Consider the following 57,671-nt stretch of genomic DNA (forward strand, 5'->3'; position numbering starts at 1 on the left):
CTGGCACGGCGACCTCGCCGAGGCGCTGGTACGGATCGGCGAACCGTTGGAGGCGCAGGACGTCATCGACGTCACGCGGGAGCGGGCCCTGCGGCTGGAACGCGAAAGCGTGCTGGCCGTCCTGGACCGCGCCGAGGCCCTCGTACGCGCCGCACGCGGCGAACAGGGCCCCGCCGAACGCCAGTTGACGTCCGCGCAGGACCGCCTCGGCAAGCTGGGCTACGGCCTGGAGGAAGCCCGCGCGGCATACGCCCTCGCGGGACTGCGCACCCTCCCCCAAGCTCTCGGCTTCGCTCGAGCAGGGGGGACCCCCATGCCCGGCCCCACCGCGTACGACGAGGCGGCCCGCCTCTTCCGTCGCTGCCGCGCCCTGCCCTGGCTCCGCCAGGTCGAGTCGGCGTCCACCGCCCACCCGACGTCACCTCCCCTCGCCTCCGCCGCCCTCGACACGCTCGCCGCGACCGAACGCCAGGTCGCCGCCCTCGTCATGGAGGGCGCCACCAACCGCGAGATCGCCGCGCGCCTGTTCATCAGCGTGAAGACGGTGGAGGCGACCCTCACGCGGGTGTACCGGAAGTTGGGGATCCGATCGCGGGTGGACATAGTGCGGCTGGCGGCGGAGCGCAGGACCGGCTGAGCCCGGCTCCGAAGCACCGGGAGCTGATTCCAGCACGTTGTGAGCGCCAGGACGGACGGGACCAACCGGACGCCACCGTACGCCAAACCTCGCCCCGCGCGGCCGAGGGTTTTCCCTCCCTCAACTCCCCTAGGGGGTTCCCTCATTGGGAGGAGTGACCCTCCGCTTCTAACGTGGCAGCAGTGCCGCTCGCTCGGGCACACGGCGCCCCACCACAGGCAACGTGCATTACCCCCCACACCCGCGCGTCCCCCCACCGGCCAATCCCCGAGGAGACCCATGTTCGGGCTCAACCGCGTCAAGAAAGCCGCCGCCGTCGGCATGGCCACCGCTGCCGCCGCCGCGACCGCGCTGCTCGGTGCCCCCTCCGCCGCAGCCGCGCCCCAGCCGATCGTCGGCGGCTCGACGACCACGACGACCGCGTACCCGTTCATGATGCAGATCACGGACGCGTCCGGGAACCAGTTCTGCGGCGGCACCCTGGTCGCGGCCAAGAAGGTCGTCACCGCCGCCCACTGCATGGTCGGCGCGACCACCAGCAGCGTCCGCGTGGTCGGCGGCAGAACGTACCTCAACGGCACGAACGGCACCGTCAGCAAGGTCAGCAAGATCTGGGTCAACCCCGACTACACGGACGCCACCAACGGCGACGACGTGGCCGTACTGACCCTGTCGACGGCGATGTCGTACACCCCGGTGTCGTACGTCTCCTCCTCGAACACCGGTGTGTACGCGGCCGGCACCACCGCCCGCATCCTCGGCTGGGGCACCACCTCGGAGACCGGCAGCTCCTCCAACCAGCTGCGCACCGCGACCGTCCCGATCGTGTCCAACTCCAGCTGCGCGAGCTCCTACGGCTCCAACTTCGTGGCGAGCGACATGGTCTGCGCCGGATACACCTCCGGCGGCGTCGACACCTGCCAGGGCGACAGCGGCGGCCCGCTGCTCATCGGCGGCGTCCTGGCAGGCATCACCTCCTGGGGCGTGGGCTGCGCGGAGGCCGGCTACCCGGGCATCTACACCCGCCTCACGACCTTCTCCAGCCTGGTGACCGCGCAGGTCAACTCGTAGTCACCGATGAACTCCTGAGCACCCCTCAGGTGAATGCCAGGGGGCGTTGCGGGCCTCCACGAGCGGCCCGCAACGCCCCCTATCCACTCCCCCACTCCCCCTACTTGTCGGCGGTCAGCTTCCCCGCGCTTCCCCAACTGTCCGCCGGCACCTCGTGGATCCACACCTGCACGCTCCCGGCCGGGATCTTGTACGCGTCGACGAAGGCGTCGGTGACGCTCGGCGGGCTTCGGCGTCAGCCTGTGCGGAGAGCGGGTGGACCCAGCCTCCGGGGGCGAGATGGCGGATGAGAACGGGCCAGGTCAGGTCATGACTCTTGCCGAGCCGGACGACGAGCCACAAGCAGAACACTGGGGGACGCTGGTTAGGAGGCGCGGCGGGCTAGTTGGCCGATGCCCTGCTTGTCAGGCCGACGTACTGGCAGAGCAGGCTCGGTCCGACAGTCCGTCGCGTCTCTGGAATTGACTTTGAAGGGATGTCTCGCGATGACGTAGGCCGCCGATGCCGCCCCGTTCGCGAGACCTTGTTACGTCGGCAGGCTCTCGGTTGGACCACGAACTTGGTGGTCGGACCGAGCCTGCCTGTGCGCCGGACCGACCGCCCGAAGCGGAAAGGGCATCAGTCCGGATGGACAGTGTCGGCTGGGGCGCAGTGGTGGTGGCCGCCATCGGCGGGGCCGCATGGATCCTGCGCACTCTCTTTGAAATGGTCCCTCCCCTCTGCCGTCTGCTGATTGACGCCATCAGGGCAATACGCGAGGTGCGGACAGAGCTGCGAGGCAGCGCCTCGACCGCGTCGAGGCAGGAGCCACCCGAGCAGTCCGGTATCACTCCTGGGCATAACGAGCCGCGGCCGTGAGTCCGTTGGACCTTCCCCTATATAGGCACCTGCACGGGCTCAGCACGGCCTGCGCGCATCGGCCATGCAGGGGCGGGCAGCCCCGCGAGCGGGTTCGACCGCTCCCAGGCCGGAGCAACGCGGATCACCGTCCGGGAAATATCGCAAGTTCAATCGCCTATGTGAGGTCCAAAAGACCGCCCCACGAACCCATAGGCATCATCGCGGACCTCGCTTACGGTCACCTGATGCAGTGGGCAACCATCATCGCGACCGCGCTCGGCGCCGTCGTCGGCGTCCTCAGCTCCGCAGCCTCTGACCGCCTCCACTGGCGCCGCGACGTTTCCGAGCGAGACCGCGAGAGTCTGCGCACCACCTACGCCGAGTTCCTCGACGCAGTCACCAAGGCCAGCAACGCAATCGGCCACGCAGCCCACAACCACAGAGAACCTCTCGACGTTCGTGCTAGCGCAGCCCGTAGCGCCCCCACGGACATCGGTTTCTGGCTGACGGCCGACTGCACGATGCGCAAGCGCTCTGCCGCCCGGTCGAAGTGCAGCTCCTCGGCGACGGTGACGAAATAGCTGAGCTGCCGCAATTCCATGGCCTGGACTGTAGAGCGCCGTGGGGACCTGCTGTTTCAATGGGCCGCTGTGGGAGGTGATGGACATGGTGTCCACCGACCGTTTCCTCGCCTTCGCGGCGATGTCCCTGCTCGTGATCGTGATCCCGGGCCCGAGCGTGCTGTTCGTCATCGGGCGGGCGCTCGCGCATGGCCGCCGCACCGCCGTGGCGACCGCGCTCGGCAATGTCGTCGGCTCATACCTGCTGGTCGTGGCGGTCGCCTTCGGGATCGGTTCACTGGTCGAGCGCTCGGTGACGGTCTACCTGGCGGTGAAGCTGGCCGGTGCGGCGTATCTCGTCTTCCTCGGTGTGCAGGCGTTCCGGCATCGCAAGGAGATGAAGGCCGCCTCGATCCGGGCGGATTCCGCGGCGCCGGCCCGCGGCGATCTCCGTACCGTGCTGGACGGCGCCCTCGTCGGCGTCACCAACCCCAAGGGCATCGTCTTCTTCGCCGCGGTGCTCCCCCAGTTCGTCGACCACTCCACCGGTCGACTCCCCCTCCAGATGCTCCTGTTGGGCCTGGTCCCGATCTCCATCGGCCTGGTCACGGACACCCTGTGGGGTCTGACCGCGTCCGCGGCCCGCGCCTGGTTCGCGCGCTCCGACCGGCGCCTGTCGCTGATCGGCGGCGCGGGCGGCTTCACGATGATCGGGCTGGGGCTGACGGTGGCGGTGACGGGGCGCGCCGACTGAGGTCTACCCGCCGATGGCTCCGAAGCGGATGTCGTACGACGACGAGCCCGCCATCACCGTGAGCATCCGCTCGGCCTCCTGAACCACCTCGTCCCGCTGGGCCTTGGTGAGCCTGCCGAAGGGCTCGATGGTGAGGATCTCGCCCTCCTGCCGCCATATGCCCGCGAGGAAACCGTCGACGAGCAGGGTGCAGTACGCCTGGTTGCCCTGCCAGGTGCGCCCCTTGAGGTCGGCCGGCACCACCCGGGAGCGGTCGGCGTGGGACAGCAGCAGGTTGTCGAACTCGGGCAGGAAGCGCGGCGCGGCCGGGGTGTCCGCGTCCGGGCGGGGCGCGTCGGGGAGGTCGAAGAGCTCGACACCGTTCTCGTCACGGAACGTCATCAGCTGGGGCCGGAGCCGCTCGAAGGCCTCGCGCAGCCGGGTCAGCCCCGCCCAGGTCTGCATGTCCTTGACAGAGGCGGGTCCGAAGGCGGCGAGATAGCGCAGGACGGTCGCGTCGGGCGCGGGCGCCGGCTCGGCGGGGCGGCCCAGCCATTGCTCGGCGGTGGTGAGCGCGACCTGGCCGCTGCGCCCCCACAGGCCGCGTGGGGTGACCTGGACGAGCGGCAGCCGGCAGCGGGCGGCGACCGAGAGCGCGAACGGGTCGGCGTCCGGCCACTCGGCGAGCAGTGCCTCGCGCAGCTGCTTCATGGTGCGCGGCTCGGCCTCCACCAGCTCACGGCTGATCGCGGCGAGCCGGTCCAGGTCGACGCCGGTCAGCCCGTTGCGGAAATTGCCCAGCTCCCGGTCGCGGGCGGCCTGCACGAGCGGGCGCAGGGTGAGAGCGTCGTCGGCGGTGTGCGTGTGGATGGTGGAGCGCATGGTGACGATGCGGACGACCTCCCGGTCGGCCATGAGCTGCGACAGCGCCGGAGGCGTGAAGGCGTCCAGGCGGGCGGCGAGGGCGTAGTACGGCGGCTTCACGTTCTGCGCCTGGAGGCCGAGGAGGTGCTCGACGGCGGCCTTCGCGGACAGCGGCGAGCGGCGCAGCAGGAGCTGGCGGTCGAGGGTCGCGCGGTTGAGGGCACGGGTGCCGAGTACGGGGCCGGCGGTCGTGGTCTTCGCGGTCGTCCCGGCAGTCGCGGGCGTCCTGGTCGTCTTCGTCATGCTCCGCACGCTAGCGCCGCTTGCGGACAGCTTCTGTCCGCAACTCTCACCGGATCCCGAGGCGGCTGGGCACGCTCAGGTCGTTTGCCCCGTATATCCTGCTCCGTGATCACACAGACGTACGTTCGACATGGGAGGCAGCCGCGATGTCCGAACGACGCGCCCGCTCAGCCTCGAAGAACACGGGGAACGCGAAGGACACGGGGAACGCGAAGGACACGGGGAACGCGAAGGACGCCAAGAAGTCCGTCTGGCGACGCGCCCTGAATCCTCCGGCCGCGCCGCCCGCGCAGCCCCCCTCGCCCCGCCCCGACGCACCGGCACCGGAATCCACCGACGTCGCCAGCGTCGTACAGGCGGCCCTGTACCGCGACGGGGTGCGGGTCTCGACCCCTTCCTCCCTCTCCGAGACCTTCCGTGAACTGCGCGAACAGCCGGCCGGTATGGCCTGGATCGGTCTGGCCCGTCCGACGGAGGCCGAGCTCCTTTCCCTGGCTGCCGAGTTCGACCTGCACCCGCTCGCCGTCGAGGACGCGATGGAGGCGCACCAGCGCCCGAAGCTGGAGCGCTACGGCGACACGCTCTTCGTCGTCCTGAGCGCCGCCCGCTATCTGGACGCGGCCGAGGAGGTCGACTTCGGTGAGCTGCACGTGTTCGTGGGGCCCGACTTCGTGATCACGGTCCGGCACGGCGCGGCACCGGACCTCTCGGCGGTGCGCCGTCGCATGGAGGACACCCCGGAACTGCTGAAGCTCGGCCCGGAGGCCGTTCTCTACGCGATCCTCGACTCCGTCGTCGACGGCTACGTCCCCGTCGTCTCCGGCGTCCAGAACGACATCGACGAGATCGAGACCGAGGTCTTCCGCGGCGACCCCAAGGTCTCCCGCCGCATCTACGAACTCTCCCGGGAGATGGTCGAGTTCCAGCGCGCCACCCGCCCCCTGGTCGGCATGCTGCACGGCCTGATGGCCGGTTTCGCCAAGTACCGCACCGACGAGGAACTCCAGCGTTACCTCCGCGACGTCGCCGACCACGTCACCCACACCAGCGAACGCGTCGACGGCTTCCGCCAGGCCCTCACCGACATCCTCACCGTCAACGCGACACTGGTGACCCAGCAGCAGAACGCCGAGATGCGCGCGTTGGCGGAGGCCGGCTTCGAACAGAACGAGGAGATCAAGAAGATTTCTTCTTGGGCGGCGATCCTGTTCGCTCCGACGTTGGTCGGGACGATCTATGGGATGAACTTCGATCGCATGCCGGAGTTGCACTGGGTGCTCGGATACCCCTTCGCCATCGTCCTGATGGCGGTCGTTTGCACCAGTTTGTACGTCATCTTCAAGCGGCGGGACTGGCTCTGAGTAATCGTCCCGTGAGGCGCTGCTGCGAGGGAGTGCAGCCCGGATCGCAGGCTCCGACGACGTGTTCGAGGACGCTGGGGAGAATCTGGGGAATGAGCCGCACTCCGATCCGGGCCGTCTCCTGCGATCGCGGGCGTTGACCTGCGGGAGCCTCGCCGCTGAGGCGCCCTCCGGGAGCGCCGGCCAGCACGGAGAGTTGCGGACTTCCGCAGTGGAACGCCGAAACGGGTGGCCACAGCAGGTCGCTGTGCCCACTGGAACTCGGCGCCGACCAAACCTGGTCCGCGACCGCCCACCTGCGCATGATCCTCACGTTCGGGATGAAGTTCGGCAGGAAACGGCATCACCTTCGCCCCCCTTGCCCGTGGGCTGGGGCGACGCGACCTTGTCCGGCGTGCGATACCGCGGCGCCACCCTGAACGCCGCCCTGCACGGCGCCGGCAACCAGGGAATGTGCCTGGGTTCCCCGCGGCCAACACCACCGACGGCACACCAGTTCCAGGTCTAGGTGTACTCGGCCAGCACGTTGGTGACACGCAGTCGTCGGTAGTTGATCAAGGAAGGACCTCTGGGCGTAGTGGAGATAGCCGTCTTCACACACCTCGGAGGTCCTGGTGGCCCACGCTAATGCCCGGCTGACCTTTCACGGCAGACGCCTGCTGGTGCGCCGTGTCGTCCTCGACGGGCGTCCGGTCGCTCACGTCGCGAAGGAACTCGGCGTCTCCCGCCAGTGCGCCCACCGCTGGGTGAACCGCTACCGCGCCGAGGGCTGGAGCGGGCTGCAGGACCGCAGCAGCAGCCCGCACCGCCGCCCTACCCGCACACCCGCGGCCGACGAGCGCCGCGTGCTCAAGGCCCGCCGGACTCTGCGACGCGGACCGGACGCCCTGGCCGAGCACACCGGCGTCCCCGCCCGGACCATCAGCCGCATCCTCAAGCGCCATCAGGTACCACCGCTCGCCGCCTGCGACCCGCTGACCGGCCAGGTCATCCGAGCCACCAGGGCCAGCAGCCAGCGCTACGAACACCCCCGGCCCGGCGACATGATCCATATCGACGTCAAGAAGCTCGGGAAGATCCCCGCCGGCGGCGGCCACCGCGCCCACGGCCGCGGCCAACGACCCGCATCCCTGCGGGGCCTGGGCTACGACTACGTCCACGCCGCCGTCGACGACCACTCCCGCCTCGCCTACGCCGAGATCCTCCCCGACGAGAAGGGCGCCACCTGCGCGGGTTTCCTCACCCGCGCGGCCGCGTTCTTCCACGCCCACGGCATCACCCACATCGAGCGGGTCATGACCGACAACGCCAAGAACTACCGGCTCTCGCACGACTTCCAGGCCGCCTGCCAAGCACTCGGCGCACGCCAGAAGTTCACCCGCCCGCACTGCCCGTGGACCAACGGAAAGGTCGAACGCTTCAACCGGACGCTGCAGACCGAATGGGCCTACCGGAAGGTTTTCACCAGCAACGCCCAACGCGCCCGAGCACTCGCGCCCTGGCTCGACTTCTACAACACTGGCCGCCGACACACCGCGCTCGGCGGCCAGCCACCGATCAACCGACTGTCACCAACGTCATGACCGAGTACATCTAGGACTGCAACAAGACCAACGCCCGAAAGCCAAAACGACTGGGTTCGCTGAGCAAACGCCTCGATTGGATGAGAACAGACACGAACTGATGACCTGCGATCGTGTAGGGCCTCAAGTTTCGTGTCGGAATCTCACGGCTGGTGCCGGATGGAAGTCGGATCCGACGTGGCGTTGAGACATGCAGGTCGCGCCTGTACCGCGTTCGCGTTGAAACGCCGACGTCTGGAAGGCCAAGCGGCCGCGCCGGGAACAGCCGGTCCGGCCGGCACGGTTGCAACGGTTGAGGGACCGGCGCCCCACGGGCGGGGAACACGAAGACCACAAGGTCATCCGCCCCGACAGGATCCGGTCCCCGGGATCGCGGTACGCCCGCCGCGCATTGGGACCAAGACGTATTTCTGCAGGAGGACTGTTTCATGACTGACCGGCCCTTGACGCTCATGGCAGTACACGCCCACCCCGACGACGAGGCCACCGGAACCGGAGGGGTCCTCGCGCGGTACGCGGCGGAAGGCATCCGCACGGTTCTCGTGACGTGTACCGACGGCGGTTGCGGTGACGGACCGGGGGGTGTCAAGCCGGGCGATCCCGGGCACGATCCGGCGGCGGTCGCCCTGATGCGCCGTCAGGAACTCGAGGCGAGCTGTGACGTCCTGAAGGTCAGCGATCTGGAGATGCTGGACTATGCCGACTCCGGGATGGTGGGCTGGCCGGGCAACGACGCCCCCGGATCCTTCTGGCAGACCCCCGTGCAGGAAGGCGCGGCCCGACTCGCGGAACTCATGCGGCACTACCGACCTGATGTGGTCGTCACCTACGACGAGAACGGCTTCTACGGCCACCCCGACCACATCCAGGCCCACCGCATCACGATGGCGGCGCTGGGGATGACCGCGCTGACACCGAAGGTGTACTGGACCACGATGCCCCGCTCGATGATGCAGCGGTTCGGCGAGATCATGCGCGAGTTTCATGAGGACATGCCGGAGCCGGATCCTGCCGAGGCCGCCGCGATGGCCGAGATCGGCCTCCCCGACGATGAGATCACCACCTGGGTGGACACCACCGCGTTCAGCGGTCAGAAGTTCGACGCGCTGGCCGCGCACGCCAGTCAGGGCGAGAACATCTTCTTCCTCAAGATGGGCAAGGAGAGGTTCGGCGAGTTGATGGGCATGGAGACCTTCGTACGTGTCCAGGACGCCACCGGCGCGGCCATACCCGAGAACGATCTCTTCGCCGGACTGCGCTGATCCGACCGACCGACCGGCCGGGAAGCGCATCGACGGCACGGCGCGATCGAGCGGGTCACACACCCGGAGGCTTGTCCACGCGAGTTCCGCTCCGGCAGCCAGCGAGCAGGCCCCCGCCGGCGGCGTCGACGCGTGCCCGCACTGACGCCCCGACACCGCGCTCGTCCCCGAACCACCTGGCAACCGCACAGGTAGGAGACCTGCGAGCTGCTGACTCGGAAGGTGCGCGACAGCCCAGGTCACAAGCCCGGCGGTCTGCTCCGATCAAGACAGACCGCCGAGGAAGCGACACGAAGCTGAGGCTCCGATGTCCGACACGCCGTGAGGCAACGGAAGAAGCAGCAGGTCACGAGGGCGGTCTCCGACAGCAACCGCGAGAATCTGCAGAAGCGATCCGCACCCTTGCGTCCGTGTCTGTCGACCAGAGAGTCCCAACTCTACGGGTGCCTTCAACCGCTTCCCGGCCTGGGACGTGGCCGGCCTCCTCTCCCGGGTCCGAGGAAGGGCAGGCAGCGATCGAATCCGGCCGTCCCTGGGCGCTGCGCCAGGTCCGGTCTGCATCGCTCTGCGCCAGGCGACGTAATGTCAACTTCCGTACACCTGGCAAGTTTCGGACCGTCATGCAGTGGACCACATGGTCGAAGTGACGACACGTGATCACTTCGCGCCAATGGCGTACTCGATCATCGCCAGGTAGCAAGATGACACCATGACGACGACACTCACCGATGCCTGGGCACGTGTCCGAACAGCTCTGGATGCGCATGCCCCCTCGACAGCACGTACTGTCCGGCCATCGGCGACCATGGACGACATATCCGAGGCTCAGTCCGTGATGGGACAGACGTTCCCCGATGCGGTGAGGGATCAGTTGTTGCTTTTCGATGGGGTGGAGCCGAATCCGATCACGGGCGTTTTGCTGCCACCCTTGTACATCCCTGTCGGCCTCCAGCGCATGCAGATGCTGTGGCAGCGCAAGCTCGCCGCCCCGCAGACCCCAGTCAACGGGGCAGCTGCCACATCCCATGCCGGAGAGCCTTGCCAGGAGTTTCATCCGCTCCTGGTGCCCATTGGGGACGACACGACGGGGGACCTGCTGGTAGTGGACAACAGGCCCGGTGAGCTGCGCGGGAGCGTTCTGACCTGGAGCAAGGTCGACGGCTACTTCGGCACGCCCACCTGGCCCAGCGTGACCGACATGTGGGCCGATGTGGCGCGTGCACTGGAGACCGGAGTCGATCAAGGCACCGAACGCGACGTTGATCCCCATTTGACGTTCAACGGGTGCGCTGCGGTTTTCACCGCTGACGGACTTCTTGAGTGGGAATTCTAGCGAGGCCGGTGCCGTTCCCGGCCGAAGCCGGCCGGGAACAGACATCAGGGGATGATCACCACATAGAACTCGTCGTTCGGGCCGTCGATGATCCTGTTGTTCGCGTAATACGTTGCGAGCTGAGTGCCACCCGCAGTGTTCTCGGTACCATTGATGGCCAGTGCCGAAAAGTTCTTCTTGGGTTTGCTCGGCTCGTAGATGGACTGGGCCGATCCTTCATAGGTTGAGGCGAACGGGTACTCGTCGCACTCCAGCCCCTTCGACGCGTAGTTGGGGTCTACGGCTGTGCATACCTTCACGGCCTCACGCCGGTTTGCATTGTATCTGTTCAGGTTCGTCTGGTTGATGCTTTTCTGCAGCCGGTGCAGCGGGTCGCTGGCGCTCCGGCCCGCCACGTGCTTCGAGGGATTGGCCGGCAGGGTGTTCTGTGGCTGCGTGAAAGCCGTCTTGATATGGGAGGCCACCGCACGTTCCGGAGCAGTGCTGGCGGTGCTGTACCGCAACGGGGAGACGTCGTAGCTCAGCGCGGCGCCCCCGGTGTGCAGCACGTCCGTGGGCTTGTAGTTGGGAAGGTAGGGAGAATTGTCCCAGCGCAGCCCGAACGAGGAGAATTTCCACTCAGCCAGCGGGTTGGTCTCGACCCAGCCGGGCGGCCACTCAGGCACAAAATTCATGTTCCAGACCGCCCATATGCCGTCGTCGGGTGCGAGACCCTGCCCGGGCGAGGCGTTGGTCGAGATCATGAAATGCGGGTTCGCCTTGAGTTGGGCCACCGTCGTCGGAGTCGGGTTGAGGCCGCCTTGGCCCAGCGTCACCCCGCTGGGGACCGTGGGGTGGTTCAGTGAGGTGCCCACGAGCGTTTCGTCGATCGCGTTGGTGCCCGCTGCGTAGAAGTCCGAGAAGTAGTAGTCGAACTGGACGTCCCGCGAGTTGGCCCGCACCGTCGCGATAGCGCTGACCGTCATCTGCGAGAAGCCAACCTCTCTCCCGTTGACGCGCCAGGTGGCAGCAAACCACTGAGATTCGCACATCGCGAAACGGGACGCGATCCACATGCTTGCGTCCGAGGCGGTATGCGCCTTGCATTCCGCGAGCGTCATCGTCCTCTTCGGTACGTCCGTCACGGTGGGGCCCAACTGGGCGCCGGACGCCTGGACTTCCCCTGCTCTGGCATTGGGGACATCCCCTCGCAGGAACGCCGGACCGATCCTGCGGACGGCGCTGCTCGTGATCGCTCTGCGCCGCTGCGTCAATCCCACGGCCTCGGGAGTCTCACCGGCCTTCAGCCGTTTGAAGATGGTGTCCGGGGACTGCGTGGGAGCGTCCGTTAAGTAGGTGTCGACTGTCATCGAGTCGGAGTGGGGCGCCGCCTGGGCGACTGAGGTCCCCAGCAGCGCTAAGGCCATCGTGGTCAGCAAGATTGTGAGCGTGTGTCTGAGACTGCGCATGTGGTCCTTCCGTGAGACACGGGGCACGAACTGGTACCCGTCGAGCCCTGGCCAACAGGAAGTAAACGTATGTCAGTTCGACTCTCGACGACGCAGGTTTTGCCTCTGACAGGGGGAAAGGGAGAGCGAACCGGCCATGATCGACAGCAGCGACCTAGACAGCAACATCTGGGTGCTGTGCGTGACGGGCGTTCCCTGACGGCTCTTCTAGTAATGGAACAGGCTGAGGGCGACGGCAACGATGTCGCGAGACTTGGTCTTGACGTCGGCGGTGGCTTCCTCGGGCAGGACCCGGATCGCGCCGATGAGCTTCCTGAACTGCGCTTGAGTCATCGGTGAGTTCAACCGCCCTGCGAGTTTGTTGTGGGGTACGCAGATGCCGGCCGGAGCGCCCTCGTACCCCCTGTCCGTCAAGGGCAAGCCGGTCTCCTCCAACACCGCCTGGACGAAGCACACACCTGCTACGCGAACGGCGCCCACGTGGCCGCCATCATCATGCTCGGCAGTCTCCTCGAAGGCGTCATGGTCCACGTGCCAGAAAGACGGATCAGCCCAGGCCAGAGCCCAATCTCGCGACATCACCGCAGGTCAGCGCCCCCAGGTAGACAACTTCACGAAGATCTCCAGCTGGGCCGCGATTCTCTTCGCTCCCACACTCGTCGGGACCATCTACGGCATGAACTTCCAGAACATGCCGGAGCTGCACTGGGGGTTCGGGTACCCCTTCGCGATCGGTTTGATGGGGATCGTCTGCTGCACTTTGTACGTCATTTTCAAGCGCCGGGACTGGCTCTGAGGCCGGCCGCGCCCCAGCTCGAGTGGCCCACACTGTTCGCTGTCGCACCTCAGGTACGTGACCCGCGCGGGCTTCCAGGGCGTCACGGGGAGGGCCAGGTCACAGCCTCGGCGAGGGCAAGATCACAGCCGTGCCCTCTGCTGCTCCTTTGCGCCTCTGGCCTACCATCCGAGCATGACGGTCCTGCCTGACGACGGGCTTGAGCTGGCCGGCGAGTTCCCTGATGTGACCCACGAGCAGTGGCAGCGCCTCGTTGCGGGCGTGCTGCGCAAGTCGGGCAAGGACGTCGAGGGTGCTCAGGCCGAGGAAGCCCTGTCCACCGCGCTCGAGGACGGGCTGCGCACCCGCCCCCTGTACACCGCGCACGACACAGCGCCTGAGCCGGGCTTCCCGGGGCTCGCCCCCTTCGTGCGCGGCAGCCGAGCCGAGGGGAACACCGTCGGCGGCTGGGACGTACGCCAGCGGCACACGACGGCCGACGGCGACGGGTTGCTCGCGGACCTGGAGAACGGCGTCACCTCCCTCTGGCTCGTCGTCGGCGAGACGGGCATTCCTGTGCCGTCGCTCGGCCGTGCCCTCGACGGTGTCTATCTCGACCTGGCACCCGTCGTCCTCGACGCCGGGCACGAGGTGGAGCCTGCGGCGCGTGAGCTGCTGCGGCTGTACGAGGAGCGGGGAGTCGCCCAGGACGCGGCGCGCGGCAACCTGGGCGCGGATCCGCTCGGTCACGAGGCCCGTACCGGACAGGCCCTCGACTTCGCGTCGGCGGCCGGCCTCGCGCGGCTGTGCGCCGAGGAGTACCCCGGGCTGCGGGCGCTGACGGTAAACACGCTGCCGTACCACGAGGCCGGCGGCTCGGCCGCCCAGGAACTGGGCTGCTCACTGGCGACCGGGGTCGCGTATCTGCGGGAGCTGACCACGGCCGGGCTGACCGTCGCACAGGCGTGTGCGCAGCTGGAGTTCCGGTACACGGCGACCGCCGACCAGTTCCTGACGATCGCCAAGCTGCGGGCCGCGCGCCGGCTGTGGGCCCGGGTGGCCGAGGTCTGCGGAGCCCCGGGGGCGGGGGCACAGCTTCAGCACGTCGTGACCTCGCCGGTGATGATGTCGCGACGCGACCCGTGGGTGAACATGCTGCGCACGACGATCGCCGCACTGGCCGCGGGCGCGGGCGGAGCCGACTCGGTCACCGTGCTGCCCTTCGACCACACGCTCGGGCTGCCGGACGCGTTCGCGCGGCGCATCGCCCGCAACACCTCGACGATCCTGATCGAGGAGTCGCACCTGTCCCGGGTGATCGACCCGGCGGGCGGTGCCTGGTACGTGGAGCGGCAGACGGACGAACTCGCCCACGCGGGCTGGGAGTTCTTCCAGTGGATCGAGCGGGAGGGCGGCCAGGCGGCGGCCCTGCGCTCCGGCCGGCTCGGCCAGGAACTCGCCAACACCTGGGAAGCGCGCAGCGCGAAGCTCGCCAAGCGGCGCGAACCCGTCACCGGCGTCAGCGAGTTCCCGCACCTGGCGGAGAAGCCGGTCGTCCGCGAGAGCGCGCCCGAGCCGCCGTCCGGCGGGCTGCCACGCGTGCGGCGCGACGAGGCGTACGAGGCGCTGCGCGCCCGCTCCGACGCCCACTTCGCGGCGACCGGCTCCCGGCCGCGCGTCCTGCTTGCCACGATCGGTCCGGCCGCCGCCCACACCGCGCGGGCGACCTTCGCCTCGAACCTCTTCCAGGCGGGCGGCATCGAGCCCGTCACCGAGGGCTCGTTCGAGGAGAGCGGTGCGACGGAGGTCTGCCTGTGCTCCAGCGATGCGCTGTACGAGGAGCAGGCGGAGAACGTGGCCGCGGAGCTGAGGTCGGCGGGCGCCTCGCACGTGTTCCTCGCGGGTCGTCCCGGGCAGTACGCCGGCATCGACTCGTATGTCTTCGCGGGCTGTGACGCCGTGGCCGTGTTGTCCGCCGCCCTCGACCGCATGGGAGTGTCCTGATGAAAATCCCCGACTTCTCCGGGATCGAGCTGGGGACCCCAGCCGTGGGCGGCGGCGCCGACGAGTGGCGTACGGCCGTGAAGAAGGCGGCGGGCGGGGACGACCTGCTCTGGGAGACCCCGGAGGGCATCCCGGTCAAGCCGCTCTACACCGGGCAGGACCTGGAGGGCCTGGACTTCCTGGGCACCTACCCGGGCATCGCCCCGTATCTGCGCGGCCCGTACCCGACGATGTACGTCAACCAGCCGTGGACGATCCGCCAGTACGCGGGCTTCTCGACCGCCGAGGAGTCCAACGCGTTCTACCGGCGCAACCTCGCCGCCGGCCAGAAAGGCCTGTCGGTCGCCTTCGACCTGCCCACCCACCGCGGCTACGACAGCGACCACCCGCGCGTGACCGGTGACGTCGGCATGGCGGGCGTGGCGATCGACTCGATTCTCGACATGCGGCAGTTGTTCGACGGCATCCCGCTGGACAGGATGACCGTGTCGATGACGATGAACGGCGCCGTGCTGCCGGTGCTCGCGCTCTACATCGTCGCCGCCGAGGAACAGGGCGTACCGCCCGAGAAGTTGGCCGGGACCATCCAGAACGACATCCTCAAGGAGTTCATGGTCCGCAACACCTACATCTATCCGCCGAAGCCGTCGATGCGGATCATCTCCGACATCTTCGCCTTCACCTCGCAGCGGATGCCCCGCTACAACTCCATCTCCATCTCCGGCTACCACATCCAGGAGGCGGGCGCGACGGCCGACCTGGAGCTGGCCTACACGCTCGCCGACGGCGTGGAGTACATCCGGGCCGGGCGGGAGGCGGGCCTGGACGTGGACGCGTTCGCGCCCCGGCTGTCCTTCTTCTGGGCCATCGGCATGAACTTCTTCATGGAGATCGCCAAGCTTCGGGCCGCACGTCTGCTGTGGGCGAAGCTCGTGAAGCAGTTCGACCCGAAGAACGCCAAATCCCTCTCCCTGCGCACCCATTCGCAGACCTCCGGCTGGTCGCTGACCGCGCAGGACGTGTTCAACAACGTGACCCGTACGTGTGTGGAGGCGATGGCGGCGACGCAGGGCCACACCCAGTCGCTGCACACCAACGCGCTCGACGAGGCGCTCGCCCTGCCCACCGACTTCTCGGCGCGCATCGCCCGCAACACGCAGCTGTTGATCCAGCAGGAGTCCGGCACCACCCGGGTCATCGACCCGTGGGGCGGCAGCGCCTACGTCGAGAAGCTCACCTACGACCTCGCCCGCCGCGCCTGGCAGCACATCCAGGAGGTCGAGGCGGCGGGCGGCATGGCCAAGGCCATCGACGCCGGCATCCCCAAGCTGCGCATCGAGGAAGCCGCGGCCCGCACCCAGGCCCGTATCGACTCCGGCCGTCAGCCGGTGATCGGCGTGAACAAGTACCGCGTCGAGACCGACGAGGCGATCGACGTCCTCAAGGTCGACAACTCCTCTGTACGCACCCAGCAGATCGAGAAGCTGCGGCGGCTGCGCGCGGAGCGTGACGAGCAGGCGTGCCAGGACTCGCTGGACGCGCTCACCCGGGCCGCCGGCGGCGAGGGCAATCTGCTGGAGCTGGCGGTGAACGCGGCCCGCGCGAAGGCGACGGTCGGCGAGATCTCCGACGCCCTGGAGAAGGTGTACGGCCGGCACGCGAGCCAGATCCGTACGATCTCCGGCGTGTACCGCAACGAAGCAGGCGAGTCCCCGTCCGTGGACCGCACCCGCACTCTGGTGGACGCCTTCGACGAGGCCGAGGGCCGTCGCCCGCGCATCCTGGTCGCCAAGATGGGCCAGGACGGCCACGACCGCGGCCAGAAGGTGATCGCCACCGCCTTCGCCGACCTCGGCTTCGACGTGGACGTCGGCCCGCTGTTCCAGACTCCGGCCGAGGTGGCCCGCCAGGCCGTCGAGGCGGACGTGCACATCGTCGGGGTCTCGTCGCTGGCCGCCGGTCACCTCACACTCGTACCGGCGCTGCGCGAGCAGCTCGCCGAGGAGGGCCGCGAGGACATCATGATCGTGGTCGGCGGGGTCATCCCGCCGCAGGACGTGCCCACGCTCCTGGAGATGGGCGCGGCGGCCGTGTTCCCGCCGGGGACGGTGATCCCGGACGCGGCGTACGACCTGGTCGAGCGACTGTCGGCCGGCCTCGGGCACGACCTGTGATCGATGTCGACGCCTATGCGAAGGGCGTACTCGACGGGAAGCGGGCGATCATCGCCCGCGCCATCACCCTCGTCGAGTCCACCCGGCCCCAACACCGGGCGCTCGCACAGGAGTTGCTGACCGAACTGCTCCCGCACAGCGGCCGGGCCCGGCGGATCGGTGTCAGCGGGGTGCCGGGCGTGGGCAAGTCGACGTTCATCGACGCGTTCGGGACGCTGCTGACCTCGCTCGGGCACCGGGTCGCGGTGCTCGCCGTCGACCCGTCCTCCAGCCGTACCGGCGGCTCGATCCTGGGCGACAAGACCCGTATGGAACGCCTGGCCGTCGACCCGGCGGCCTTCGTCCGCCCCTCCCCCACCGCGGGCACGCTGGGCGGGGTCGCCAAGGCGACCCGCGAGTCGATCGTGGTGATGGAGGCGGCCGGCTACGACGTCGTCCTCGTGGAGACGGTCGGCGTCGGCCAGTCCGAGACCGCGGTCTCGAACATGGTCGACTCCTTTCTGCTCCTCACCCTCGCCCGCACCGGCGACCAGTTGCAGGGCATCAAGAAGGGTGTCCTGGAGCTGGCGGACGTGATCGCCGTCAACAAGGCGGACGGCCCGCACGAGCGCGACGCCCGCGCGGCGGCACGGGAGTTGGCGGGCGCGCTGCGGCTGATGCACGGCAGGGACGCGGCCTGGGCCCCGCCCGTGCTGAGTTGCAGTGCGCGAGAGTCGACCGGCCTGGACACCGTCTGGGAGCGCCTGGAACAGCACCGCACGCTGCTGGATTCGACCGGGCGCCTTGCCGCCAAGCGCCGCGACCAGCAGGTCGACTGGACCTGGAGCATGGTCCGTGACGAACTCCTGGGACGCCTGCACGCCGACCCGGCGGTACGGGCCCTCGCCCCCGCCCTCGAACAGCAGGTCAGGGACGGCGCGTTGACGGCCACACTGGCCGCCGAGCGCATTCTGGGGGTGCTCGGGAGTCTCGACGCGGACACTGCCTGAGCAGGCGGCCAGGCGCCTCGTCACGTGGCGGGTTCCGCCACCGGGTACGGCACGAACGTGCTGCTGTTCTGGTCGATCCGCAAGGGGCGGCCCAGCGGCGGCACCGCGCGCTGGGGGCAGTCGAGGCGTTCGCAGACGCGACAGCCCATGCCGATAGGGGTGGCGGCGGAGGCGTTGCTGAGGTCGAGCCCGTCGGAGTAGACGAGCCGGTGGGCGTGGCGGATCTCGCAGCCGAGGCCGATGGCGAAGGTCTTGCCGGGCTCACCCCAGCCGCCGCGGTGGCGAGTGAGGGCACGGGCCGTCCACAAGTAGCGCTGCCCGTCGGGCATTTCGGCGATCTGGACGTGGATGCGGCCGGGCGCGGCGAACGCCTCGTAGACGTTCCACAGCGGGCAGGTGCCGCCGGCCCGGGAGAAGTGGAAGCCGGTCGCGGACTGCCGCTTGGACATGTTGCCGGCCCGGTCGACGCGGACGAAGGAGAAGGGCACCCCGCGCAGACGGGGGCGCTGGAGGGTGCTCAGGCGGTGGCAGACGGTCTCGTGGCCGAGGCCGTAGCGGTCGGTGAGGCGTTCGATGTCGTAGCGCACCTCTTCGGCCGCCGCGTGGAAGGGGCGGTAGGGCAGGATCAGCGCGGCGGCGAAGTAGTTGGCGATGCCGATGCGTGCCAGCGCGTGCGTGGGGGAATCGGGCGGGAAGTCCTCGGCTGCCTGGCGGTCGAGCTCGTCGCCGTATTCGAGCAGGGCGAGCTGGGTGGCCATGCGGAACGCGCGCTGTCCGGGGCGGAGGCGGCCGGACAGGTGGAGGGTGCGGGTCGCGTCGTCGTAGTGGTGCAGGCGATCGCCGTTCGCGGCGGCCAGGCGCACACCGTGGCCATCGGCGAGTCTCGCCGTCAGGGCCGGCACGACGTCACCGGGTCGGACGCCGATCTCCTGCGCCAGGTGTTCGGCCGCGAGGTCGGTGTCGTGCAGGTAGTTCTGGCGGCGGTAGAAGAAGTCCCGGATCTCCTCGTGCGGTGAACGAGGCGCCGCCCGCTCGATCTCCCGGCCGTCCGCGGCTCCGGCGAGCCGTTCCGCCAGCAGTTGGTTGCGGCGGCCGAGATCCAGCAGGACCTCGGCGACAGCGGGCATCCGTGAGGCGAGTTCCGCGAGATCGGACGCGGACACCCGGGCTTCGGTGATCTCGCCTGCCAGGGCCTCCCGCAGGTCCGCCACCAGTCTGCTCGTGTCCCGCTCCGAGAAGAAGCCCGGGTCGACGCCGAAGGCTTCGGTCAGCCTCAGCAGGACCGGGACGGTGAGCGGGCGGGAGTCGTGCTCCATCTGGTTCAGATAACTGGGCGATATGGCGAGCACGCGCGCCAGTTCGGCCTGGCTCATCCGGCGCTCCTCGCGCAGCCGCCGCAGCCGCGCGCCCGCGTAGATCTTGCTCATCCTGGGCCTCCTCCCGCCGCCCGCAGCTTAGCCGGTGGCACCTTCACAACCTTGGCAAAGCGCATCGTGAAGATTCGCAGAAGTTGGCAACAGGCCAAGCTTGATGGCACTCAGTGCCACTGCCAGAGTCGTGGTGCGGCCCGCCGGACCTTGCGGCAGGCGACGCCGGACACCGGGCACGATTCGGGCCCTGACGTCGGAGATTCCGGCCGCAGCGGAAGGCTGACCGGCAGCATTGCTCCTCCGCTCAGCAGCAGGACGGCGGGCCGCATCCCAAATCGAGACACACAGTGCCAGTCCCTCTGTCCTACGGCAGGTGGTATTGGCAGACCGCAACAACCAAGGGAGCCCCGACAGTCATGGCAGAGGCGAGCACGACGACGGCCGAAGAGCTCACGCGGCGCTGGGCCACCGACCCCCGGTGGCAGGGGATCGAGCGCACCTACGGCGCCGAGGACGTGGTGCGGCTGTCGGGCAGCGTCCGAGAGGAGCACACCCTTGCCCGGCGCGGCGCAGAACGCCTGTGGCGGCAGCTGCACGAGCGGGACTACCTCCATGCGCTGGGCGCGCTCACCGGCGGACAGGCGGTCCAGCAGGTCAAGGCGGGGTTGCAGGCCATCTACCTGTCCGGCTGGCAGGTCGCCGCCGACGCAAACCTGGCCGGGCACACCTACCCCGACCAGAGCCTGTACCCCGCCAATTCCGTGCCGCAGATCGTCCGACGCATCAACAACGCGCTGCTGCGCGCCGACCAGATCGCCACCGCCGAGGGCGGCGAGGACCGTACGGACTGGCTCGTGCCGATCGTGGCCGACGCGGAGGCCGGGTTCGGCGGCCCGCTGAACGTCTTCGAGCTGACCAAGGCGATGATCGCCGCCGGTGCCGCCGGCATCCATTACGAGGACCAGCTGGCCTCGGAGAAGAAGTGCGGCCACCTCGGCGGCAAGGTGCTCGTCCCAACGTCCCAGCACATCCGCACGCTCAACGCGGCCCGCCTCGCCGCCGATATCGCCGACGTGCCCACGGTGATCATCGCCCGCACCGACGCGTTGGCCGCGAACCTGCTCACCAGCGACGTCGACGAGCGCGACGCCGAGTTCGTCACCGGCGAGCGCACGGCGGAGGGTTTCTACCGGGTGCGCGGTGGGATGGCGGCGGTGATCGCCCGCGGCTTGGCCTACGCCCCGTACGCCGACCTGCTGTGGGTGGAAACCGGCACCCCGGACCTCGCGCAGGCCCGCGAGTTCGCCGAGGCGATCCACGCCGAGTACCCGGACCAGATGCTCGCCTACAACTGCTCGCCCTCCTTCAACTGGAAGGCGGCGCTCGACGACGACCAGATCGCCAAGTTCCAGCGGGAGTTGGGCGCGATGGGCTACCGCTTCCAGTTCATCACCCTGGCCGGCTTCCATTCCCTCAACCACGGCATGTTCGACCTGGCCCGCGGCTATGCCGAGCACGGCATGACCGCGTACGTCGACCTGCAGGAGCGGGAGTTCGCCGCGCAGGCGCACGGCTTCACCGCCGTACGCCACCAGCGTGAGGTCGGCACCGGCTACTTCGACCTCGTCTCCACCGCCGTCAACCCGGCCTCCTCCACCACCGCGCTGACCGGCTCGACCGAGGAGGAGCAGTTCCACGGCGGCGCTGCGCTGAGGGCGGTGGGAGCGCCGTAAGGGCAGCGCCCGTCCGTTGGCTGCGGGCCGTGGGGCTGGTCGCGCCCACGCGGCGAAGCCGCACAGCGACACAGCCCCGCGCCCCTCACGGGGCGCGGTCCCTTCCTATCCGCCCCCGTCAGGAGAACGTGATGCCCACCAGCGCATTGACCCACCGCGTCCGCGTCCTCGCGGCACCCGGAGAACGCCATGACGAGATCCTCACCCCCGCCGCCCTGGACTTCGTCGGCCGCCTGGCCGCCGCCTTCGGCGAGCGCCGGCCGGCGCTGCTCAAGGAGCGTCGCCGGCAGGCGATACGCATCGCAGCCGGATCTCCGCTCGACTTCCCCATGGTCACCTCCGCCGTCCGCGCCGACCCCGGATGGCGCGTCGCCCCGCCCGCTCCCGGCCTGACCGACCGCCGGGTGGAGATCACCGGCCCGCCCGAGCGCCGGCTGACGGTCAATGCCCTCAACTCCGGTGCCCAGGTGTGGATGGCCGACTTCGCGGACTCCACCTCCCCCACCTGGGACAACGTCATCGGCGGCCAGCTCAGCCTGCTCGACGCCATCGAGCGCCGGATCGACTTCACCACGCCCGAGGGCAAGGAGTACCGCCTCGGCGAGCGTGACCGGCTCGCCACGATCGTGGTCCGCCCCCGCGGCTGGCACCTGATGGAGGAACACCTGGAGTCCGAAGGCTGCCCCGTGCCAGCCGCCCTCGTGGACTTCGGCCTGTACTTCTTCCACTGCGCGCAACGGCAGATCGACGCAGGCCACGGGCCGTACTTCTACCTGCCGAAGCTGGAGAACCGCTACGAGGCCCGGCTGTGGAACGACGTCTTCGTCCTCGCACAGGAGCTCCTCGGTATCCCGCGCGGCACGATCCGCGCCACCGCCCTCATCGAGACGATCACCGCCGCCTTCGAGATGGAGGAGATCCTCTACGAGCTGCGCGAGCACGGCGCCGGCCTCAACGCCGGCCGGTGGGACTACCTGTTCAGCCTGATCAAGACCTTCGGGCACCGGACCGACTTCCTGCTGCCGGACCGCGCCGAGGTCACCATGACCGCACCGTTCATGCGGGCGTACACGGACCTGCTGGTGCGCACATGCCACAAGCGGGGCGCCCACGCGATCGGTGGCATGGCCGCGCACGTGCCGGACAAGGCCCCGGCCGCCAACGAGGCCGCGCTCGCCAAGGTCCGCCTGGACAAGGAGCGCGAGGCGCAGGACGGCTTCGACGGCTCGTGGGTCGCTCATCCCGGCCTTGTGCCCGTGTGCCGCGAGGTGTTCGACGCCTCCCTCGGTGACCGACCGCACCAGATCGGCCGCACCCGCGACGACGTGGAGGTGACCGCCGCGGACCTGCTGTCGGTCCGCCGCGTCACCGGTCCTCCGTCGCCGGAGGGAGTGCGCATCAACATCTCGGCCGCGCTGCGCTACTTCGATGCCTGGCTCCGCGGGCAGGGGGCCGTCGCCCTGGACGGCCTGATGGAGGACGCGGCAACCGCGGAGATCGCTCGGGTGCAGATCTGGCAGTGGCTGCGACACCGTGTCGTCGACCGCGAAACGGTCGTGAGGCTGCTCGACGACGAACTCGCCGCCCTGGGCGCCGAGTATCCCTGGGCAGCCCTCGACGAGGTGCGGGCGATCTTCGAAGCAACGGCTCTGGCAGCGGAGTTGCCGCTCTTCTTCACTCCGGACGCCTACAGCCGGCACCTCGTGCGACACGCGGAGGTGCGGTCATGAACCAGGGCATCCGACGCGTAGGCGTGGTCGGTGGCGGCCAGATGGGCGCCGGCATCGCCCTCCGTGACCACTGTCGAACGTATCCAGCCGCCTCCCACGGCGGTACGTCCCAGGGTGGTGGCCCGCGCCGGCCTGTACGCCGTGCTGGCGGCGAACGCGGGCGTGGTAACCGTGTTCTTCTTCCAGGCCGGACTCGGCTCGAGCACCCTGATCGCGATCGGCCGGCTGGCCGGGCTGTACGGCGCGCTGCTGATGGCCTTCCAGTTGCTGCTGGTGGCCCGGCTGCCGTGGCTCGACCACCGGATCGGCATGGACCGGCTGACGTCCTGGCACCGCTGGGTCGGCTTCGGCCTGCTGTGGACACTGCTGTCGCACGCGGTGTTCATCATTCTCGGCTACGCGCAGCCGGCGTCCCTGTCCTTCGTGGAAGAGCTGGTCGAACTGGCCACGACGGTCGAGGGCGTACTGCGAGCCGTCGTCGCGCTGGCCCTGATCATCGTGATCGGCGCGGTGTCGGCGCGCTTCGCCCGGCGCCGGCTGGCGTACGAGACCTGGCACTTCATCCACCTGTACACGTACGTGGCGGTGGTGCTGGCCTTCACGCACCAGGTCGCGGTGGGGACGACCTTCACCACGTCGTCCGCCGCCACCGCCTATTGGTGGGTGCTTTGGGGAGCGGCGCTCGGCTCGGTGTTCCTGGGGCGGCTGGTGCTTCCGGTGTGGCGGAATCTGCGCCACCGGCTGCGGGTCTCGGCCGTGGTGCCGGAGTCAGACAACGTGGTGTCGATCTACATCACGGGACGGGACCTGGACCGGCTGCCCGCTCGGGCGGGCCAGTTCTTCCTGTGGCGGTTCCTCACCAAGGACCGCTGGTGGCAGGCCAATCCGTTCTCCCTGTCGGCCGCGCCGGACGGCCGCACGCTGCGGCTGACCGCGAAGACCGCCGGGGCCGGCACCGCGGCGCTGCGCCATCTCAGGGTGGGCACACGGGTGTTCGCCGAGGGACCGTACGGAGCGTTCACCACCTTGCACCGGACGCGCCCGGACACCCTGCTCGTCGCCGGCGGTGTGGGCATCACCCCGATCCGGGCCCTGCTGGAGGAGCTGTACGGCCATGGGGTCCTCATCTACCGGGTGGCGACGGACCGCGACGCCGTCCTCCTGGACGAGCTGCGGGAGCTCGCGGACGCCAAGGGCGCCGAGCTGCATGTCATCACCGGTCCCGCCACGCCCGACAAGCTGGCGCCCCGGGAGCTCGCCCGTCTCGTACCGGACGTGGCGGACCGGGACGTCTTCGTCTGCGGGCCGCCCGGCATGACCGGAGCCGTCCTGCGCACCCTGCGCGACCTGGGCGTGCCCAAGCAGCAGATACACGCCGAGCGCTTCAGCCTGGCCGGATGAGGGGGACGTCATGAAGCGAGCCATATCCGTTGTGGTGCTGACCGCGGCGGGGCTGATCCCGCTCTGGCGGTACGAGCCGTCGAGCGGTGCGACGACGACCACCGAGGTCGCCGCGCCGACCCCGGCTCCCTCGTCGACCGCGTCGTCCTCGGCCTCGCCGTCCGCGTCGGCCGCCGCCTCACAGGTCGTCCAGGGCTCCACCGTCAACACCTCGAAGGGCGCCGTGCAGGTGGAGGTGACCTTCGCGGGCGACAGGATCAGCTCCGTGCGCATGCTCCAGCAGCCGAACCACCCGCAGACCACGGCCGCCGTGCCGGTGCTGATCAAGGAGACGCTGCGGCCGCAGAGCGCCGGCATCGACACGGTGTCCGGCGCCACGATCACCAGCGAGGGATACGTCCAGTCCCTCCAGGCCGCCCTCGACGCGAAGGGTTCGTGAAGTGCGCCGCGTCGAACACGTCATGGGGTTCCCGGTCTCCCTCCGGATCGACGACGCCTGCGCCGACGAGGAGACCGCGGACCCGGTGTTCGCGTGGCTGCGCGAGGTCGACGCCCGGTTCAGCCCCTTCCTCGCGGACAGCGAGGTGTCCCGCCTCGACCGGGGCGAGCTGCGGCCCGACGAGCTCAGCCGCGATCTGGTCGAAGTCCTCGGCCTCTGCGAGGAGTACCGGGTCGCGAGCCGTGGCGCCTTCGACGTACGGCTGCCCGGCCGCGGTCTCGACCCGTGCGCGGTGGTGAAGGGCTGGTCGGTGCAGCGGGCCGCGGAATTGCTGGTGGCGTGCGGGGTGCGGAGGTTCTGCCTCAACGCCGGTGGTGACGTGGTGACGTACGGCGGACCCTGGCGGGTGGGCGTGCGGCACCCCGAGGTGGCGGACCGGCTCTGCGCCGTGCTGGAGATCACCGACGGCGCGGTGGCGACCTCCGCGCGCTACGAACGGGGCGACCACATCCTCGACGGGCGCACCGGCCGGCCCGCGACCGGGCTGCTCAGCGTCACGGTCGTGGCGCCGTCGCTGACCGAGGCGGACGCGACGGCGACGGCGGCGTTCGCCATGGGTGCGGAGGGCGTCGAGTGGGCCGCCGCGCGGGAGGGCTGCGAGGTGTTCGCCGTCGACGACGAGCGCGGGGTGCTGCGCACCGCGGGGTTCCCTGTCGCCGGGTGACCGGCCGGCTGAACTCGCGGCTCTCAAGTCCCTTGCGTCGAACCGGAATCGAAACCTGTCGGAAGCGTTGACGTGCCCCTGCCGGAAACCTATCTTCTGGTCGAAGCTCCGTACAGCGTACGAGATTTCGAACGTTCTGCCGTCAAAGGGGACTCGCCGTGTTCCGCACCCGCCACTGGTTCGTCCTGGGGGCAGCGCTGCTGGCCCTGCTCGCGTCGTTCGTCGGCCGGCCCGCGTCCGCGGCCGACGGCCGGCCGTATACCAACCCGATCAAGTCGCAGAAGGGCGCCGACCCCTGGCTGGAGTACTACAACGGCAACTACTACCTGGTGACCACCTCGTTCACGAACGAGCTGACCATGCGGAAGTCGCCGACGCTCGCGGGGCTTTCGACGGCGCCGAGCGTGCAGATCTGGACGGACACCGCCGCCGGCCGCAACGCGAACTTCTGGGCCCCGGAGATCCACTTCTTCAACGGCCACTGGTACCTGTACTACTCCGGGGCGCAGAGCGGAGCCGCCTGCTGCGACACCCAGCGCACGCACGTCCTGGAGAGCGCGGGCTCCGACCCGATGGGCCCGTACACCTACAAGAACAGCCTGACCGGCTCCAACCTCGATCCCGGCGGCTGGCTCATCGACGCCACGGTGCTTCAGTACAACAGCAAGCTGTACCTGGTGGGCAGCGGCTCCGTGGGCGGCAGCAAGCAGAGCCTGGTCATCGCGCCGATGAGCACCCCGTACACGCTGAGCAGTTCCGCCTTCACCGTCATCTCCAGCCCCACGCTGAGCTGGGAGACCTCCGGGGCCCCCGTCAACGAGGGGCCCGAGCCGCTGTATCACGACGGCAGGACGTTCCTGACGTTCTCCGCCAGCTACTGCCAGACCGCGGACTACAAGCTCGGCCAGCTGGAGTTGACCGGCAGCGACCCGCTCTCCGCCGCGTCCTGGACGAAGAAGCAGACCCCGGTCTTCCAGCGCAATGACGCCGCCGGGGTCTACGGGCCCGGCCACAACGGCTTCTTCACCTCGCCGGACGGCACCGAGAACTGGATCGTCTACCACGCCAACAGCTCCTCGAGCGGCGGGTGCGGCAACGGTCGTACGACACGGGCCCAGAAGTTCACGTGGAACGCGGACGGCACACCGAACTTCGGCACCCCGGTCGCGACCGGAACCACCCTCGCGGGCCCGTCCGGAGAGACCGCGGCGACCCCCACGGCGTACACCGTGGTGAACCGCAACAGCGGCAAGTGCCTGGACGTGGAGGGCAGCAACACCGCGGACGGCACCAACATCTTCCAGTGGACCTGCACCGGCGGGGCCAACCAGAAGTGGCGGATCGAGGACCAGGGCAACGACACCAGCCGCCTGGTCAATGTGGCCACCGGCAAGGTCATGGACACCGCCGACTGCTCCACCGCCGACGGGGCGGACCTGCGGCAGTGGTCGTGGCTGAACAACAACTGCCAGAAGTTCCGGCTCATTTACACCGGAAGCGACTACGTCCGGATCGTGAACGCCAACAGCGGCAAGGTCGCCGATGTCGCCAACTGCGCCGCCGCCGACGGCACCGACGTACGCCAGTGGACCTGGCTCAACAACACCTGCCAGCAGTGGCAGCTCAAGCCCACCCCCTGACACCCGGAGACCCAGGATCATGAGACGTCTCATCGGCCGCCTGCTGACCGCGGTGCTCGCCGCGCTGGCCCTGCTGACCGCCGGTACGCCCGCCCACGCCGCCGCCCCCGCCTCTCCGGCCGTGACCTTCACCAACCCGGTCGCCGAGAAGCGCGCCGACCCGCACATCTTCAAGCACACCGACGGCTACTACTACTTCACCGCCACCGTGCCGGAGTACGACCGCATCGTGCTGCGCCGGGCCACCACGCTCCAGGGCCTGTCCACAGCTCCGGAGACCACCATCTGGACCAAGCACGCGAGCGGTGTGATGGGCGCTCACATCTGGGCGCCGGAGATCCACTTCATCGACGGCAAGTGGTACGTGTACTTCGCCGCCGGGTCGACCAGTGATGTGTGGGCGATCCGGATGTACGTCCTGGAGAGCAGCGCCGCGAATCCGTTGACCGGCGCCTGGACCGAGAAGGGCCAGATCGCCACCCCGGTGTCCTCCTTCTCGCTCGATGCCACCACGTTCGTCGTGAACGGCGTCCGCTATCTCGCCTGGGCCCAGCGCAATCCCGCCGAGGACAACAACACGAGCCTGTTCATCGCCAGGATGGCCAACCCCTGGACCATCACCGGCACGCCGGCCGAGATCTCCCAGCCCACGCTGTCGTGGGAGACCGTCGGCTACAAGGTCAACGAGGGCCCGGCGGTCATCCAGCACGGCGGCAAGGTCTTCCTGACCTATTCGGCCAGTGCCACGGACGCCAACTACTGCCTGGGCATGCTGACCGCGTCCGCCTCCGCCGATCTGCTGAACGCCGCCTCGTGGACCAAGAGTCAGCAGCCGGTCTTCAAGACCAACTCCGCGACCTCTCAATACGGGCCCGGCCACAACTCGTTCACCGTGTCCGAGGACGGCAAGTCGGACATCCTCGTCTACCACGACCGCAACTACAAGGACATCACCGGCGACCCGCTCAACGACCCGAACCGCCGCACCCGCCTCCAGAAGATCTACTGGAACGCCGACGGCACCCCCAACTTCGGCATCCCGGTCGCCGACGGCGTCACTCCGGCCCGCTTCTCCTCGTACAACTACCCGGACCGCTACATCCGCCACTGGGACTTCCGGGCGAAGATCGAGCCGAACGTCACCAACCTCGCGGACTCGCAGTTCCGGGTGGTGACCGGTCTCGCCGGCCCCGGGACCGTCTCCCTCGAATCGGCGAACTACCCCGGCTACTACCTCCACCAGAAGAACTACGAGGTGTGGGTGGAGAAGGACGACGGGACGGCCGCGTTCAAGAGCGACGCCAGCTTCTACCGGCGGACGGGGCTCGCCGACGCGGCCTCCGGTATCTCCTTCGAGTCGTACAGCTCCCCCGGCCGCTACATCCGGCACTACAACTACCTGCTCTACACACAGCCCGCCGACACGACGACCGCCAAGGCGGACGCGACGTTCTACGCCGAGTAGTTCACCGCCAGTGATGCGCCGCCGAGCAGCTCGCCCCTCCCGCACGAGACTCGAGACGAGGAACGCTCACCATGACACCGCCCCTGACCAGACGTGCCGTGCTGCAGACCGCGCTACTCGCCGCGGCGGCACCGGGAGTCGCGTACGCCGCCGGCGGCGGGGCCGTCGCGGCCACGCTCCCGGCGCCGTCCGCCTGGACGCTCCGGCCGTTCCAGCTCGGGGAAGTGGCGCTCGGGGAGGGCCTGTTCGCCGCGAAGCGTGCGCTGATGCTCGACCACGGCCGCGGCTACGACGTGAACCGGCTGCTCCAGGTCTTCCGCGCCAACGCCGGGCTCTCCACGCTCGGCGCCGTCGCCCCCGGCGGCTGGGAGGGCCTCGACGGCGAGGCGACCGGCAACCTCCGCGGGCATTACACCGGTCACTTCCTGACGATGCTCGCACAGGCGTACGGCAGCACGGGCGAGCAGGCGTACGCCGACAAAATCGGCTCCATGGTCGGGGCGCTGACCGAGGTGCGCGAGGCGCTGCGGCACGATCCGGCGGTGCTGAGCGTGGCGGGCCGGTTCGGGACGGGCGCGGAGCACGTCCGAGGCTCCTACCGGTACGTCGACCTGCCGGCCGGCGTGCTCGGCGGTGCCTCGGCGATCACCCTGTCGGCCTGGGTGAAGCCGACCCATGACGCCAACTGGGGCCGGGTCTTCGACTTCGGCAACGACACCACCCGCTACCTCTACCTCGCCGCCCGCAACGCGAGCGGAGTCCCGCGCTTCGCCATCACGACCGGTGGGCCGGGCGGCGAGCAGGGCCTCGACGGCGCCGCCGCGCTGCCGCTGAACGCGTGGAGCCATCTGGCGGTGACGATCGCGGGCGGCACCGGCACCCTGTACGTCAACGGCACCGCCGTGGCCCACAACACGGCGATGACCCTGACTCCGGCGGCCCTGGGCACCTTGAAGAACAACTGGCTCGGCCGCTCGAACTACGCCACCGACCCGGCGTTCGCGGGGGCGTTCGACGAGTTCAACGTATGGTCGCGGGCGCTGACCGCCGACGAGATCGCGGCATTGCAGAACAGCCGGGCCGCCGACGCGTCCACCGGCCGGGGCGACCTGGCCTCGTACGCCTTCGACGAGACGACCGGTGGCACCTTCGCGGACGCCTCCGGGCGCGGCCTGGACGCCACCCTGCGCCGCACCTGGGGCGGGCCGAGCCATCCAGGGTTCCTCGCGGCGTACCCGGAGACGCAGTTCATCCTGCTGGAGTCGATGACGAGCGGCGACTACACCAAGGTGTGGGCGCCGTACTACACCGCCCACAAGATCCTGCGCGGACTGCTGGACGCGTACCTGTACACCGACGACGCGCGGGCACTGGACCTCGCGTCCGGGATGTGCGACTGGATGTACGCGCGGCTGTCCCGGCTGCCCGACGCCACCCTGCAGCGGATGTGGGGCATCTTCTCCAGCGGCGAGTTCGGCGGCATCGTCGAGGCGATCTGCGATCTGCACGCCCTCACCGGCAAGGCCGAACACCTCGCGCTGGCCCGGCTGTTCGACCTGGACAAGCTCATCGACGCGTGCGCCGCGGGCGACGACACCCTCGACGGGCTGCACGCCAACCAGCACATCCCCATCTTCACCGGGCTGCTGCGGCTGTACGACGCGACGGGCGAGCAGCGGTACCTGAGCGCCGCGCGGAACTTCTGGGACATGGTCGTGCCGGTGCGGATGTACGGGATCGGCGGGACCAGCACCGGTGAGTTCTGGAAGGCCCGAGGTGTCATCGCCGGGACGATCGGCGCCACCAACGCCGAGACCTGCTGTGCGTACAACCTGCTCAAGCTCAGCCGGATGCTCTTCCTCCACACGCGGGACCCGAAGTACATGGACTACTACGAGCGAGCCCTCTACAACCAGGTGCTCGGCTCGAAGCAGGACAAGGCCGACGCGGAGAAACCGCTCGTCACGTACTTCATCGGTCTGACGCCCGGCCATGTCCGTGACTACACGCCCAAGCAGGGGACCACCTGCTGCGAGGGCACGGGCATGGAGAGCGCCACCAAGTACCAGGACTCGGTGTACTGCAAGGCGGCGGACGGCAGCGCGCTGTACGTCAATCTGTACAGCCCGACCACGCTGACCTGGGCCGAGAAGGGCGTCACCGTCGCACAGACCACGGACTACCCCAGGGAGCAGGGGGCCACGCTCACCATCGGGGGCGGCAGCGCGGCCTTCGAGCTGCGGCTGCGGGTGCCGTCATGGGCGACGGGCGGCTTCCGGGTGACGGTCAACGGCAGAGCGGTGAGCGGGACTCCGGTCGCCGGCCGCTACTTCACCGTCTCCCGCACCTGGCGTCGCGGTGACGTCGTGCGGGTCGCCGTGCCGTTCCGGCTGCGGGTGGAGAAGACCCTCGACGACCCGTCCGTGCAGACCCTCTTCTACGGGCCGGTCAACCTGGTCGCCAGGAACGCAAGCACGAGCTACCTGCCGTTCGGGCTTTATCGCAACGCGGCTCTCTCCGGCGACCTGCTCCCCACGCTCACCCCGGTGGGAGGCAAGCCGCTCCACTACACGCTCGACGGCACCGGGTTCGCGCCCTTCTTCGAGGGAACCGAGGACCCCACGCACGCCTACTTCCGGCGTGCCGAGCCGCTGGTGGTCTTCGGCGGCAACGACTCCGGTGTCGCCAATCCGGCCAGGGATGACGGCACCACCCTCCTCGACGAGATCTGGGCCGGGGCCCCGTTCAGCGGCAAGGTCGCGCTGGTCTCGCGGGTGCGGGCCACGGTGGACGCCTGGGTGACCGCGGGCCTGCTCGGTGAGGCCGACGGCGAGAAGGTGGTGGAGACGGCGCGGAACGCCTCGTATGTGTCCTGACGCCGGCAGGCGGATCACCAGGCCCGCAGGGGCTCCCCGCCACCTGCCGGGAGGTGAAGCCGTCGGGGCCCACGGGGGTGTCGCCGAGGAGGGTGACGCGGTGCATGACGCGGTCCACGTGCAGCTGGGCGAAGTCCGTCGGGGCGAGGTGGCACGTGGTGCGGTTGTCCCAGAAGGCGATGGAGCCCGGCTCCCAGCGGAAGCGGACCGTGTACTCGGCACTGGTCAGGTGCTCGAAGAGGAGGTCGAGGAGGCGGCGGCTCTCCGCCTCCGTTGGAGAGTTGGGGGGCCGCTCAGCCGGCATGCACCGCCCACTGCATCCACAGCGGGAGCAGGAACAGGGCCGCGACCGAGCTCTTGATCACGAGTGACGCCGACATGTCGACGCCGACGTCGTAGCGCTGAGCGAAGATGAACAGGTTCTGCGGGGCCGGCATCGCGGCGATGAGCACGAGGTACTTCAGCCAGTCGCCGTCGACGCCGAAGACGGTGGCGCAGACCGCCCAGGTCATCAGGGGGAAGACCAGGCACTTGAAGGCGATGAGCCCCATCTCCTCCCGGGTGGTGCCCCGGACGGTGAGTCCGCTGCCGCCCAGGTGCAGTCCGAGGGCGAACAGCGCCACGGGGGACGCGCTGTCGCCGACGAAGGAGAAGCCGTCCAGGACCGCCTTCGGGACGTGCAGCGACAGCAGATTGAGCAGAATCCCGGCGTTGCAGGCGAGGACGACCGGGGTGGCGAGCGAGGCCCCCACGGCGCGCAGCAGCAGCCGGGGCCCCGTCCTCGCGGTGGCGTCTCGCTCCGGGCGCCCCAGCTCCATGATCGAGATGATGACGAGGGTCAGTACACAGACCTGGAAGAGCAGGACCGGGAAGATCGGGGCCGCGTTCCCGAAGAGCGTGATGAACACCGGTACGGCGAAGTAGGCCGTGTTCACCTGGACCCCAGCCATGATGCGCAGTGCGACGCCCCGGGGATCGCGTACGCCGCCCAGACCCGCGAGAACGCCGACCGTCAGCACCGCGAGGGCCGCCGTGGTCGCGTACGCCAGGATGGCGCGCCAGTCGAACAGGGCGCCCAGATCGCTGCTGTAGATATTGCCGAAGAGATAGCAGGGGACCGCGAAGAGGAACGCGTAGTCGGCGAAGGCCCGCGAGCTGTCCGCGGACACGACCTTGCGGCGCGCGAGCAGGACTCCGCAGCCGAAAGCCAGCACCACCGGTACGAGTTTCTCGAGCGCGTTCAGTGCCCCCATGGACGTGTGGCCTCCCCGGCATCGGTGAGGGCACGGTAACCGGTGATCAGCCTGCGGATCACGGCGTTCCCGCCCGGCGCGTACGCGTGGTCGTCGATCCGGGAGACCGGCAGCAGCTCGCAGGCCGTACCGCAGATGAACGCGCCGTCCGCCTCGCGGACGAAGGCGGGGCTCAGATACTCCACCGAGCAGCGGATGTTCTCGCGGCGTGCCAGTTCCAGTACTTGGGCGCGGGTGATGCCGTCGATCGTGCAGCGCGTGGTGGGCGTGTGCAGGACGCCGGCACGGGTGAAGAAGACATGGGCGCCGGTGGCCTCGGCGATCAGGCCCGCGTCGTCAAGGAGCAGCGCGTCGTCGTAGCCGGCCCGCAGCGCCTGGTTCTTGCTGACCGTGCCGATCAGGTAGTTGCCCGCCGCTTTGCTCTTGACCGGCGCGAACTGCGGCGAGGGCCTGCGGTATTCGGCGTACGAAGGACCAGATCTGTACGGCGCGGGGGCCGACCCGGTCGGCGAGGCGCCCGGAGGGGGTGCTCAGCGCCAGGGCGACCGCGGCGGCGGCCCCGGCGCCGAGCCCGAACCGGCCGGGCGACAGCCGGAGTACGGCTGTCGCGTAGACGGCGTTGAGCGCCATCCACAGACCCTGGCCCATGGTGTGCACCAGGGTGATTCCGGTGAGGGCGCGGGCGGGACCGCGCGGCGGAAGGATCCGGCTCAGCACGGCCGCACCGCCTCGCACCGTCCGCGCCACGTCAGGGTCTCCGACATCACCGCGCACCTCTCGTTCAGCGCCATTGCCAACGATGGGGTCCCGAACCCCGTTCCCTGTGGGGAACCTCAATTCCGTACGCATTGAATTCTACACACGTTGACTTCTACGGTAAACCCTCGCAGCGCAACGGCACTTGACGGTCCGTCGGAGTCGTGGACCTAGCCGGTCCGGCAGAGCGTCAGCCACTCCTGACGATCCATCAGAACAGCTTGCTGCCCTTCAGCCTCGCCTTGATGGCCTCGCGCCCATTGCCGAGCACCAGCCGGCGTACGACCGGATCGGCCTCGGTGGCGGCCCAACGCAGCATCTTGAGCAGGGTCTTGGGCTGCGGGTTCAGGAAGCGCACCTCGCGTTCGGCGTACCCGAAGTGCTTGGGCACGAAGTCCGCCGCCAGCAGCCGCTCGTACAGGAGGTCCGCCGCGTCCCGGGCACGCACGGCGCCGGCCTCGACCGCCTCGCACTGCTTCACCATCGTCTCGTAGAGCTCGGCGAAGCCGTCGTGATCGGGCCAGTACAGTCCCGGGTACGGAACGTCCTCCAGGTCCACGAAGTGGCGGTCGCGGCCGTCCTTGCGGAACTTGGTGAGCGCGGTCTGCATCCGGTACACGCCGGCGTTGGCTCCCCACGCCCAGATCCTGAAGACCGCGCTCCACAGGTCGTAGTCGCACCAGGAGATGAAGGCCGAGTTGACCAGCGAGTCGTTGTAGTCGAACAGCGACTGCTGGAGGCGGTCCACCGGGGCGAACCGCTCCCCCGAGAGGTCGTCGTCCTGGACCGCGCGGAGCAGCCGCCAGGCCAGCACGTTCAGGGCCTCGGTCGTGTTGGAGAGCCCGCGCGAGAAGAGCGGGTCCAGGAAACCGGCCGCGTGCGAGAGCAGGAACCAGCGGTCACCGGCGGTCTGCTTCGAGGAGTACTGGAGCCGCCCGGTCGAGGTCCACTCCCGCACCGCCTTCATGCCCTCGAACTGCCGGACGATGTCCGGGAAGGGCGCGGCGAGCCGGGCGAAGTCCTCCTCGGCGCTCACCCCCTCCGGCTTGGGGAAGCGCCGCGGGTCGACGGTCATACCGACGCTGCACAGCGGGTTCTTCGACCACTTGTTGTTGTTGAAGCCGATCACCCAGGCCCAGCCACGGTCGAACATGTGGTGGACGGTGCCCTCGTACCAGGGCACGGGCGGCCGCTGGCTGTCCGGAAGGTGGTCGAAGAGCCGGTCGGTCGGGGTCAGGTCCACGACGTGGTTCCAGATCGACCGGGAGTGGTGCTTGAACCGGCAGGGGTCCTCGCGCAGCCCGAACTTGTCCGCGACCGGCGAACGGAATCCGCTGGCGTCCACCAGATAGCGCGCCCGGTACTCGCCGTCACGCCCGGCCAAAGTGACACCCGAGCCGTCGAAGTCGATGTCGGTGACGAAGAAGTTCTGGCGGGCCTTGCAGCCGTACTTGACTGCCACCTGGAAGAGGTACGAGTCGGTGTCCTGACGGAACAAGTGGGCCGCCTCGTGCAGCAGTTGGGGCGGCGTGTTGAACTCGTTGACCTCGCGGGGGTTCTGCGGCGCGCCTTCGTGGTGCAGCAGGAATCCGAAGTGCCGTTTGACGCCGAAGCGCGGGCCGATGGTGCGGGTGGTGTCGGTGAACGAGGCGAGCGCGGCGATCTCCGGAACGTCGTAGCGCTCCGCGAGGGTGCGCAGGGACACCAGGGTGAAGGGAATCGTCGACTCGCCGATCGCGAACCGCGGATGCGAACCGGCGTCCAGCAGCAGGACCTTGGTCCCGTGCCGGGCCAGGATCGCGCCGAGAAGTGATCCGGCGACGCCCGATCCGAGGATCGCCACGTCGTACGTCTCCTTCTCCAGCTCAGAGTTGCCCGGTGAGTTCACGTGTTCTCTCCTTGTCGTCGGGTGGGACAGGACGGGGTCGGCACACGGCGACCGGGCGGCTCGGGGCCCGATCCGCCCGACAGGCCCCGGGAGGTGCCAGGGCAGGCTTGGGAAGCGCCAGGACAGACCTGGGAGGTGCCCTCCGGTCGTGACCCGGAGGGCACCCGCCGGGTCACCCGGGACGGCGCACGCCGCGCAGCCGCTCCCGGATCAGCCCACCCATGGCGCCCTTGAGCAACGCGCCGACCTCGTCGGGAGCGTCGGTACGGACCCAGCGGGCGGCGCGCGCGATACGCGCCGGGGTGTTGTGGAAGAACCGGTCGGCCGGGTCCCCCAGACCGAGGGACGGCGGGAGGTAGTCCGCCTCCCGGATGGCGTCGAAGATGCGGTCGGCGGCCGCCCTGGGAGTACGCGTGCCGGCCTCGACCTCCTCGCACAGGGTGCGGGTCAGCGGCCCGAGGGCGTTGTAGTGCGCGCTGTTGGGGAACGGCGACCCCGGGTGCCGCGTCTGCTCCAGGTCACGGAAGACGGAGTCGTCGCCGCTTCTGCCGTACGCGGCACACGCGTTCTCCACGGCGAGCGCGCCCAGCACGGTGCTCACCGTCCAGGTCCGCACGACGGCGTTGAAGAGCTCGAAGTCACGGAAGGACACGAACGACGCGTAGGCCAGATCGTCGTGCGTGTCGAACAGGGCCTGCTGGAGGTCCTCGACGTACTGGAACCGCCCGGTGGACCAGTCGCCGTCGCGCGCCGCGTCGATCAGGCGTCGGCCGAGCGCGTTGACGATCTCCAGGCTGTGGGCCAGGCCGCGCGAATAGAGCGGGTCGACGAATCCGGCGGTGTGGGACGCCAGGCAGTAGCGGTCGCCCACGACGCGCTTCGAGGAGTACTGCAGGCGTCCGGTCGCGGTCCAGGGCCGGGCGGGCTCGGCCTGCGCGAACTGCCGGGCCAGATCCGGGAATTGGGCCAGGACACCGTCGAATTCCCGCTGCGGCGAGAGGCCGCGGGAGGGGTGTTTGCGGAGGTCCAGGGTGAGGCCGACACTGCACAGGCTGTTGGTGGAGCGGGGCTGGTTGTCGAAGGGGATCACCCACAGCCAGCCGCCGTCGAAGACATGGTGCAGCGTTCCCTGGTGCCAGGGGCTGGGCCGGTCGTGCAGTCGCCCGGCCGGTGTCTCGTCGTACGGCGTCACGCCCGTCATGTGCGTGAAGAGTGCGCGGGAGTGGTGCCGCGCCCGGGTCGGCTCCTCGCGCAGCGCCAACTCCCTTGGTAACAGCGCGTCATGACCTCCCGCGTCGACCACGTACCGCGCGGCGAACTCTTCACCGCCCGCGGTGCGCAGTGCCACCCCGGTGCCCGCGTCGATCCGGAGCCCGTCGACGCATGCGCCGGGTCCGGTGCGCACGTCGGCCCCGTACCGCCGCGCGACGCCCAGCAGATGGGCGTCGACGTCTTCCCGGAAGAGATGCGGCACGGGCGGAACGACGGAGGGGTTGACGACCTGATAGATCTCACCCGGGTGCTGACGCAGGTGCGCGCGGTGATGGACGAACCCCATACTGCGCATCACGCCGCAGCGGGAGGAGACCTCGCGCTGAACCGCCTTGAGACTGGTGAGGTGTTCGACCTCGGGCACGCCATAACGCCGGGCGACCACACGGGCGAGTGCCGCGGTGTAGGGCACCATCGACTCCCCGACCGCGAAGCGCGGGGGCTGCTCGCCGTCGACGAGGAGCGTCCGCACCCCGTTCCGCGCCAGGACGGCCGCGAGCAGCGACCCCGCGAAGCCACCGCCGATCACGGCGACCTCGTACATCGTGCGCGGACTGTCCTTGCCGGTCACGTTCACGTGCCTCACCGCCGCTCGGCGCACAGGAATTCTCGGTGCGCAGAATTCTACAGGCGATGACTTATCCGGTAAAGACCGCCCCCGCGGGGACCGTTCACTGCCGCGGCGATCACCGGACGAAGAGGGTCACGACCGTCGGCACGCGCGTGACGCCGCCTGCGGTCGCGGCACACGGCCGTCCGGAACAGGCATTTCGTGCAGCGCAAAGGACTATACATACGGTGTATACACCGCATGTATAGTCTCGGCATGCCTTCACTGACCAGGAAGATGAAAAGACCGGGGACCAGGTTCCGTGCGGCGGCGGCGATCTCCGCCGTCGTCGCGCTGGCCCTGCCGCTCACGGGGTGTACGACGCTCCACACCACCGCGCCGAGCGCCGCCCGCGCGCAGGGCACGGCCGACGTACAGGCGCGGTTCGGGACCGTGGACTGCCGGGAGGTCAAGTGCATCGCGCTGACCTTCGACGCCGGCCCGAGTGAGCACTCGGCCCGGCTGCTCGACATCCTCAAGGAGAAGCAGGTCCCGGCGACCTTCTTCCTGCTCGGCAAGCGGCACATCGAGAAGTACCCCGAGCTGGTGAAGCGCATGGCCGACGAGGGACACGAGGTGGCCAGCCACACCTGGGACCACAAGATCCTCACGCGGATCTCGCCGGAGCAGATACGGGAGGAGCTGCAGAAGCCGAACGACGCCATAGAGCGGCTCACCGGGCACAAGCCGACGCTGATGCGGCCGCCGCAGGGCCGCACGAACGACACCGTGCACAAGATCAGCCGCGAGCTCGGTCTCGCCGAGGTCCTGTGGAGCGTGACCGCCAAGGACTACCGGACGAGCGACCCGAAGCTGATCCAGAAGCGCGTCCTGCAGCAGTCGTCCCGGGACGGGATCATCCTGCTGCACGACCTCTACCCGGGCACCGTGCCCGCGGTGCCCGGGATCATCGACGCGCTGAAGAAGCGGGGGTACGTGTTCGTCACGGTGCCGCAGCTGCTGGCACCGGGGAAGGCCGAGCCCGGCACGGTGTACCGGCCTTGACAGGAAATCAGGGAATACCGGGGGAAATCAGGAGACTCCGCCGAGCCGTACCGGCAGTGTCCGGTAGCCGTGGCCGATGAACGACTCGGCGAGCCGCGCCGGTCCCGCCGACTCGTCGAGGCTCAGCCCGGGGAACCGCTCGAACAGAGCCGGGAGCGCGACGGACGCCTCCAGCCGGGCCAGCGGGGCGCCGATGCAGTAGTGAACGCCGTGGCCGAAGGCGAGGTGCTCCTTGTCGGCGCGGGCGATGTCGAAGCGGGCCGCGCTGTCGCCGTGCCGCAGGGGGTCGCGGCCGGCCGCCGCGTACGTCGCGAGGATCGCGTCGCCCTGCGGGATCAGCGTGCCGTCGGGGAGTTTGATGTCCTCGACGGCGTACCGCAGCGGGAGGTTGGCGATCGAGGGGGCCCAGCGCAGGGTCTCCTCGATGACGTCGCTCCAGGGGACCTCGCCGCCGAGGACGCGGGCGAGCTGGTCGGGGTGGCTCAGCAGGGCGTGCACCGCGTTGCCGATCAGGTTCACGGTCGTCTCGTGGCCCGCGCCGATGACGAGGAGGAGGGTGTCGATCAGCTCGGCCTCGCTGAGCTGGGAGCCCTCCTCGTCGCGGGCCGCGATCAGAGTGGTCGTCATGTCGTCGCCCGGCTGCTCGCGCTTCGACGCGACGAGACCGGCGAGCAGTTCATGGATCTCCTGCCAGGTCGCCATGGCCTGTTCCGGAGTGATCGTGGTGTCCATGTTGGCCTCGATGAGGCGCGCGGTGTCGGCCCGCTTCTCCTCGGGCAGGCCGAACAGCTCGCAGATCACTTGCATCGGGAGCGGGTGGGCGTAGGAGGACCGGAGGTCGGCCCGCCCGTCGGGCGCCTCGGCCATGCGGTCGAGGAGAGTGGCGGCGAGTTCTTCGATGCGGGGCTTCAGGGCATCCGTACGCCGCTTCGTGAATGCCGGCGAGACGAGCTTGCGCAGCCTGCGGTGGTTGGCGCCGTACGCGGTGAACATGTTGGTCACGCCGACCCAGAGATTGATCCAGCTGTCCCGGTACGCGCCGTCGATCCACGCGGGCCAGTGCTGGTTGGGGTCCTTGGAGACCCGGTCGTCGGCGAGGAGCCGCTTGAGGATCTCGTACTGGGTGGGGGCCCAGGCCCGTATCCCGCCCGGAAGTTCGACGGGGGCGACGGCGATGGGGGCACCTCCCGTGCCCTTGAGGCTACGGGGGAGCTCGCGCAGCCGGTCCGCCTCCCCGTGGAGGTCGGCGCCTGCGGGATCGATGACGTAGGGCTGGTCCGGCACGTGGGCTCCGTTCGCGGGTGGGTCACCAGGCGAGGTGCAGTGTTTCGGGTGAGCGGTGGATCATGGTCGGTCGCATGGTAACCGGGTGGTCCGCGGCGAGCCGAAGGTCTGGCAGTCGGCGTGTCAACAGCTCCAGGGAGATGCGGAGTTGCTCGCGCGCGAGCTGTGCGCCGGGGCAGGCGTGCGCCCCGAATCCGAAGGACAGATGGCGGCCGGGCTCGCGGGTGATGTCGAACTCGTCCGGCCGTGAGTGGCGCGCTCCGTCCCGGTTCGCCGCGCCGAAGGCGACGAACACGCTTGATCCTTCGGGCAGTTCGGTACCGGCCAGGGTGACCGTGCGAGTGGTGACGCGCCGGAATCCCTGCAGTGCGGTGTCGTAGCGCGCGGCCTCTTCGACGGCCGCGGGGATGCGGTCGGGTTCCGCGCGAAGAAGCTCCCACTGGCGCGGGTGCCGCAGTAGATGCAGCACCGTGCTGCCGATGAGGGCGGTAGTGGTCAGATGGCCCGCGAGGAGCAAGTTCTGCAGATGCGCCACGAGTTCATGTCGCTGATCGAGCGTCAACTCACCGTCCCCGGGAGCGAGGGAGGCGATGAGTTCGGTGGCGAGGTCCTCCCGCGGACGGGCGCGGCGCTCACGTATGAGCTCGTCGAGGATGTGCTGCATCGTCACGACATCCTGGGCGGCCGCCACTTGCTCGTCCTCGTCCAGGGGGCGGAACAGCAGCTCCTCGGCCCGATGGCCGCCGTGGACGACGGCGGATACCTCCCCGGGGTGCAACCCGACGATCTGCCCGATGACTTCACCCGGCAGCCGCCGCGCGTATCCGGACATCAGCTCGACGTGACCGTCCTTGGCGAAGGCATCGACGAGCGCGGCGGCGCGCTCGGCGGCGTACGGGAGGACGGCCGCGACCCGCGCCGGCGACAGGCCCCGGACGATCGGGGCCCGGAGCTCCTGATGCCGGTCCCCGTCGGCGGTGACGACAACGGGGCGCCCGCCGAATCCACCCCCCAGCACGGCCAGCGCGGCGGGCGACGGCAGTACGTCCGGCCTCAGCGCGTTGGCCGACGAGAAGTCCTCCGACCGCCGCAACACCTCTCGTACGTCCGCGTCCCGACACACCAGCCAGGCGTCCAGCTCGGACACGTGCACAAGTCCGTCGGTGCGCCGCGCCCGCGCGTAGTGCGGGTAGGGATCGCGCTGCAACTCATCGAGCCTGCCGTGCAGTTCAGGATCCACGGGGCGCCCTCCGGCCACGGGTGCGGGGTCGCGCTCATGGTGTCGCAGGGTGGGGAGGGGTGGTAGGGGCACTTTCCGGCCCCGGGGATCAGGGTGTTCCGGCCCCGGGGAGCAGGACGTTCCGGCCCGATGGCGCAGGCAGCGCGAACTCAGAGCGGTGGAGGAAACCCCTCTGGTGGCACGCCTCTGCGGCGTCCAGCTCCCTCTGCGCGAGCAGCGCGTCGCCCTCCGCGATCGCCTGTTTCGTACGCCTCGTGCGATATCGCCGTGACGGACCGCCAGCAGCCATGGAGGCCTCCTCCCGGCGATTCGTCAGAACACGACGGTCCAGCCCTCGCGTCGCGCCTGCTGGGCGGTGTACGAGACGCCGTGCACCTTCAGGCCGTCGGCGCCCAGCAGGGTGATCTGACCGCCGCTGTTACCCAGTTGGACTCCCTCCGTCAGGGGCACCAACAGGCAGGCACCGGCGGCGAGTCGACCGGCGGGCACTGCGCAGGTGTGGCCGAGCCGGTCGGCGATGCGCCAGCCGGTGAGGTCGACCGGGTCGGGCGAGGCGTTGATGAGCGTGACGTTCTCGGACTCGGGCGAGGGTCCCTTGGGATTGGCCAGGGCCGCCACGATGCGGACCGGCTGACCGCCCGGCTCGGGGCGGGAGCCACCGCCGTTGTCCTGGGCGCGGGTGTGCCCGGTGGCGTCATCCGTGTGCCAGGACTGGCTCTGGAAGGCGAGGAAGACGCCGACCCAGCGCGACTGGGCCGGGAAGTGGATCAGCAGCCCGCCGTCCTGCCAGACACCGTCGTCGTCCTGGAATCGGGCGCTGTTGCCCTGGTTCATATGGATGTCGTGCACGCCGTTCCCGGGCAGGAATCCGAAGATCTTGTCCCGGACGGAGGGCTCGGGGCCCCAGCGCTCGCCGAAGACGTACAGCCGGGCCTCCGGATCGGCGACCGCGCGCCGTACGTAGTGGTCGAGCAGGTCGGCCAGGTCGTTGTCGGGGCCTTCCGCGTCCGGTGGCAGCGTGCGCAGTTGCGCCGGGTCGAAGAGGTTCCCTCGTACGAAGTCGAGGTTCGGTCCGCCGGGTCCCGACGGCAGCGTGTTCCAGCCGGAGGTCAGGCCCTCCAGGTGTGCGGTGACCGGGTGCTGGAAGTCGTCGTTGACGAGATAGAGCAGCTCGGACGGCCTCTCCTGCGACTTCACATTGACCGAGGCCCGGTAGTCGGTTCCTTGATCGTCCGTCAGATGGATCTGGTAGTGCGGGGTGTCGACGGATCCCTCACGTCGGGTGTCGACCGCCCGTGTGATCAGTACGCCGTACGCCTTCAGCGGCATGGTCACCAACTCCCCCTGGGGGCGGCGGTATTGCTCGCCCCATGAGGTGAATGGTAGGGCGATGGCACCCGATATCAGCCGGTTGCGTGAGAGTTCATCTCCCGTTCGGCTGTCTTCGCGTGCCTACGATCTTCCCGTGGCCCTCTTTCTGCTGGAGCGCGCGTCCCCGCACCCCGTCGGCGAGAGCTGGCGACGCCTCACCGACTGGCCCCGGCACGCGGACGTTGTACCGCTGACCCGGGTCACCGTGCGCACGCCACCGCCGACGCGGGAGGGCACGGTGTTCGTGGCGCGGTCGGGGCTGGGGCCCTTGGCGTTCGACGATCCGATGGAGGTCGCCGTCTGGCAGCCGCCGCACGACGGGGTCCCGGGGCGGTGCCGGCTGGTCAAGCGCGGCACATTCGTCACGGGGTGGGCCGAGATCGAGGTGCACCCGGCGGATGCTGGGGGCTCGCGGGTGATCTGGCGGGAGGACCTGAGAGTGCGATGGCTGCCCGGGATCGCGGATCGGCCATTGGAGTGGGCGGCACGGTGGATGTTCGGGCGAGCGGTGGAGCGGTTGCTGCGGCGGGGGTGAGGGCACCGGCGCGTTCTCGTACGGCACTGAGGGCACTCGGGTGCTGTCTCGTACGGCACCAAGGCCGTCCGCGCGCCTTCTCGTACCGGTGACGCCGTCCGCACCCCCTCGTACTGCGCTGGGGCCTCGCCGAGGCACCTTGCCCCCGCCCGCCTACGCGGCCAGCAGCCCTTCCGCCTCCCGCACCACCAGCGGCAGCATCTCCCGTGGATCCTCCGCGCGGGCCAGCAGCATGCCCCCTTCACACAGGGCGCCGAAGACCAGTTGGCAGCGGGCCGCCAGCGCGGGCCCCGGGGTGCCGCCCTCGGAGCGCACCGCGTACTCCATCGCCTCGCGCAGCACGCGCAGACCGTGGTCGTACTCGATGGCACGGACCTCCTCCCAGCCGAGGACGGACGGCCCGTCGAGGAGGACGATCCGCTGGAAGGCGGGGTCGAGACACTGCTCCAGGAAGGTGCGGGCACCCGCGAGCAGGGCGGAGCGCGGATCCGGAGCCGCCGCGCCCGCGCGGGTCAGCGCGTCGGCCGACCGCTCCTGATGACGTACGAAGACGGCACGGAACAGCGCCGCCTTGCCGGCCGGGAAGTGGTGGTACGCGGCACCCTTGGTGACTCCGGCCGCCGCCGCGACGGCGTCGAGGGACGCGCTCGCGTAGCCGAGCCGACCGAACAACTCATCCGCTGCGTCGACCAGTTGGGCGGTGGTCGCGCCGGAACGCTCGGCCTGGGTCCGAGGGACCATGTGGCTCATCAACTCCCTTGACAGGCATACCGGGGGTACGTAACTTACCCAATCCAGTTACATACTCTCGGTACGGAAGTGAGCCGGGCCATGACGGCACAGGCACCACGACAGGAATCACAACCGGAGTCACCCAAGGGATCACAGCCCACACCCGCACCGCCGCGCTGCGCGGTCTACGGCGCCACCGGACACACCGGCCGTCTCGTCGCCGCCGAACTCACCGCCCGGGGAGCGGAGTTGATCCTCGCCGGACGGAACGAGCAGGCGCTCCGCGCCCTCGCGGCCGAGCTCGACACCCCCGAGCGGTTAGGCGTGCACCCCGCTCCCCTCGACGACCGCGACGCCCTGCGCGCCCTCACCGAGAGCGCCGACGTCGTCATCCACTGCGCGGGCCCGTTCACCATCACCGGACAACCGGTGGCGACCGCGGCCGCCGAGACCGGGACCGCGTACGTCGACCACGCGATCGAGCCGCACCACGTCAAGAATCTCTTCGACTCGCTGCAGGCCACCGCCCAGCGCACCGGCGCCGTACTCCTCCCGCAACTGAGCTTCTACGGCGGACTCGGCGACCTCCTCGCCGCGGCCGCCGCCGAGGGCGTACCCGACGTGGACAAGGTCACCGTGGGCTACGCGGTCACCGGCTGGCGGATGACCCAGGGGGCCGTGAACACCGCCAACCTGCTGATCGGGGAGATCGACCGGATCAGCTACCGCGACGGCGCTCAGCACATCGGGCCGGTCGAGATCCGCAACGGGGTCTTCCCGTTCCCACCGCCCGTCGGGCCCCGTACGACCATCATCCCGTTCCCGTCGGGCGAGGTCGTGACGATCCCCCGCCACATCCCGGCCCGCACGGTGGAGGTCCAGCTCACCTCGTCCACCTTCGAAGAGGAACAGATCTTCAACAGTGTCGACGTCGGCCCCGAGGAGCGGGCGCTGACCGAGTTCACGGTCGCGGTCCAGCTCACCGCCGCGTCCGGGGGCGGGCGCAACGCCCACGTCCGCGGCCGTGACATCTGGCGGGCGGGCGCGATCGCCTCGGTCGAGGCCGCCGTCCAACTGGCACGCGGGGAAGGCCCGGAGAAGACGGGAGTGCTGGCACCCGCCGAGGCCTTCCCCGCCGCCGACTTCCTGCGCCGGCTGACGGAACTCGGCGCGTTCACGCTGACATTGCCCTAGTCGTCCTGGCCGGCCGCGGCCTCAGGACGGTCCGACGACCGTGAACCATCACGCCCCTTCGAACATGGGCGGATCGGCGAACCGGACAAGTTCCAGAGCCTGTTCGGGGAACCAGTCCCCCGCGTTGGGGTCGACCATCCCCCGCTCCGGATCCTCGGGGCCCGCCGTACCGCGCAGGCACAGTCCGTCCGACTCGCCGGGCGTCTTGATCCACAGCCGGGCGTCCTGCAACGGGTCACCGGTGCGCAGGGTCGGACGGGCGCCGAGGCCCCGGTTCGGCGGATTGCACCAGTCCTGCGGGTCCGTGTATGCGCCCGTGGGCGGCGTCCAGGGCCCCTGCCCGTTGCGGCTGGAGTCGGTGACGAAGTGCTTCATACGGGACGGAGGTGTGTGCACATGCGCGTCGAGCCAGGCCTGCGCGTCGGTCCGCGGCCACCACTGGTGGGGGCACTCGGCGACGTTGCCACCCCCGTCGAGGTACGCCAGACACGACGAGATCAGCTTGCCGTACCAGGAGTTGGCGTCGTCGGTGTTGTAGTTCGAGGCGTTGGTGTAGAAGCCGGAGGCGTGTGCGATGCCGCCCTTGACGAGACGCGGCACGATGGAGTTGACGGTGTGCCAGCCCGGGTGCCCGGTGTCGAGATAGACCCGGGTGCCGGCCAAGGGCTCCAGCTTGTCCACCGCGTAGTTGACCTCCACGTACCGCGCGGCGGTCTTCGTGCCCTGCGCGTCGTCCTGGCCGCAGTCCGACGGCAGCAGCGCGAGGGCGTCGGGTTCGAGGGTGACGATCGCGTCGCGGCCCCCGATGCCGCGCGCGACCCCGTCGATCCACTCCTTGTACTCCGCCGTGTTGGCGGCCCCGCCCGCGGAGTAGTTGGAGCAGTCCCGGCCGGGGATGTTGTAGAGCGCGAACACGGGGATCGCGTCGGCACGGTCCGCGTCCCGCACGACTCCGCGGATCAACCGCTCCACCTGGGCCGGTGACTGATCGCCGTACCAGACGGCCTGCGGAGTGTTCGCCATGGCCAAGACGCCCGCCGCGTCGAGGAATTGGCCCGCTCGGGCGAGGTCGAGGGCCTGCCGGTACGCCGCCGGGTTGGCGTCGGGAACGTACAGCGAAGGTCCGTGGTCCACCGAACCCGCGGCTTGCGCCGATGGTCCCACGAAGAGGGCGGCCAGCCCGACCGACAAGGCGGCGAGCCATGTTGAGGCACGTCTCATCCGGGTTCACTCCTGTTCGCAACGGTCACGGGGGACTTGCGGGAGCGCTCCCACAGGAGACTCGTCGAGGGGCATGCGCGCGTCAAGGTTGGCGGCGACCCGGGATTCGTGAAGGGCGGAGTGTCAGCCCTTGCCCAGCACGCGCCTCGCCCCCGCGATCACCGCCGTGGCCAGGATCCATCCCGAGACGACGAGGAAGACGGCCACCGCCTTGTCGGCGCCCACCGGATCCCAGTTGCCGCGGTACCCGAGGCTCGCGACAGGGATGAGCAGGTCGAGGCTGTAGAGCACGGGGTCCCAGGTGCGCTGGGTACCGGTTCCCGCCGGCCGGAGCGGGTGGTGCGCGAACCACAGCGACCCGGCAGCGGCGAGGGCCAGCAGCCATACGAGGGCTCGGCGCGGCGCGTATCCGTACCCGAACAGCATGTCCTGCAACAGGCCCCAGACGCGGCCCGAGAACCTGTCGCGGCGGCGCAGGTGCCCCTCGCGGGCGTGGCGCACGGTGCGCGCCGAGCGTTCGTCGCCCGCCGCCTCGTACGACTTGGCCAGCTGCTCGAACGAGCCGGCGCCCGCGTGGATGTCGCGGGTCAACCAGGCAATGCGGGAACGGACTTCGACCGGGCGGGCGGTTTCGAGGCGCTTGTATGTGAAGCCTTCCAGGCGCAGCTCGCCCGGAGCCGGCCAGGTCGCCTCGGAGTCCACGAGCACGTCGACGCTCGCGTCCTGCAACACCACGGGGCCCGCTGGGGGTTTGCGCAGATCGAGCCGGAGGCGGGGTACGTGCAGTCGGCTGAGCAGGAGTGAGCCCGCGGGCTGCGCGAGGACGCTGTCGTGGAAGGTCACCACGCCGCCGACCTCGGCCGCGCGCAGAAGTACCTGGCCCGAGCTGCAAAAGCCCCAGTCGGCATACACACCTCCGCTGCAGACGAGGCCTGTGGCGTCGATGCCGCCCACGTCGGCGGCATTGAGGACGACGGCGTACGTGACTCGCGCGTCACGCAGGTAGAGAGCGCCCGAAGCGGACAGTTCCCGCGCGTGCACGGAACCGCCGACACTCAGGCGGGGCGCGAGCATCGACCAAGGGCTGCTGTCGGCGACGACCAGGCGCTCGGCGACGAGGTTGCCCGCGATGCGGGCGTCGGCGAGCTGGATCGCGCCCGTGGTGGAGCCCTCCCGGACCCGGCGTGGCGCGCCGGTGCTCTCGCCGCCTGCCGCCGGGTCGAGCAGAGGACGGTGCTCGACGGCTCCGCCGCCCAACCGGGCGCCAGACAGGCGCAGTTCGCCATCGACGACGATGCGGTCGGCGTAAAGCGCCGGGATCGTCGAATCGGACAGGTCGAGGCGGCCGACCGACAGGCCCTCGACCCGTATGAGCTCGTCGAAGACGCACTCCACGAGTTCGAGCCCTGCTTCGAGTCGGCAACCGCTCAGATCGAGGGTGCCGCGGACTCGTACGCCTTCGAGCCGGAACGGGTCGCCGTGCCGCGGCTCGTACCCGGTGATCGCGTCGCGCAGGCGGTCGGCGTGGACAGTGCCGCCTCGGGACAGCCTGCTGAGGGGGTGGGTCCGTCTGCCGCGTGCCATTGTCGTCCGCCTCTGCGCTCTTCGTCTCACAGCCCCGCAGGGCATACCCCACGCAGTGGCACAGGCACACTCGCCTTGCGTGGATACTAAGTTGATGGGCGTTTCTCTCGACATCTTCGGCCCGCGCGCGGCCGAAGCGCTCGCCGCATGGCAGAAGCAGACCCGCCGGAAAGTGTGGGAGGTAATCCCTCTCGACACGGGCGGCAGCGGTGCCCTGCTCGCATCCGTGTACGTGAAGGACGCGAAGAACCCTCGACGCCGGATGATCATCAAGCTCTGCTCGCCGGATGAGGAGTCCAGCGTGGAGCCCGGCAAGCTCCTTGACGCGCATGACTCCAAGCCCAGGGGCAACGAGGCGTTCTGCGACGAGCACTTGGTCGACCAGGCCTACGACGCGGTGCAAGTGGACGACTCCTGGGTAATGTTCCAGGAGATCGCCGGCAAGGGGAACCCGGAGATGGTCACGCTGGCCGTTCTCCAGTGGCAGCGCCGGCTACCCGACGTCGTGACCGAGATCGTACGGTCCCTTCTCGCCGACTGGAACCTCGACGAGGCGACGGAGACGGGAATGACGGCCGCCGAGTTCGTGGCCGAACTCCTGGACCAGCGCTTGGACGCCGGTGCTCCGCTGGATGTGTGGGCACGCGAAAGGCTCGGCCTGCCGAAGGGGTCGGTGCCCCGGATCTCTCTGCCCGATGGCAGGATCCTGCCCAACCCTCTTGATCTGGCCGATGGTTGCCTCCTGAGCAAGAGCTACCTGCCGTGGACGGCGCGGGGGCGTGCACACGGCGATCTGCATCCGGGCAACGTCATGGTGCCGGAGAAGAAAGACGCCGAGGCCGGAGCCTATGTCCTCATCGACCTGTCACGCTTCTCCGACCGCGCACTGCTCGCCCGCGATCCCGTGCATCTGTTGCTGTTTCTCGTCGCCGACTTCCTGCCCCACATGTCGGATCCGGCTCGCGCGGAGCTTCTTGATCTGCTCGTGAAGCGCGATCCGGCCGGGCTGCTCATTCCTCAGGGCCTGCTGAGGATCGTCGAAGGCGTACAGGCGGCCCCGGACGCGTGGGTGAGACAGCGTCACATCGCGGCCGATTGGCGTCAGCAGTGGCTGCTGTCGCTCCAGGCGTGTGCGCTGATGTTCACGGCGCGGGAACGGTATGGGACCCATGACCGGTGGTGGTTCTACTGTCTGGCGGCGGAGGCGGCGGGGGCATACCTGCGGGAGACCGGAAGGGACGAGCCCGGGGACGCGGTGGGTGTGCGGGAGCCGGAGCGCACCGAGACGCGGAGTGCACGGCCGAAGATGGTGACCGTGGCGCTGGATGTGGTGGCGAGACCTGAGGAACCGGACCGGGCGGTGGCACCGCAGGTGGCCGAGACCAGCGAGACTCGGAATTCACCGTCGAAAATGGTGACCACCGCGCTGGACGTGGTGGCAAGACCTGAGAAACCGGCCAGGGTGGTGAAATTGCCGGGGGCCGACAACAGGACCGAGGTCATCTCGACGCTCGACGCGATCGTGGACGCCTTCTCGCGCCCCTTGAAGGGACTCCTGGACAGCATGCCCATGACCGAGCAAGTCCAGCTCATCGCCCGGCGCGCCGGTCAGCTGAAGCGGCATCTAGGGGACAGGGTGGCCGCTGCCTCTCATGATCTAACCGGCGAAGAGGACTGGAACTTGCATCAAGTGCTCGGGCACCTGCGAAACGTCGCGTCCTGGGCGGACAAGCTACTCATCCTGTTGGATCCGACGCAGCGGAGTGCAGGATCGGTGATCGAGTCGGCTCAGCCATACCGCCTCCAGATCCCCCGTGTCCCCGAGCAGGCACGCCATCGCCTTGTAGAGGCGCTGGGAGAGCTGATCCAGGCTGCCCGCGAGGCCGCGACCTCCGTAGCTCCTCAAGCCACCGAGCCTATCCGTCCCGCAGGCGCCGACACCCCGTCGTGATGAATGGGCGAATGCGCCCCGGTCAGCGAAACCCCGCTCCCCCCACGCCGATTGGCCACGATCTCCGAGGCGATCGACAGTGCCGTCTCCTCCGGTGTGCGGGCGCCGAGGTCCAGGCCGATCGGAGAGCGCAGCCGCGCCAGCTCCAGCTCGGTCACCCCCACCTCCCGCAGCCGCTCGTTCCGGTCGAGGTGGGTGCGGCGCGACCCCATCGCGCCCACGTATGCCACCGGCAGCTGCAACGCGAGCTGGAGCAGCGGTACGTCGAACTTGGCGTCGTGGGTCAGGACGCACAGCACCGTGCGGGAGTCGACCTCGGTGCGCTCCAGGTACTTGTGGGGCCACTCGACGACGATCTCGTCGGCTTCGGGGAAACGGGTGGCGGTGGCGAAAACCGGGCGGGCGTCGCAGACCGTGACGCGGTAGCCGAGGAACTTGCCGATGCGAACCAGCGCCGACGCGAAGTCGATCGCGCCGAAGACGATCATCCGGGGCGGCGGCACCGAGGACTCCACCAGTACCGTGAGCGGTGCTCCGCAGCGAGAGCCCTGCTCTCCGATCTCCAGGGTGCCCGTGCGGCCCGCGTCCAGGAAGGCGGCCGCCTCGCCCACGACCGTGCGGTCCAGTTCGGGGTGGGCGCCGAAGCCGCCCTCGTGGGAGCCGTCGGAGCGGACGAGCACCGCACGGCCCAGCAGTTCGCCAGGACCGCTCACGATCCGCGCGACCGCCGCCGCCTCCCCGGCCGCGGCGGCGGCCAGGGCGGTCGCGAGCACCGGCCTGGCGAGGTCGCCGGAACGGACCGGCGTCACCAGGATGTCGATGATGCCGCCGCAGGTCAGGCCGACGGCGAAGGCGTCCTCGTCGCTGTAGCCGAAGCGTTCGAGGACCGTTTCGCCGTCCTCCAGCGCCTGTTGGCACAGGTCGTAGACCGCGCCCTCCACACAACCGCCGGAGACCGAGCCGATCGCCGTGCCGTCGGAGTCGACGGCGAGTGCGGCGCCCGGCTGGCGGGGTGCGCTGCCGCCGACGGCCACCACGGTGGCCACGGCGAAGTCGCGTCCCTGCTCGACCCACCGGTGCAGCTCTTCGGCGATGTCCAGCATGTCTCGGTCTCCTTAGACGAGGTAACAGCGGTTGTGTGGAGGGCGGATCCTGTCGCCGTGAGGCAGGCGCCGGTTCGACGACAGGACCCTGGGCGTCAGTGCACGCCCATCCAGCTCTCGATGGGGTTGAGGGCGAAGTAGACCAGGAAGATCGCCGTCAGGCCCCACATGAACGCTCCGATCTCCCGGGCCTTGCCCTGGGCGATCTTGATGGCGACGTAACTGATGACTCCGGCCGCGACGCCCGCCGTGATGGAGTACGTGAACGGCATGATCACCACGGTCAGGAAGACCGGGATCGCGGTGGCGCGGTCGGCCCAGTCCACGTGGCGGGCGTTCATCATCATCATCGCGCCGATGACGACCAGCGCCGCCGCCGCCACCTCGCCGGGGACGATCGCCGTCAGCGGGGTGAAGAACAGGCAGGCGGCGAAGAACAGGCCGGTGACGACCGCGGAGAGGCCCGTGCGGGCGCCCTCGCCGACGCCGGTCGCCGATTCGACGAAGACGGTCTGGCCGGACGCGCCGGCGACACCGCCGACCGCACCGCCCGCGCCGTCGATGAACAGCGCCTTCGACAGACCGGGCATCCGGCCCTGCGCGTCGGCCAGCTTGGCCTCCGTGCCGACGCCGATGATGGTGGCCATCGCGTCGAAGAACCCGGCGAGCACGAGGGTGAAGACGATCATGCCGACCGTCATCGCGCCGACCTGGCCCCAGCCGCCGAACTCGACCTTGCCGAAGAGCGAGAAGTCCGGCATCGAGACCGCGCTGCCGTGCAGCTCGGGGGCGCCGCTGGCCCACTGCTTGGGGTCGATGACGCCGAGGCCGTTGAGGACGACGGCCACGACCGTGCCGGAGACGATGCCGATGAGGATCGCGCCGGGGATGCCGCGTGCCTGGAGCATGAAGATCAGCAGCAGGGTCGCTGCGAAGAGCAGCACCGGCCAGCCGGCGAGTTCACCGGTCGGGCCGAGCGTGACCGGGGTCGCCTTGCCCTGGTGTACGAAACCGGCCTTCACCAGGCCGATCAGTGCGATGAACAGGCCGATGCCCATGGTGATCGCGTGCTTGAGCGCCAGCGGAATCGCGTTCATGATCATCTCGCGCAGGCCGGTGACGACCAGAAGCATGATGACAGCGCCGTACATCACGCACATGCCCATGGCCTGCGGCCAGGTCATCTGCGGGGCCACCTGTGAGGAGAGCACACCGGAGACGGACAGTCCGGCGGCGAGGGCGAGCGGCACCTTGCCGACGAAGCCCATGAGAAGCGTGGTGAAGGCCGCCGCGAACGCGGTCGCGGTGATCAGGGCCTTCTGGCCGAGCGTGTCCCCCGCCGCGTCCTTGCCGGACAGGATGAGGGGGTTGAGCAGCAGGATGTACGCCATCGCCATGAAAGTCGTGACGCCACCGCGCACCTCACGCGCGATCGAGCTTCCCCGCTGGGATATGTGAAAGTACCGGTCGAGCCAAGACCGTCCGGCCGGGACACGGCTACCCGTGCCCGCGTCCTCCGCGGCGGTCTTCGGCTCCAGTGACTGCTGGGTCATGTGGGCCTACTCCCAAGGTTCAAAGGGGCACCCGCTTCAACCGCCCTGACGGCCGGTCAACCGCTGCCGCGGCTGCGGGATTTGGGAAGGTGCTTCGGCCGCACGACCCGGGGGACGGCCCGAGACGAACGATGGGGACTGCTAGTACTGCTGGTACTGACTGGTGTGCCGGCGCTTACTGCTCTTCGCCGATGTGCCAAGTTCCGCGAGCGGTGCGGTACTTGAGTACTCCGGGCGGCGCGGCGAAGTGTGACGTTCCCTCGCCGCCCGGAGAGTCCTGCCCGGTGCCTTACGCGGTGCCCGTGAGGTGCTCGGGGCGTACCGGCGTCCGGTTGAGCTCCAGACCCGTCGCGTTCCGGATCGCCGCGAGGACGGCCGGGGTGGACGACAGGGTCGGGGCCTCGCCGATGCCGCGCAGCCCGTACGGGGCGTGCTCGTCGGCGAGTTCGAGCACGTCGACCGGGATGGTCGGCGTGTCGAGAATCGTGGGGAGCAGGTAGTCCGTGAAGGACGGGTTCCTGACCTTCGCGGTCTTGGGATCGACGACGATCTCCTCCATCACGGCGATGCCCATGCCCTGGAGCGTGCCACCCTGGATCTGGCCGATGACGGACAGCGGGTTGAGCGCCTTGCCGACGTCCTGGGCGCAGGCCAGCTCGATGACCTTGACCAGGCCGAGCTCGGTGTCCACCTCGACGACCGCGCGGTGCGCGGCGAAGGAGTACTGGACGTGGCCGTTGCCCTGGCCGGTGCGCAGGTCGAAGGCCTCCGTCGGACGGTGCCGCCACTCGGCCTCGACCTCGACGGGCTCGCCTTCGAGCACGTCGACCAGGTCGGCGAGGACCTCGCCGCCGTCGGTGACGACCTTGCCGCCCTCCAGGAGGAGTTCGGCGGTGGCCCAAGCCGGGTGGTACGTACCGAACTTGCGGCGGCCGATCTCCAGGACCTTCTCGCGCACGAGCTCGCAGGAGTTCTTGACGGCGCCACCGGTGACGTACGTCTGGCGCGACGCTGACGTCGAACCGGCGCTGCCCACCTGCGTGTCCGCCGGGTGGATCGTCACCTGGGTGACGCCCAGCTCGGTGCGGGCGATCTGCGCGTGGACGGTGACACCGCCCTGTCCGACCTCCGCCATCGCGGTGTGGACGGTGGCGACGGGCTCGCCGCCGACGACCTCCATACGGACCTTGGCCGTCGAGTAGTCGTCGAAGCCCTCGGAGAAGCCGACGTTCTTGATGCCGACCGCGTAGCCGACACCCCGTACGACGCCTTCGCCGTGCGTGGTGTTGGACAGGCCGCCCGGCAGCTGGCGGACGTCCGCCTCCTCGCCGGCCGCGAGCCACTGCTGCTCCGGCGGCAGGGGCATCGCCTTGACGCGGCGCAGCAGTTCGGCGACCGGCGCCGGGGAGTCGACCGGCTGCCCGGTCGGCATGATCGTGCCCTGCTTCATCGCGTTGAGCTGACGGAAGGCGACCCGGTCCATGCCCACCTTGTCGGCGAGCCTGTCCATCTGGGCCTCGTAGGCGAAGCACGCCTGGACCGCGCCGAAGCCGCGCATGGCGCCGCAGGGCGGGTTGTTGGTGTACAGCGCGATGGCTTCGATGTCGACGTCGTCGATCACGTACGGACCGACGCTCAGGGACGAGGCGTTGCCGACGACGGCCGGGGAGGCGGACGCGTAGGCGCCGCCGTCCAGGACGATCCGGCACTTCATGTGTGTGAGCTTGCCGTCCTTGGTCGCCCCGTGCTCGTAGTAGAGCTTCGCGGGGTGGCGGTGGACGTGTCCGAAGAAGGACTCGAAGCGGTTGTAGACGATCTTGACGGGCTTGCCGGTGCGCAGCGCCAGCAGGCAGGCGTGGATCTGCATCGACAGGTCCTCGCGGCCGCCGAAGGCGCCGCCGACGCCGGAGAGCGTCATACGGACCTTGTCCTCGGGCAGGCCCAGGACCGGGGCGATCTGGCGCAGGTCGGAGTGCAGCCACTGGGTGGCGATGTAGAGGTCGACACCGCCGTCCTCGGAGGGCACGGCGAGGCCGGACTCCGGGCCGAGGAAGGCCTGGTCCTGCATGCCGAAGGTGTACTCGCCCTTGACGATGAAGTCGGCCTTCTTGGCGGCCTCGTCGGCGTTGCCGCGCACGATCGGCTGGCGGTGCACGATGTTCGGGTGCGGGACGTGACCGATGTGGTGGTCGTCGCGGCCCTCGTGGATCAGGATCGCGTCGGGCGCGGTCGCGGACGCCTCGTCCGTGATGACCGGGAGTTCCTTGTACTCCACCTTGATCTTGGCGGCGGCGCGGCGCGCGGTCTCCGGGTGGTCGGCGGCGACGATGGCGACCGGCTCGCCGTGGTGGCGGACCTTGCCGTGCGCGAGGACCGGGGTGTCCTGGATCTCCAGGCCGTAATTCTTCACCTCGGTGGGCAGGTCGTCGTACGTCATGACGGCGTAGACGCCCGGCGTCTTGAGGGCCTCGCTCGTGTCGATCGACACGATCTCGGCGTGGGCGACCGTGGAGCGCAGGATCTGGCCCCAGAGCATGTCCTCGTGCCACATGTCGGACGAGTAGGCGAACTCGCCGGTGACCTTGAGGGTGCCGTCCGGGCGCAGCGTGGACTCGCCGATGCCGCCCTTGGTCTTCGTGCCCTGCGTGATTTTGGTGGGCGTACCCGTGGTTCCCATGATCAGACCGCCTCAGACTGCCGGGCGGCCGCGAGGCGGACCGCGTCCATGATCTTCTCGTAACCGGTGCAGCGGCACAGGTTGCCCGAGAGCGCCTCGCGGATGTCCGCGTCGGTCGGGTTCGGGGTGCGCTCCAGCATCTCGTCCGCCGCGACCAGCAGACCCGGGGTGCAGAAGCCGCACTGGACGGCTCCGGCGTCAATGAACGCCTGCTGGATCGGGGAGAGTTCGGTGCCCTCGCCGGTCTGGGAGTCGGTGCCCTTGGCGGCCCACGCCTTGGCCTCGTCGAGCGTCGTGCCGGAATTCCCGGACGTGCCGCACGCGCCCGAGGCGCAACCGCCGTGCTCCGCGCGCTGCTTGGCGAAGTCCGCGAGACCCTCGACCGTGACGACCTCGCGGCCCTCGACCTGACCGGCCGCGACCAGACACGAACAGACCGGAACACCGTCGAGGCGGACCGTGCAGGAACCGCACTCGCCCTGCTCACAGGCGTTCTTCGAACCCGGCAGGCCCAGGCGCTCCCGCAGCACGTACAGAAGGGACTCGCCCTCCCACACGTCGTCGGCTTCCTGCTGACGGCCGTTGACCGTAAAATTGACGCGCATTACGCGACTCCCTCCGTGCGAGCGGCGGTGCCGCGGTAGGACTCCCAGGTCCAGGTCAGGGTGCGGCGGGCCATGATGCCGACCGCGTGGCGGCGGTAGCTCGCCGTGCCCCGGACGTCGTCGATCGGGTTGCAGGCGGCGGAGCACAGGTCCGCGAACTGCTTGGCGACCGAGGGGGTGATGATCTTTCCGTTGTCCCAGAAGCCGCCCTCTTCGAGCGCCGCGTTCAGGAACTCCTCGGCGGCCTTGGCGCGGACCGGGGTCGGCGCGGCCGAGCCGATGCCGGTGCGGACCGTACGGGTCTCGGGGTGCAGAGCCAGTCCGAAGGCGCACACCGCGATCACCATCGCATTGCGGGTGCCGACCTTCGAGTACTGCTGGGGGCCGTCCGCCTTCTTGATGTGTACGGCCCTGATCAGCTCGTCCGCCGCGAGCGCGTTGCGCTTCACGCCGGTGTAGAACTCGTCGATCGGGATCAGCCGCGAGCCGCGTACGGACTCGACCTCGACCTCGGCGCCCGCCGCGAGGAGCGCGGGGTGGGCGTCACCGGCCGGGGAGGCGGTGCCGAGGTTGCCGCCCACGCCGCCGCGGTTGCGGATCTGCGGGGAGGCCACCGTGTGCGAGGCCAGGGCCAGGCCGGGAAGCTCGCCGCGCAGGTTCTCCATGATCTGGGTGTACGGAACGGAGGCGCCCAGGCGCACGCTCTCCTCGCCGACCTCCCACTCGCTCAGCTCGCCGATGCGGTTCAGGTCGAGGAGGTACTCGGGCCGGCGGTGGTCGAAGTTGATCTCGACCATCACATCGGTGCCACCCGCAATCGGCACAGCGGTGGGGTGCTCAGCCTTGGCGGCGAGCGCCTCCTCCCAGCTGGCGGGGCGAAGGAAGTCCATGAGTGGCTCTCTTCTTCGTATCGTGGGTCGTTCTGTTTGAGCCAAAGATCGTGTGCGGCGGCCCGGCTCGTTCATGAGTTGTTAACGCGGATTGGGGTCAGTACACCGCGCCGTAGAACACCGGGGTCAGTCACCGAAACCATGAAGGAGTTGGCTGGCCAGGGCGCGCATCTTGTAGATTCGTATGAACGGAGGTCACCAGTAACCTCCTTGGTTTCCTCTGGAAACTTCGAGCACGGCCCGGGACGGAGAGAGCACAGCTCGCAAAAGCCCAGCACACAGCCTCGCAGGGGCTGGGACCACCACCTGAGGACCCCCTCGGGCCGCGCTACGGAGCCCGGGAATCCGCTCACGGGGTCCTCACCACAGATCCATCGTAGATTTCGAGACAAAGAACGGCGGCGACGAGAATGCGGCTGCGCGCACTGCTGGACACCGACGCGCTGGGCCTGCGGCTGCTCGGCGGCGAGGACGAGCTGGACCGCACCGTCCGCGGTGTGATGACCACGGACCTCAAGGACCCCAGCCGCTATCTCTCCGGCGGTGAACTGGTCCTCACCGGCCTCGCCTGGCGGCACGACGCCGACGACTCGGAGCCCTTCGTGCGCATCCTCGCGAGCGCCGGGGTCGCGGCGCTGGCCGCAGGTGAGGCGGAGCTCGGCGACATCCCCGACGACCTCGTCGTGGCCTGCGCCCGGCACCGGCTGCCGCTGTTCGCGGTGAACGAGTCGGTGGCCTTCGCGACGATCACCGAGCACGTCGTACGGCAGGTCTCGGGCGAGCGCGCCGGGGACCTGGCGGCGGTGGTGGACCGGCACCGCCGGATGATGACGTCGGGCCCGGCCGGCGGCGGTCCCGACGTGGTCCTGGACCTGCTCGGCACCGACCTGGATCTGCGGGCCTGGGTCCTCTCGCCCACCGGACGGCCCATCGCCGGCTCGAAGCTCTCGGGCCCCGGACTGCCCGCGGACGTGTGCGCCAAGCTGGCCGCCGAGCATCTGGCGGCGACACGCACCGGACGCCGCGGACCGCACCGGGTGGCGGTCGGCACGACGACGTACTCGCTCTTCCCGATCCGCTCGTCCGGGCGCTCCACGGGCGCCTCCCGGGACGTGCGCGAGACCGTGCTGTCCGACTGGCTGCTCGCCGTCGAGGCGGACGCCGGGGACTGGCCCGAGGAGCGGCTCGATCTGCTCCAGGGCGTCACCCAGCTGATCGCGGTGGAACGGGACCGGCGGGACGCGGCGCGCACGGTGCGCCGACGGCTCGCGCAGGAGGTCCTGGAGCTGGTGCAGACGGGCGCCGCGCCCGCCGAGATCGCGGCGCGGCTGCGGGTGGCCGCGCCGGTGCTGCTGCCCGGGCTCGGGGCGGCCCCGCACTGGCAGGTGGTCGTCGCCCGCGTCGAGTGGGACGAAGTGAGGGGCGGGCCCGCAGGGCCCTCGGTCGAGGGTGGTGGCGGGCGACGGGCGGGAGAGATCGAGGGCGGTCCGGTCGCCCAGTCGCTACTGGAGGAGATCCTCGTCGACCCGCTCTCGACGGGTCCCGAGCACTCCGACCGCATCGCCGTCGCCCACACGGGTGACGAGGCGATCGCGCTCGTCCCCCTGCCGGCGGTGACGACGGAACACGACG

The 57,671-nt window shown here is 69.6% G+C and carries 43 protein-coding genes and 4 pseudogenes (2 of these 47 cut by a window edge); 24 read left to right on the forward strand and 23 right to left on the reverse strand.

The window, feature by feature from the left end:
- Positions 1-637, forward strand: partial view of a helix-turn-helix transcriptional regulator gene (locus ACZ4RZ_RS29735; protein WP_467749159.1) — the end only. It extends 2,213 nt beyond the left edge of the window; the window shows 637 of its 2,850 coding nt (coding positions 2,214-2,850); the start codon falls outside the window, past its left edge; the stop codon is at positions 635-637.
- Between the two features lie 279 nt (positions 638-916).
- Positions 917-1,708 (forward strand): S1 family peptidase, encoded by a 792-nt coding sequence (locus ACZ4RZ_RS29740; RefSeq protein ID WP_467749161.1) that lies wholly within the window; start codon positions 917-919, stop codon positions 1,706-1,708.
- A gap of 100 nt (positions 1,709-1,808) precedes the next feature.
- Here ACZ4RZ_RS29740 and ACZ4RZ_RS29745 read toward each other — a convergent pair.
- Together ACZ4RZ_RS29745 and ACZ4RZ_RS29750 are read right to left on the reverse strand one after the other, a co-directional pair.
- Positions 1,809-1,913: pseudogene (locus ACZ4RZ_RS29745) on the reverse strand (tautomerase family protein); the annotation flags it as partial.
- A 1,131-nt stretch (positions 1,914-3,044) separates the two neighbouring features.
- Positions 3,045-3,149 (reverse strand): annotated as a pseudogene (locus tag ACZ4RZ_RS29750) (LysR family transcriptional regulator); the annotation flags it as partial.
- A gap of 65 nt (positions 3,150-3,214) precedes the next feature.
- Between ACZ4RZ_RS29750 and ACZ4RZ_RS29755 the strand changes: the two are divergent.
- A complete protein-coding gene (locus ACZ4RZ_RS29755; protein WP_467749163.1) occupies positions 3,215-3,862 on the forward strand; it encodes a LysE family translocator in 648 nt (215 codons plus the stop codon).
- A gap of 3 nt (positions 3,863-3,865) precedes the next feature.
- Here the strand turns inward: ACZ4RZ_RS29755 and ACZ4RZ_RS29760 are convergent, their stop codons facing one another.
- On the reverse strand, positions 3,866-5,008 hold the full coding sequence (locus ACZ4RZ_RS29760) for a winged helix DNA-binding domain-containing protein (protein ID WP_467749165.1): 1,143 nt from the start codon (positions 5,006-5,008) through the stop codon (positions 3,866-3,868).
- Between the two features lie 146 nt (positions 5,009-5,154).
- Between ACZ4RZ_RS29760 and ACZ4RZ_RS29765 the strand changes: the two genes are divergently transcribed.
- The 4 genes from ACZ4RZ_RS29765 (at position 5,155) to ACZ4RZ_RS29780 (ending at position 10,547) form a co-directional block, all read left to right on the forward strand.
- Positions 5,155-6,369: a magnesium and cobalt transport protein CorA gene (locus ACZ4RZ_RS29765; RefSeq protein WP_467749167.1), complete on the forward strand. Its 1,215-nt coding sequence runs from the start codon at positions 5,155-5,157 to the stop codon at positions 6,367-6,369.
- A gap of 614 nt (positions 6,370-6,983) precedes the next feature.
- Positions 6,984-7,952 (forward strand): IS481 family transposase, encoded by a 969-nt coding sequence (locus tag ACZ4RZ_RS29770; RefSeq protein ID WP_467749169.1) that lies wholly within the window; start codon positions 6,984-6,986, stop codon positions 7,950-7,952.
- Positions 7,953-8,380: 428 nt separating this feature from the next.
- Positions 8,381-9,214, forward strand: coding sequence for a PIG-L family deacetylase (locus ACZ4RZ_RS29775; RefSeq protein WP_467749171.1), 834 nt, complete (start codon positions 8,381-8,383; stop codon positions 9,212-9,214).
- Positions 9,215-9,923: 709 nt separating this feature from the next.
- Entirely contained in the window at positions 9,924-10,547 is a 624-nt protein-coding gene (locus ACZ4RZ_RS29780; RefSeq protein WP_467749173.1) for an SMI1/KNR4 family protein, read from the forward strand.
- 44 nt (positions 10,548-10,591) lie between these two features.
- Here the strand turns inward: ACZ4RZ_RS29780 and ACZ4RZ_RS29785 are convergent, their stop codons facing one another.
- Both ACZ4RZ_RS29785 and ACZ4RZ_RS29790 read right to left on the reverse strand, forming a co-directional pair.
- Positions 10,592-11,965 carry a NucA/NucB deoxyribonuclease domain-containing protein gene (locus tag ACZ4RZ_RS29785; RefSeq protein WP_467749175.1) on the reverse strand — a complete coding sequence of 458 codons (1,374 nt, stop codon included), beginning with the start codon at positions 11,963-11,965 and terminating at the stop codon, positions 10,592-10,594.
- A 237-nt stretch (positions 11,966-12,202) separates the two neighbouring features.
- Complete coding sequence (locus ACZ4RZ_RS29790) at positions 12,203-12,526, reverse strand: hypothetical protein (RefSeq protein ID WP_467749416.1); 324 nt, start codon at positions 12,524-12,526, stop codon at positions 12,203-12,205.
- A gap of 82 nt (positions 12,527-12,608) precedes the next feature.
- Between ACZ4RZ_RS29790 and ACZ4RZ_RS29795 the strand changes: the two are divergent.
- From ACZ4RZ_RS29795 to meaB, 4 genes and pseudogenes are all read left to right on the forward strand, one after another.
- Positions 12,609-12,791 (forward strand): annotated as a pseudogene (locus ACZ4RZ_RS29795) (CorA family divalent cation transporter); the annotation flags it as partial.
- Positions 12,792-12,965: 174 nt separating this feature from the next.
- Entirely contained in the window at positions 12,966-14,774 is a 1,809-nt protein-coding gene (locus ACZ4RZ_RS29800; protein WP_467749177.1) for a methylmalonyl-CoA mutase family protein, read from the forward strand.
- Complete coding sequence (scpA, locus tag ACZ4RZ_RS29805) at positions 14,774-16,948, forward strand: methylmalonyl-CoA mutase (protein ID WP_467749179.1); 2,175 nt, start codon at positions 14,774-14,776, stop codon at positions 16,946-16,948. Before ACZ4RZ_RS29800 ends, scpA begins: the two co-directional genes overlap by 1 nt.
- Positions 16,945-17,937: a methylmalonyl Co-A mutase-associated GTPase MeaB gene (gene meaB / locus ACZ4RZ_RS29810; RefSeq protein WP_467749181.1), complete on the forward strand. Its 993-nt coding sequence runs from the start codon at positions 16,945-16,947 to the stop codon at positions 17,935-17,937. Before scpA ends, meaB begins: the two co-directional genes overlap by 4 nt.
- A gap of 20 nt (positions 17,938-17,957) precedes the next feature.
- Here meaB and ACZ4RZ_RS29815 read toward each other — a convergent pair whose 3' ends face one another.
- Positions 17,958-19,364 carry a short-chain fatty acyl-CoA regulator family protein gene (locus ACZ4RZ_RS29815; RefSeq protein WP_467749183.1) on the reverse strand — a complete coding sequence of 469 codons (1,407 nt, stop codon included), beginning with the start codon at positions 19,362-19,364 and terminating at the stop codon, positions 17,958-17,960.
- Between the two features lie 359 nt (positions 19,365-19,723).
- Here ACZ4RZ_RS29815 and aceA point away from each other — a divergent pair, with 359 nt between their 5' ends.
- From aceA to ACZ4RZ_RS29855, 8 genes are all read left to right on the forward strand, one after another.
- The gene (aceA, locus tag ACZ4RZ_RS29820) at positions 19,724-21,040 is read left to right on the forward strand and encodes an isocitrate lyase (protein WP_467749185.1); all 1,317 of its coding nucleotides are present in this window, start codon (positions 19,724-19,726) and stop codon (positions 21,038-21,040) included.
- A 131-nt stretch (positions 21,041-21,171) separates the two neighbouring features.
- Positions 21,172-22,770: a malate synthase A gene (gene aceB, locus ACZ4RZ_RS29825; protein WP_467749186.1), complete on the forward strand. Its 1,599-nt coding sequence runs from the start codon at positions 21,172-21,174 to the stop codon at positions 22,768-22,770.
- A 63-nt stretch (positions 22,771-22,833) separates the two neighbouring features.
- Positions 22,834-24,171 (forward strand): ferredoxin reductase family protein, encoded by a 1,338-nt coding sequence (locus tag ACZ4RZ_RS29830; protein ID WP_467749188.1) that lies wholly within the window; start codon positions 22,834-22,836, stop codon positions 24,169-24,171.
- A gap of 10 nt (positions 24,172-24,181) precedes the next feature.
- Positions 24,182-24,610: an FMN-binding protein gene (locus ACZ4RZ_RS29835; protein ID WP_467749190.1), complete on the forward strand. Its 429-nt coding sequence runs from the start codon at positions 24,182-24,184 to the stop codon at positions 24,608-24,610.
- A 1-nt stretch (position 24,611) separates the two neighbouring features.
- Positions 24,612-25,334 carry an FAD:protein FMN transferase gene (locus tag ACZ4RZ_RS29840; protein ID WP_467749191.1) on the forward strand — a complete coding sequence of 241 codons (723 nt, stop codon included), beginning with the start codon at positions 24,612-24,614 and terminating at the stop codon, positions 25,332-25,334.
- A 158-nt stretch (positions 25,335-25,492) separates the two neighbouring features.
- A complete protein-coding gene (locus tag ACZ4RZ_RS29845) occupies positions 25,493-26,974 on the forward strand; it encodes a family 43 glycosylhydrolase (protein ID WP_467749193.1) in 1,482 nt (493 codons plus the stop codon).
- A gap of 19 nt (positions 26,975-26,993) precedes the next feature.
- Entirely contained in the window at positions 26,994-28,439 is a 1,446-nt protein-coding gene (locus tag ACZ4RZ_RS29850) for a family 43 glycosylhydrolase (RefSeq protein WP_467749195.1), read from the forward strand.
- 71 nt (positions 28,440-28,510) lie between these two features.
- Positions 28,511-31,315, forward strand: coding sequence for a beta-L-arabinofuranosidase domain-containing protein (locus ACZ4RZ_RS29855; protein ID WP_467749197.1), 2,805 nt, complete (start codon positions 28,511-28,513; stop codon positions 31,313-31,315).
- A 151-nt stretch (positions 31,316-31,466) separates the two neighbouring features.
- Here ACZ4RZ_RS29855 and ACZ4RZ_RS29860 read toward each other — a convergent pair.
- From ACZ4RZ_RS29860 to ACZ4RZ_RS29885, 6 genes and pseudogenes are all read right to left on the reverse strand, one after another.
- Positions 31,467-31,619, reverse strand: a pseudogene (locus tag ACZ4RZ_RS29860) (TauD/TfdA dioxygenase family protein); the annotation flags it as partial.
- Entirely contained in the window at positions 31,609-32,568 is a 960-nt protein-coding gene (locus tag ACZ4RZ_RS29865; RefSeq protein ID WP_467749199.1) for an AEC family transporter, read from the reverse strand. The gene ACZ4RZ_RS29865 and the pseudogene ACZ4RZ_RS29860, both read right to left, overlap by 11 nt.
- Positions 32,556-32,969, reverse strand: a complete 414-nt coding sequence (locus ACZ4RZ_RS29870) for an aminotransferase class IV (protein WP_467749408.1) — start codon at positions 32,967-32,969, stop codon at positions 32,556-32,558. Before ACZ4RZ_RS29870 ends, ACZ4RZ_RS29865 begins: the two co-directional genes overlap by 13 nt.
- Complete coding sequence (locus ACZ4RZ_RS29875; protein WP_467749201.1) at positions 32,905-33,315, reverse strand: hypothetical protein; 411 nt, start codon at positions 33,313-33,315, stop codon at positions 32,905-32,907. Before ACZ4RZ_RS29875 ends, ACZ4RZ_RS29870 begins: the two co-directional genes overlap by 65 nt.
- Before the next feature lie 220 nt (positions 33,316-33,535).
- Complete coding sequence (locus tag ACZ4RZ_RS29880) at positions 33,536-35,212, reverse strand: NAD(P)/FAD-dependent oxidoreductase (RefSeq protein WP_467749203.1); 1,677 nt, start codon at positions 35,210-35,212, stop codon at positions 33,536-33,538.
- 172 nt (positions 35,213-35,384) lie between these two features.
- Positions 35,385-37,061, reverse strand: a complete 1,677-nt coding sequence (locus ACZ4RZ_RS29885) for an NAD(P)/FAD-dependent oxidoreductase (protein ID WP_467749204.1) — start codon at positions 37,059-37,061, stop codon at positions 35,385-35,387.
- A gap of 270 nt (positions 37,062-37,331) precedes the next feature.
- Between ACZ4RZ_RS29885 and ACZ4RZ_RS29890 the strand changes: the two genes are divergently transcribed.
- The gene (locus ACZ4RZ_RS29890) at positions 37,332-38,099 is read left to right on the forward strand and encodes a polysaccharide deacetylase family protein (protein WP_467749410.1); all 768 of its coding nucleotides are present in this window, start codon (positions 37,332-37,334) and stop codon (positions 38,097-38,099) included.
- Between the two features lie 27 nt (positions 38,100-38,126).
- Here ACZ4RZ_RS29890 and ACZ4RZ_RS29895 read toward each other — a convergent pair whose 3' ends face one another.
- From ACZ4RZ_RS29895 to ACZ4RZ_RS29905, 3 genes are all read right to left on the reverse strand, one after another.
- The gene (locus ACZ4RZ_RS29895) at positions 38,127-39,383 is read right to left on the reverse strand and encodes a cytochrome P450 family protein (RefSeq protein ID WP_467749206.1); all 1,257 of its coding nucleotides are present in this window, start codon (positions 39,381-39,383) and stop codon (positions 38,127-38,129) included.
- Between the two features lie 22 nt (positions 39,384-39,405).
- Complete coding sequence (locus tag ACZ4RZ_RS29900) at positions 39,406-40,623, reverse strand: cytochrome P450 (protein ID WP_467749208.1); 1,218 nt, start codon at positions 40,621-40,623, stop codon at positions 39,406-39,408.
- Between the two features lie 312 nt (positions 40,624-40,935).
- The gene (locus tag ACZ4RZ_RS29905) at positions 40,936-41,952 is read right to left on the reverse strand and encodes a DUF2278 family protein (protein WP_467749412.1); all 1,017 of its coding nucleotides are present in this window, start codon (positions 41,950-41,952) and stop codon (positions 40,936-40,938) included.
- A gap of 136 nt (positions 41,953-42,088) precedes the next feature.
- On the opposite strand from ACZ4RZ_RS29905, the gene ACZ4RZ_RS29910 reads away from it, so the two are divergent.
- The gene (locus ACZ4RZ_RS29910) at positions 42,089-42,529 is read left to right on the forward strand and encodes an SRPBCC family protein (protein WP_467749210.1); all 441 of its coding nucleotides are present in this window, start codon (positions 42,089-42,091) and stop codon (positions 42,527-42,529) included.
- A gap of 153 nt (positions 42,530-42,682) precedes the next feature.
- On the opposite strand, the gene ACZ4RZ_RS29915 is transcribed toward ACZ4RZ_RS29910, so the two are convergent.
- Positions 42,683-43,270, reverse strand: coding sequence for a TetR/AcrR family transcriptional regulator (locus tag ACZ4RZ_RS29915; protein ID WP_467749212.1), 588 nt, complete (start codon positions 43,268-43,270; stop codon positions 42,683-42,685).
- 90 nt (positions 43,271-43,360) lie between these two features.
- Between ACZ4RZ_RS29915 and ACZ4RZ_RS29920 the strand changes: the two genes are divergently transcribed.
- The gene (locus ACZ4RZ_RS29920) at positions 43,361-44,455 is read left to right on the forward strand and encodes a saccharopine dehydrogenase NADP-binding domain-containing protein (RefSeq protein ID WP_467749214.1); all 1,095 of its coding nucleotides are present in this window, start codon (positions 43,361-43,363) and stop codon (positions 44,453-44,455) included.
- 48 nt (positions 44,456-44,503) lie between these two features.
- Here the strand turns inward: ACZ4RZ_RS29920 and ACZ4RZ_RS29925 are convergent, their stop codons facing one another.
- Both ACZ4RZ_RS29925 and ACZ4RZ_RS29930 read right to left on the reverse strand, forming a co-directional pair.
- Complete coding sequence (locus ACZ4RZ_RS29925) at positions 44,504-45,676, reverse strand: glycoside hydrolase family 6 protein (RefSeq protein WP_467749216.1); 1,173 nt, start codon at positions 45,674-45,676, stop codon at positions 44,504-44,506.
- 123 nt (positions 45,677-45,799) lie between these two features.
- Positions 45,800-47,260 (reverse strand): hypothetical protein, encoded by a 1,461-nt coding sequence (locus ACZ4RZ_RS29930; protein ID WP_467749218.1) that lies wholly within the window; start codon positions 47,258-47,260, stop codon positions 45,800-45,802.
- Positions 47,261-47,354: 94 nt separating this feature from the next.
- Between ACZ4RZ_RS29930 and ACZ4RZ_RS29935 the strand changes: the two genes are divergently transcribed.
- A complete protein-coding gene (locus tag ACZ4RZ_RS29935; RefSeq protein ID WP_467749220.1) occupies positions 47,355-49,211 on the forward strand; it encodes a hypothetical protein in 1,857 nt (618 codons plus the stop codon).
- Here the strand turns inward: ACZ4RZ_RS29935 and ACZ4RZ_RS29940 are convergent.
- From ACZ4RZ_RS29940 to ACZ4RZ_RS29960, 5 genes are all read right to left on the reverse strand, one after another.
- Entirely contained in the window at positions 49,163-50,314 is a 1,152-nt protein-coding gene (locus ACZ4RZ_RS29940; protein ID WP_467749222.1) for an XdhC family protein, read from the reverse strand. The two genes, ACZ4RZ_RS29935 and ACZ4RZ_RS29940, sit on opposite strands and share 49 nt — an antisense overlap.
- Positions 50,315-50,409: 95 nt before the next feature.
- Positions 50,410-51,867: an NCS2 family permease gene (locus tag ACZ4RZ_RS29945; RefSeq protein WP_467749224.1), complete on the reverse strand. Its 1,458-nt coding sequence runs from the start codon at positions 51,865-51,867 to the stop codon at positions 50,410-50,412.
- A 289-nt stretch (positions 51,868-52,156) separates the two neighbouring features.
- The gene (locus ACZ4RZ_RS29950; protein ID WP_467749226.1) at positions 52,157-54,544 is read right to left on the reverse strand and encodes a xanthine dehydrogenase family protein molybdopterin-binding subunit; all 2,388 of its coding nucleotides are present in this window, start codon (positions 54,542-54,544) and stop codon (positions 52,157-52,159) included.
- A 2-nt stretch (positions 54,545-54,546) separates the two neighbouring features.
- Positions 54,547-55,149 (reverse strand): (2Fe-2S)-binding protein, encoded by a 603-nt coding sequence (locus tag ACZ4RZ_RS29955; RefSeq protein ID WP_467749228.1) that lies wholly within the window; start codon positions 55,147-55,149, stop codon positions 54,547-54,549.
- Positions 55,149-56,039, reverse strand: a complete 891-nt coding sequence (locus tag ACZ4RZ_RS29960) for an FAD binding domain-containing protein (protein WP_369250040.1) — start codon at positions 56,037-56,039, stop codon at positions 55,149-55,151. The genes ACZ4RZ_RS29955 and ACZ4RZ_RS29960 overlap by 1 nt, the downstream gene beginning before the upstream one ends.
- Positions 56,040-56,449: 410 nt before the next feature.
- Here ACZ4RZ_RS29960 and ACZ4RZ_RS29965 point away from each other — a divergent pair, with 410 nt between their 5' ends.
- A protein-coding gene (locus tag ACZ4RZ_RS29965) for a PucR family transcriptional regulator (protein WP_467749230.1) crosses the window boundary here: on the forward strand, positions 56,450-57,671 show its 5' portion. 506 nt of this gene lie beyond the right edge of the window; only the first 1,222 of its 1,728 coding nucleotides appear in the window; its start codon is at positions 56,450-56,452; the stop codon falls past the right edge of the window.

Source organism: Streptomyces sp. NPDC027189 (assembly GCF_055566975.1).

Bases quoted from the DNA above. Each gene is read 5' to 3' on its own strand.
- ACZ4RZ_RS29915 (WP_467749212.1), bottom strand. From the start codon at position 43,270: ATGGTCCCTCGGACCCAGGCCGAGCGTTCCGGCGCGACCACCGCCCAA.
- ACZ4RZ_RS29780 (WP_467749173.1), top strand. From the start codon at position 9,924: ATGACGACGACACTCACCGATGCCTGGGCACGTGTCCGAACAGCTCTG.
- ACZ4RZ_RS29925 (WP_467749216.1), bottom strand. From the start codon at position 45,676: ATGAGACGTGCCTCAACATGGCTCGCCGCCTTGTCGGTCGGGCTGGCC.
- aceA (WP_467749185.1), top strand. From the start codon at position 19,724: ATGGCAGAGGCGAGCACGACGACGGCCGAAGAGCTCACGCGGCGCTGG.
- ACZ4RZ_RS29940 (WP_467749222.1), bottom strand. From the start codon at position 50,314: ATGCTGGACATCGCCGAAGAGCTGCACCGGTGGGTCGAGCAGGGACGC.
- ACZ4RZ_RS29905 (WP_467749412.1), bottom strand. From the start codon at position 41,952: ATGCCGCTGAAGGCGTACGGCGTACTGATCACACGGGCGGTCGACACC.
- ACZ4RZ_RS29775 (WP_467749171.1), top strand. From the start codon at position 8,381: ATGACTGACCGGCCCTTGACGCTCATGGCAGTACACGCCCACCCCGAC.
- ACZ4RZ_RS29950 (WP_467749226.1), bottom strand. From the start codon at position 54,544: ATGGGAACCACGGGTACGCCCACCAAAATCACGCAGGGCACGAAGACC.
- ACZ4RZ_RS29935 (WP_467749220.1), top strand. From the start codon at position 47,355: ATGGGCGTTTCTCTCGACATCTTCGGCCCGCGCGCGGCCGAAGCGCTC.
- ACZ4RZ_RS29850 (WP_467749195.1), top strand. From the start codon at position 26,994: ATGAGACGTCTCATCGGCCGCCTGCTGACCGCGGTGCTCGCCGCGCTG.
- ACZ4RZ_RS29945 (WP_467749224.1), bottom strand. From the start codon at position 51,867: ATGACCCAGCAGTCACTGGAGCCGAAGACCGCCGCGGAGGACGCGGGC.
- ACZ4RZ_RS29890 (WP_467749410.1), top strand. From the start codon at position 37,332: ATGAAAAGACCGGGGACCAGGTTCCGTGCGGCGGCGGCGATCTCCGCC.
- ACZ4RZ_RS29865 (WP_467749199.1), bottom strand. From the start codon at position 32,568: ATGGGGGCACTGAACGCGCTCGAGAAACTCGTACCGGTGGTGCTGGCT.
- ACZ4RZ_RS29740 (WP_467749161.1), top strand. From the start codon at position 917: ATGTTCGGGCTCAACCGCGTCAAGAAAGCCGCCGCCGTCGGCATGGCC.
- scpA (WP_467749179.1), top strand. From the start codon at position 14,774: ATGAAAATCCCCGACTTCTCCGGGATCGAGCTGGGGACCCCAGCCGTG.
- ACZ4RZ_RS29800 (WP_467749177.1), top strand. From the start codon at position 12,966: ATGACGGTCCTGCCTGACGACGGGCTTGAGCTGGCCGGCGAGTTCCCT.
- ACZ4RZ_RS29930 (WP_467749218.1), bottom strand. From the start codon at position 47,260: ATGGCACGCGGCAGACGGACCCACCCCCTCAGCAGGCTGTCCCGAGGC.
- ACZ4RZ_RS29815 (WP_467749183.1), bottom strand. From the start codon at position 19,364: ATGAGCAAGATCTACGCGGGCGCGCGGCTGCGGCGGCTGCGCGAGGAG.
- ACZ4RZ_RS29955 (WP_467749228.1), bottom strand. From the start codon at position 55,149: ATGCGCGTCAATTTTACGGTCAACGGCCGTCAGCAGGAAGCCGACGAC.
- aceB (WP_467749186.1), top strand. From the start codon at position 21,172: ATGCCCACCAGCGCATTGACCCACCGCGTCCGCGTCCTCGCGGCACCC.
- ACZ4RZ_RS29855 (WP_467749197.1), top strand. From the start codon at position 28,511: ATGACACCGCCCCTGACCAGACGTGCCGTGCTGCAGACCGCGCTACTC.
- ACZ4RZ_RS29760 (WP_467749165.1), bottom strand. From the start codon at position 5,008: ATGACGAAGACGACCAGGACGCCCGCGACTGCCGGGACGACCGCGAAG.
- ACZ4RZ_RS29960 (WP_369250040.1), bottom strand. From the start codon at position 56,039: ATGGACTTCCTTCGCCCCGCCAGCTGGGAGGAGGCGCTCGCCGCCAAG.
- ACZ4RZ_RS29920 (WP_467749214.1), top strand. From the start codon at position 43,361: ATGACGGCACAGGCACCACGACAGGAATCACAACCGGAGTCACCCAAG.
- ACZ4RZ_RS29755 (WP_467749163.1), top strand. From the start codon at position 3,215: ATGGTGTCCACCGACCGTTTCCTCGCCTTCGCGGCGATGTCCCTGCTC.
- ACZ4RZ_RS29765 (WP_467749167.1), top strand. From the start codon at position 5,155: ATGTCCGAACGACGCGCCCGCTCAGCCTCGAAGAACACGGGGAACGCG.
- ACZ4RZ_RS29835 (WP_467749190.1), top strand. From the start codon at position 24,182: ATGAAGCGAGCCATATCCGTTGTGGTGCTGACCGCGGCGGGGCTGATC.